This window comes from Magnetospirillum fulvum (genome assembly GCF_900108475.1).
GTDB classification, from domain to species: domain Bacteria; phylum Pseudomonadota; class Alphaproteobacteria; order Rhodospirillales; family Magnetospirillaceae; genus Phaeospirillum; species Phaeospirillum fulvum_A.
The window spans coordinates 167,080-222,580 of sequence record NZ_FNWO01000002.1 but is presented as its reverse complement, the minus strand read 5'-3'; the positions used below and the strand labels follow the sequence as shown (position 1 = coordinate 222,580).

Here is a 55,501-nt window from a genome sequence, read left to right as displayed (position 1 = left end):
CGGTGGTCGAACCCGCCGCCGATGCCGCCGCCGCCCCGGTCGATATCGTCGGCCCGGTGTGCGAGACCGGCGATACCTTCGCCCGCCAGCGCGACCTCACCCCGGTCGAAGCCGGCGATCTGCTGGTGTTCGAAACGGCGGGCGCCTATGGCGCGGCGATGGCCTCGACCTACAATTCGCGCCCGCTGGTGCCCGAAGTGATGGTCAAGGGCGACCGGTTCGCATTGGTGCGGGCCCGGCCCAGCTATGAGGATATGATCGCGCTCGACCGCCGACCCGACTGGCAGACCGCATAGGGTCTGACCTTAAGACCGGGCGGGCTTACTTCGCGACGCGGTCGATCTCGTGCGCCAGCGAGAGATCGCGCTCGGTCAGCCCGCCGGATTCGTGGGTGGTGAGCGTGATCTCGACCCGGTTCCAGCTATTGCTCCAGTTGGGGTGATGGTCCAGCCGCTCGGCGGCGAACGCCACCCGGGTCATGAAGGCGAATGCCTCGGCGAAATCGCGAAAGACGAAATCGCGCGACAAAGCGGTACCGCCGTCGCGTTCGACCCAGCCGGACAGGCTGGCCAAGGCGGCGGCGCGGTCGGCACCGGCCAGTACGGGACTCATCAGCGGGTCTCCTATCCCAAAAGTTGCGAACCACCTGATAGATGGGTGACGCTGGCACCCTCGGCAAGGACACGATAAACTTAAGGCCATGATGAGCAGACTGATCCCGCACCACGCCTCGCCGCCCTCAATCGCCGATCTCGACACGATCGCCGCCGCCGCTTTCGCCGAGATTCCCGAGGAATTGCGCCGCCACGTCGCCGACGTCCTGATCCGGGTCGAAGATTTTCCCGACGAGGATGTCGAGCGCGAGATGGAGTTGGAAAGTCCGTTCGATCTGCTCGGCCTCTATCGCGGCTCGGCGATGGACATCCATGCCTTTGGCGGCGTACCGGGCTCGGTCGATATGATCCTGCTCTACCGCCGTCCGATCCTCGATTACTGGTGCGAAACCGGCGAAGATCTGTCGAGTCTGGTCCGCCATGTCCTGATCCACGAAATCGGCCATCATTTCGGCCTGTCCGACGACGACATGAGCCGAATCGAGGACGAGGTCTAGGGTCCTGTCCTCATAAACCTCGCGCGGCGCGCTGCTGGAAAAAATGGCGCAATGGAAGGAGAAACGCGATGGGCATAGTGGTGCTATGGACAAGCGTTTCGACGCACCAGTGCGTCGTTTTTTCCGCAGCCCGAAGGGACGCGGGCCTTTTGGCGGCCGGGTTCGTTGCTTGCCCCTGGTGGACGACCGGTCCAATGCGGGTCAACCGCCTGCCCGGCCGCCAAAATTCCTCGCGTCGCGACCGTGACGTTTATGGGTACAGGACCTAAAGCGTGACGCGACCCCGCCGACCGGCGCTGGCGGCCCTGCTTGTCCTGCTGGCCGCACTGCTGTTGTCGGCGCATCCGGCCCAGGCGACAAGCGAGCTTTTCGTGCTGGCCCGCAGCGCCACCCTGTCCCCCGATTTACTGCACCGGTTCGAGCGCGAGACCGGCATCGCCGTCCGCCTCACCGAAGTCGGCGATCACGCCGAGATGATCCGCCGTCTGGATGGCAACGCGTCGGGATTCGACATCGCTTTTCCCCCCGACCATCAGATCGCCGGATTGATCGAACGCGGCGGGCTGGAACGGATCTGGGCCGACCGTCTCCCCGGCTTCTGGAACATCGAAGATCCCTGGCGGTCGCGCTCGTTCGATCCCCGCAACGAATACACGATCCCGCATCAATGGGGGACGATCTCGTTCGCCGTCGATACCTCGGTCCACAAAGGCGATATCGACAGTCTGTCGCTGCTGTTCTCGCCGCCGCCCGACCTCGACCGCCGCATCGGCCTGCTCGACGATTCGGCGATGCTGCGTCTGGCCCTGATCCAGGCGGGCGAGCCGCGTTGTACCACCGATCCCGCCCGACTCGACCGCGCCGTCGCCCTCCTGGTCCCTTTGCTGGCGCGGTCGCGGCTGATCCCGGTCGATCAGGTTGCCACCGCCCTGCGAACCGAGACGCTGGCCCTGGTGGTCACCACCAGCGGCGACGCGATGCGCGCCCGCATCGCCCGTCCGTCGCTGGCCTTCGCCTATCCGCGCGAAGGCAATCTGGTCTGGACCGACGTTGTCGCCGTGCCGCGCCATCCGCCCAATCGCGCCAACGCGCTGAAATTCGTCGCCTTCATGCTGCGGCCCGAGAATGCCGCCCTCGGCACAAACCATAACGGATTCGCAACGATGATCCGGGGGGCCGAGGCGCATCTAAACCCCGAGGTGCTGTCGGCTCCCGAACTGGTGGCCCCCTGGCCGGCCAAGGTCGGATTCCTGGTGTCGTGCAGCCCGGACATCCATCGCCGCCACGACGAACTCTGGTCCCGCATCCGCCAGCCCGAATAAGGGCGCGGCACGTTTACCCCTAATTGGCGTCGCCGATCCAGGGCAACGGACAGACCGTCACCCCTTCCTCGGTGAGATCATGGGCTTCGGCGCGGGTGGCTTCGCCATAGATCGGGCGAGTTTCGGTTTCCCCGTAATGAATCCGGCGAGCCTCCTCGGGGAAGCGGTCGCCGACATAGTCGCAATTGGCCTCGACCTGCTTCTTGATCTGGAGCAGGGCGCGGCGGACCTCTCCGGCAACGCGGTCGGGATCGGGCGGCGCGGGCTCGCCCCGGCTGTGGACCAGACGCGGCGCCATCGGCGCCTTCGACACCGCGCTATCGCCGCAAACCGGGCAGGCGATCGCACCCGCCGCCGCCTGGGATTCATAGGCGGCCCCGTCGCGAAACCACGCCTCGAAATGGTGGTGCTGCGCGCACCGCAGCTCGAACAGAATCATGGCCGCACCGTCATGCCTCTCCCCCGCCCCGATGGCGTGGGATTGTCACATCATACATCCGCGACGGCAGTCACGTCAGTCATGTCGTCCGCAGGGAGGCGAAGGAGCGGTCATGGTCAAGGCTGGGAATCTTCTTGCGCGCCTCGCCGACGCGGCGGGGATCGATTTCGGCAATGACCCAGCCCGGCTGTTCCAGCGCATCGGCGAGGATTTCACCCCAGGGCGAGACGATCAGGGCATGGCCGTAGGTCTGGCGGTTGTTGATGTGCTCGCCGCACTGCGCCGGGGCGAAGACATAGCATCCGGTCTCGATCGCCCGCGCCCGCAGCAAGACATGCCAATGCGCCTTGCCGGTGGTGCGGGTGAACGCCGCCGGAACCGCCAGGAAGTCGCATCCGGCCTGGGCCAGACCCCGGTACAATTGAGGAAAGCGCAAATCGTAGCAGATCGACAGCCCCAGCCGCCCCCACGGCAGGTCGGCGGCGACGGCGCGGTCACCGGGGGCAAAGGTGGTGGATTCGCGGTAGACCTCGCCCAGGCCGAGATCGACGTCGAACATGTGAATCTTGTCGTAGCGGGCGCGGATGCCCCCCAGCGAATCGATCACAAAGCTGCGATTGGCGATCATGCCGCCCTCAAGCAGGATGTGCAGGCTGCCCAGATGCAGCCACGCCCCGATCTCGCGGGCCAGATCGCGGAAAAAGGTCAGGGCGGGGTGATCCTCTTCGGCGGCGGCATTCAGCACCAGCGCCGAGCGGCCCCATTCCATCAAAGCGACGTTCTCGGGCATCAAGATCAGATCGGCCCCGGCGGCGCGGGCCTCGACCGCCAAGGTCGCGGCGATCTCGCAATTGCGCATCATCTCAGTGCCGGAATTAAGCTGAAGACAGGCGGCCTTGAACGGTTTCATTCCAGATCCTCTTCGGCTGGGGATTCGTCGGGAAAACCGTCGAGGCGGCGCAGCGCCTCTCCGGTGACCAGCGCGGCGGCCAAGGCGACATTGATCGAGCGCGGTCCCGTCACCATCGGGATGCGAATCCGCGCCGCCGCCGCCGCCGCGATGTCGGCCGGAACGCCGCTGCTTTCCCGTCCGACCATCAAGGTGTCGCCGGGAAGAAAGGAAAACTGATCGTGGCGATGCTCGCCTTTGGTGGTCAGCAGCACCAGCCGCCGCCCCGCCGCCGCCAGACTCGCCCGGAACACCTCCCACGAGGGATGGCGGACCACCCGCGCCCGGTCGAGATAATCCATTCCGGCGCGCTTTAACTTGCGGTCGTCAAAGACAAACCCGCACGGTTCGATCACATCGACCCCAAGGCCGAGACAGGCGGACAGGCGAAAAAGAGTCCCTGCATTCTGGGGGATGTCGGGCTGAAACAGGGCCAGACGCAGCCGCTCCATGGGGTGAATCTCCTTGCGCGTCAAGGTCTGGCGGCAAATGTGAGCCGATTGGCTGGCCGACGGCGGGAAATCAGGTATCATAACAGCTTGGCCCTGGGGCTAGAGGGCTGTTGAATCGGGCCATCCATTGTGTTTAATAGTCTCGCTTCCGCGGGCCAACAAGAGGATTTGAAATGGCTGATACGGCAAAGAATGCCCAGCCCTCGGCGGCGGACGGGCAAACGCGGCGGGATTTCCTGCTGCAGGCCGCGTCCACCGTCGGCGTGGTCGGGACGGGCATCGCCCTGTGGCCGTTCGTGCATAGCATGAACCCGGCCGCTGATACCTTGGCGCTGTCCACCACCGATGTAGACCTGTCGGCGATCAAGCCGGGACAGGCCATCACTGTGGTTTGGCGTGGATCTCCGGTTTTCGTCCGGAGCCGCACGGCCGAGGAAATCGCTTCCGCACAGGCGGTAAACCTGTCCGAACTGCGTGATCCGCAAGCCGACGCCATTCGGGTGAAAAACCCGCAATGGCTGATCGTGGTGGGTATTTGTACCCATCTCGGCTGCGTTCCGCTGGGCCAGAAGCCGACCGACCCCCGGGGGGAATGGGGCGGCTGGTTTTGCCCGTGTCACGGGTCTCAGTATGATACCTCGGGTCGCATCCGCAAGGGTCCGGCGCCGAAGAATCTGGCTGTGCCCGCCTATCAATTCACCAGCGATACCACCGTACGGATCGGCTGAGGGGGACCGTCATGAGTGGCTTCAAGAGCAACAACACGGTAGTCAACTGGGTCGAGGACCGGTTGCCCGTGTTCTCGATGCTGCGCCACAGCGCCATTGAGTATCCGACGCCGAAAAATCTGAATTACTGGTGGAACTTCGGCTCTCTCGCCGCGGTCACCCTGGTGATCATGATCGTGACCGGCCTGTTCCTGGCGATGAGCTACACGCCGCACAGCGCGCTGGCGTTCGATTCGGTCGAGCGCATCATGCGCGACGTCAATTACGGTTGGCTGCTGCGCTATCTGCATTCCAACGGCGCCTCGATGTTCTTCATCCTGGTGTACATCCACATCTTCCGCGGCCTCTATTACGGTTCGTACAAGGCGCCGCGCGAATTGCTGTGGTTCATCGGTATCGCGATCTACCTCGCGATGATGGCGACCGGCTTCCTCGGCTATGTGCTCCCCTGGGGCCAGATGTCGTTCTGGGGCGCCACCGTCATCACCAACCTGTTCTCGGCCTTCCCGCTGATCGGTGACTCGATCGTCACCCTGCTGTGGGGCGGCTTCTCGGTCGACAACCCGACCCTGAACCGGTTCTTCGCGCTGCACTTCCTGCTGCCCTTCGTCATCGTGGGCCTGGTCGCGTTGCACGTCTGGGCGCTGCACAGCGTCAAGTCGAACAACCCGCTCGGCATCGATATGAACGGCCCGCAGGATGCGATCCCGTTCCATCCTTACTACACCATCAAGGATCTGTTCGGCATCGGCGTGTTCCTGATGGTCTACATGGCCTTCGTGTTCTGGGCGCCCAACTTCTTCGGCGAAGCGGACAATTACATCCCCGCCAACCCGATGCTGACGCCCCCGCACATCGTGCCGGAATGGTACTATCTGCCGTTCTATGCGATCCTGCGCGCCTTCACCGTCGATCTTTGGTTCATCCCGGCCAAGCTGCTGGGCGTGGTGGCGATGTTCGGCGCGATCCTGATCCTGTTCGCCCTGCCCTGGCTGGACTCCTCCAAAGTCCGTTCGGCGACCTTCCGGCCGCTGTACCGCCAGTTCTTCTGGCTGTTCGTCCTCAATGCCTTCGTTCTCGGCTATTGCGGCGCCAAGCCGACGACCGATCTTCTGGTCACCGTCAGCCAGGTCGCGACCGCCTACTACTTCGCTCACTTCCTGATCGTCCTGCCCTGGCTGTCGCGTAAGGAAAAGACCCTGGCCCTGCCGGCGTCGATCTCCGCTCCGGTGGTCAAGGCGATTGCGATCGGCGCCATGTTGCTGATCGGTGCCACCGGCTTCTCCGGCACCGCCCAGGCGAACACCGCGACCCACGAGCTGCTGAAGCCGGAAGGCGGCTTCTCGTGGACTGGCGTGTTCGGCCGCTATGACCGTGCGTCCCTGAAGCGCGGCTGGCAGGTCTATCATGAGGTCTGCGCGAACTGCCATGGCCTGAAGCTGGTCGCCTTCCGTAATCTCGCCGCCGTCGGCCTGACCCCGGAAGAGATCAAGGCCATCGCCGCCGAGAAGGAAGTCCAGGACGGCCCGAACGACGAAGGCGCGATGTTCCAGCGCCCGGCGCGTCCGTCCGACCGCATGCTGTCGCCCTATGCCAACGACAAGGTGGCGGCGTCGATCCACGGTGGTGCGGTTCCGCCCGATCTGTCCCTGATCACCAAGGCGCGCGTCAACGGTCCGAACTACGTCTACTCTCTGCTGCTCGGCTATCCCGACGTCCTGCCCGAGGACGCCGCGATCCCCGAAGGCAAGATGTACAACACCTACTTCCCCGGCTATGCCATCGGCATGCCGCAGCAGGTGTTCGAAGACGCCGTGAGCTATGCCGACGGCACCAAGGCGACCAAAGAACAGATCGCCAAGGACGTCGTGACCTTCCTGAACTGGGCCGCCGAACCCGAGCTGGAGGCCCGCAAGAGCCTCGGCGTCAAGGTGATGGTGTTCCTCGCTCTTCTGACCGCTCTGCTCTTCGCTCTGAAGCGGCAGATTTGGAAAGACGTGCACTAAGACTTTGGTCCGGACCGGTTCGGTCTGGACCAAATGACGACAGAGCGGCCGCCATCGGGTTCGATGGCGGCCGTTTTCGTTTCCCCGCCGGGTATGGGAGCCGCCCCCACACCCGACGCCATCGTGTCAAGCCCCGAGGGTCGGGGTTCGTTTGATTTGGCCCGGGCCTGCGGCCATGCTATGGTCCGCCGCGCCGAAAAAACCGACCGGGCGGAGCCTTGACCAAGCAAAAAATCACTTTCGACCATTCGACTCGTGTTCTGGTGCGGCGTCTGTTCCGCGAAGGCATGCGTCCCTATCTGGGCAAAGTCGCCCTGGCGGTTCTGTGCATGGTGGTGGGAGCGGCAGCCAACGCCGCCTATGCCCTGCTGATGGACCCGGTGGTCAACAAGATCTTCACCGAGCGGCAATCGGCCTTCCTGCTTCCGCTGGGACTGGCGGTTCTGGCCGCCTTCGCGGTGAAGGCTCTGTGCAATTACGGCGAAGCGGTGTTTCTGTCGCGGGTTGGCCTCAGGGTCATCGCCGACATGCAGATGCGGCTGTTCTCGCATCTGATGCGACTGGACGTCGCCTATTTCCAGGCCAATTCGACCGGCAAGATTCTGTCGCGCCTGACCAACGACATCTCGCAGATGCGCTTTGCCGTCTCCGACGCGCTGACCGGGGCAGGCAAGGACGCCTCGTCGCTGATCTTCCTGATTGCGGCGATGTTCTATCAGGATTGGGAATTGTCGCTGTGGACCTTCTTCGTCTTCCCGCTGGCGATCCTGCCGATCAGCAAGCTGGGGCGGCGGATGCGCAAGGTCACCGCCAACACTCAGGAGCAGATGGGGCTGCTGACCACCTATCTTGAGCAATCGGTCCAGGGGATCCGGGTGGTCAAGGCCTATGGGATGGAGGATTACGAGAAGACCCGGGTCCGCACGTTGGTCGAGACCTTGCAGGATCTGGTCTATCGGGCGGCGCGGGTGCGCTCGGCCTCGTCGCCGATCATGGAATTCCTGGGCGGCGTCGCGATCACCGTGGTGATCCTTTATGGCGGCTCGCGGGTGATCGACGGGCATACCACCCCCGGCGCGTTCTTCTCCTTCATCACCGCGCTGATGCTGGCCTATCGCCCGCTGAAATCGCTCGCTTCGCTCAACACCAACCTCCAGGAAGGTCTGGCGGCGGCGGCGCGCACCTTCTCGGTGCTGGACGCCCAGCCGGAGATTCAAGACCATCCCGGCGCCCGCGACTTGCTGGTGCGTGAGGGCAACGTCCGCTTCGAAGGCGTATTCTTCACCTATGACGGCAGCCGCGCCGTGCTGGACGGGATCGACCTTACGGTTCCGGGCGGGCGCACCGTGGCGCTGGTCGGACCGTCGGGCGCAGGCAAATCGACCCTGCTGAACCTGCTGCCGCGCTTCTTCGACGTCACCGACGGCCGGGTCACCATCGACGGCCAGGACATCCGCGACATCACGATGACCTCGCTGCGGTCGAAGATCGCCCTGGTCAGCCAGGAAATCACCCTGTTCGACGACACCATCCGCGCCAACATCGCCTATGGCCGCCCCGGTGCCAGCGATGACGAGATCATCCAGGCCGCTCATGCGGCGGCGGCGCACGAGTTCATCATGGGCCTGCCCGATGGCTATGACACCATCGTCGGCGAGCGTGGGCTGAACCTGTCGGGTGGACAGCGCCAGCGGATCGCGATCGCCCGCGCCATGCTGAAGAATGCGCCGATCCTGCTGCTCGACGAGGCCACCAGCGCCCTCGACACCGAATCCGAGCATCAGATTCAGGCCGCGCTCGACCGGCTGATGCGGGGACGGACCACCATCGTCATCGCCCACCGGCTATCGACCGTGGTGGGGGCCGATCTGATCCATGTGATGGATCGCGGCCGGGTGGTCGAATCCGGCACTCATGCGATGCTGGTCGAGCAGGGCGGGCTGTATGCCCGTCTCTACGCGATGCAGTTCGCCGAGGAGACCGCTGCGAGCGGTACACATTAAGGGAGACCCGGGGGGATGGGGCTGGCCAAGCGAATCGGCAAAAGCGAGACCTTGCGGGGAGCGTTGTGCTGGCTGGGCGCGCTCTACATCCGGCTGGTCGCGCTGACCGGGCGCTGGACCATCGTCAATGGCGGCCCGGCCGCCGCGTTGTGGGACGAGGGACGGCCGTTCATCCTGGCCTTCTGGCACGGCCGCATCCTGATGATGCCGCGAATCTGGCGGCCGGGCGTGCCGATCAACATGCTGATCAGCCAGCACCGCGACGGGCAATTGATCGCCCGCACCGTCAGCCATTTCGGGATCGATACCATTGTCGGCTCGACCAGCCGGGGCGGCGGCGCCGCGCTGCGGGCAATGCTGAAATCGTTGAAATCCGGTCAATGCGTGGGCATCACCCCGGACGGGCCGCGCGGCCCCCGGATGCGGGCAACCGCCGGAATCGTCGCGGTGGCGCGGCTGTCGGGCTGTCCGGTGCTGCCCGCGACCTGGGCGGCGCGCCCGCGCCGCTTGCTGGGAAGCTGGGACCGCTTTGCCGTCGCCTTGCCGTTCGCTCGGGGCGAATTGGTGTGGGGCGCGCCGATCCATGTGCCCGCCGATGCCGACGCCGCTGGGCTGGAGCAGGCGCGCCAGCAGATCGAAGCCGCGCTGAACGCTCTGACCGCCGAGGCCGATGCCCGGCTGGGCGTTGACAGCCCCGAACCGGCCCCGTTGGACGCGATCGGGGCGGAGGAATCATGATTTACAGCCTATATCGACGGGTTACCGATCTGGGGGGGCCGCTGATCTCGCTGTACCTCGACAGCCGCCGCGCTCGGGGCAAGGAAGATCCGGCCCGCTTTGGCGAGCGGCTGGGCCAACCCGGCCAGCCCCGCCCGCCCGGCCCGCTGGTGTGGATTCACGCCGCCTCGGTGGGGGAATCGCTGTCGGTGCTGCCGCTGGTGGGACGATTGCGGCGGCGCGGGCTGGGGGTACTGCTGACCACCGGCACGGTGACCTCGGCCCGGATGGTCGCCGACCGGCTGCCCGCGGGAGCGATCCACCAATATCTGCCGGTCGACCGCACGCCTTATGTCGATTCCTTTCTCGACCATTGGCGGCCCGATCTGATGCTGTGGACCGAGTCGGATTTCTGGCCCAACATGCTGGTCGAGGCTAAGCGGCGAGCGATTCCGATGGTGCTGGTCCAGGGGCGGATTTCGCCCCGCTCCTATGCCCGCTGGCGCTATCTGCCCGATTTGATCGGGTCGATGCTGGGCGGCTTTGATTTGTGTCTGGCCCAGACCGAGGCCGATGCCGGACGGTTGCGCGGGCTGGGCGGCGGCGACGTCCGCTGCCTGGGCAACCTCAAATACGCAGTGCCGCCACTGCCGGGCGACGAGGCCGAACTGGTTCGTCTGCGCGCCGCGTTGGCGGGACGGCCTTTTTGGCTGGCGGCCAGCACCCATCCCGGCGAAGAGACGATCATCGCCTCGGTTCATCGCCGTCTCGCCGAACGCTTTCCCACCCTGCTGACCCTGATCGTGCCGCGCCATCCCGCGCGTGGCCCCGACATTGCCCGCAAGCTGATCGCTCAGGGTCTTTCGGTGGCGTTGCGCTCGGGCGGGGAAACGCCCCAGGCCGGAACCGCGATCCATATCGCCGACACGATGGGCGAGTTGGGGGTGTTCTACCGTCTGGCCGACATCGTCTTCATGGGCAAGAGCCTGACCGTCGGCGGCGGCCAGAACCCGTTCGAACCGGCGCGGTTGGGCTGCGCCGTGCTGTTCGGGCCACAGATGGAGAACTTCCCCGACATGGCGGCGCAGATGATCGCGGCGGGAGCGGCGATCGAGGTAAAAGACGCTGAAGGCATGGCGGAGACGCTGGGCGCGCTGCTGGACGATCCCGCCCGGCTGGAACGGATGAAGAGCGCCGCCGCTGGCTGGGCCGAGGCCGAGGCCGAAGTGCTCGACGTCGTCGAAGCGGCGCTGGCCCCATTCCTGCGCGACGCCGAGAGGCGACATGCGCGCCCCTGACTTCTGGCGCCGGGACGGACGGCTGGCCCAAGCGCTGGCCCCGTTGGGCACGCTCTATGCCTGGGGCGCGGCCCGCCGGTTGGAACAAGCCGAACAATACCGCCCGGCGGTGCCGGTGATCTGCATCGGCAATGTCGTCGCCGGAGGTGCCGGCAAGACCCCGGTGGCGATCGCGCTGGCCAAGCGCCTGATCGCGGCGGGTCGGCACCCCCATTTTCTCAGCCGGGGGCATGGCGGGACCGAGATCGGCCCCCGCGCCGTCGATCCGCTGCGCCACGATGCCGCCCGTGTCGGCGACGAACCCTTGCTGCTGGCGAGTTGCGCGCCGACCTGGGTCGCCCGCGACCGGCGCGAGGGCGCGGTGGCGGCGGTCGCCACCGGGGCCGATCTGATCGTAATGGATGACGGCTTTCAAAGCGGACGGATCGCGATCGACCTTGGCCTGCTGGTCGTCGATGGCACCTATGGCTTTGGCAACGGGCGGGTGATCCCCGCCGGTCCCTGCCGCGAGCCGCCCGAGCGGGCCTTTGCCCGCGCCGATGCGCTGGTGATTGTCGGCGAGGATCGGGCCGGACTGGCCGAACGGGCCGCCGCCGCCGACCTGCCGGTGATCGCGGCCCGGCTGGTCCCCGCCGCCGACGCCCCCGATCTGGCCGGACAGCGGGTGGTCGCCTTTGCCGGGATCGGGTTGCCGGAAAAGTTCTTCGCCACCCTGCGCGGAGCCGGGGCCACACTCGTCGCGGCGCATCCGTTCGACGACCATCATCCCTATGCTCGCGCCGAGATCGAAACGATCCTGGCCGAGGCCGAGGAAGCGAAGGCGCGGGCGGTGACCACCGCCAAGGACCGGGTCCGGTTGCCGCCCGACCTGCGCGAGCGGGTGCTGGCGTTGCCGGTGGAATTGGAATGGCGCGACCCGGCGTGCCTGACGCCTTTGTTCGACCGGATCGGAGTGGTGGTATGACGGGCAAGGAAGTACGGCAACGCCTGGAAGCCGGGCTGGCCTGGGGCATCTGGCTGCTGTTCCGCGCCATGCCGCTCGATGCCGCCTCGGCGCTGGGGGGCTGGCTGGCACGGATGGTAGGGCCGCGTCTGGGCGTCACCCGGATCGCCCGGCGCAACCTCGCCCGCGTCTTCCCGGAAAAAAGTGAGGCCGAGCGCGCGGCAATATTGCGCGGAATGTGGGACAATCTTGGCCGCGTCGCCGGTGAATTTCCCCATCTGGAGCGGATCGCCGCCGAACGGATCGAAACGATCGGGGGAGAGGAAATCGACCGGATGCGCGACGACGGCCAGCCCGGCATCTTCATTTCCGGCCATCTGGGCAATTGGGAACTGGGTGGAGCGGTGGCGATGCAGCGCGGCGTGCCGCTGCATCTGGTCTACCGCGCCGCCAACAATCCGTGGATCGAAAAGCTGTACCGCAAGGGCCGCAAGGGCGCGGCGGGGGCCCAGATTCAAAAGGGATCGGAAGGCGCCCGCGAGGCGCTCAAGGTTCTCAAAGCCGGTGGCCATCTCGGCATGCTGGTCGATCAGAAGATGAATGACGGCGTGCCGATCCCATTCTTTGGCCGCGATGCGATGACCGCACCGGCGATAGCCCAGTTCGCCACCCGGTTTTCCTGCCCGCTGGTTCCGGCGCGGGTCGAGCGGTTGAAGGGCGCGCATTTCCGCCTCACCGTCCTGCCGCCGCTGGATTTCCCCCATACCGGCGACCCTCACGACGACAATCGTCTGTTGCTGGAGCGGATCAATCTGTTGATGGAGGAATGGGTGCGGGCGACGCCGGATCAGTGGTTGTGGCTGCACCGCCGCTGGCCGGACTAGAGCCGGAAACAGCGCGCGAGGGGCCTTCGCCCCACCTTGCGGGCGTCAGCGGCCGGGCTTATAGTTCCGCGCCATGACCGACACCCGCTTCCAGCATCGTCATCTCCTCGGAATCCAAGGCCTGGGGCCGGAGGAGATCACCACCCTGCTTGACATCGCCGATGGCTATGTCGAGCAGAATCGCTCTGTCGACAAGCGCAAGAACCTGCTGCGCGGTCGCACCGTCATCAACCTGTTCTTCGAGAACTCGACCCGGACCCGGACCAGCTTCGAACTGGCGGGAAAGCGGTTGGGGGCCGATGTCATCAACATGCAGGCGGCGGGATCGTCGGTGCAGAAGGGTGAAACCCTGATCGACACCGCGATGACGCTGAACGCGATGCATCTCGATGTGCTGGTGGTGCGCCACCCCGATTCCGGTGCGGTCAAGCTGTTGTCGGAAAAGGTCAATTGCGCCGTCATCAATGGTGGCGACGGCAGCCACGAGCACCCGACCCAGGCTTTGCTCGACGCGCTGACGATCCGGCGGCGCAAGGGGCGGCTGTCGGGTCTGACCGTCGCGATCTGCGGCGACGTGCTGCACAGCCGGGTGGCGCGCTCGAATATCCATCTGCTGAACGTGATGGGAGCGCAGGTGCGGCTGATCGGGCCGCGCACTCTGTTGCCGTCCGGGGTCGAACGGATGGGGGTCGAGGTCTTCCACGACATGCGCCGGGGCCTCGAAGGTGTCGATGTCATCATGATGTTGCGGATCCAGAACGAACGGATGCGCGGCAATTTCATCCCCTCGATCCGCGAATACTTCCATTTCTTCGGGCTCGATCAGGCCAAGCTGGCCCTGGCCAAGCCCGACGCGGTGATCATGCATCCCGGCCCGATGAATCGCGGCGTCGAGATCGATTCCGACGTCGCCGACGACGTCGAACGCTCGCTGATCCGCGAACAGGTCGAAATGGGCGTCGCTGTACGGATGGCCTGCCTCGACGTCCTTACCCGTCATCTTCCCAATCGGGACGGAGCCGCCTGATGCCTAACCGCGCCTCCACCGGTCTGGTGGCCTATGTCAATGCCCGCCTGCTCGATCCCGCCACCGGGATGGATGCCAGGGGTGCCCTGCTGATCAATGGCGAGACCATCGCCGATGTCGGACCCGGCCTGTTCCAGTCCGGGGTGCCGAGCGGAATCGAGGTGGTCGATTGCAACGGCCTGTGCCTCGCCCCCGGCCTCGTCGATATGCGGGTCCAGATCCGCGAACCGGGCGAGGAGCACAAGGAAACCCTGCGCTCCGCCGGTGAATCGGCGGTGGCGGGCGGCGTCACCTCGATGGTCTGCCTGCCCAACACTCACCCGGTGATCGACGACGTCGCCACGGTCGAGTTCGTCGCCCGGCGCGCCCGCCAGATCGGGCTGGCCAAGGTCTATCCCTATGCCGCCGCGACCAAGCAATTGGCCGGAAAGGAACTGGCCGAGATGGGGATGCTGTCCGAGGCTGGCGCGCTGGCCTTTACCGACGGAACCCGCGCCATCGGCGACGCCAAGGTGATGCGCCGCGCTCTGTCCTATGCCGCCACCTTCGGCCTGCTGATCGTCCAGCATCCCGAGGAACCCTCGCTGGTCGAGGACGCGGTGATGAACGAGGGCGAGTTCGCCACCCGCCTGGGCTTAGCCGGAATGCCCGCCGCCGCCGAAGCGATCATGATCGCGCGCGATCTGCGGCTGGTCGCCCTGACCGGGGGGCGCTATCACGCCGCCCATCTCTCGACCGCCGAGGGAATCGAGTTGATCCGCCGCGCCAAGGCGAGCGGATTGCCGGTCACCTGCGACACCGCGCCGCCCTATTTCGCCTTGAACGAGCAGGCGGTCGGCGATTACCGCACTTTCGCCAAGCTGTCGCCGCCGTTGCGCGGTGAACCCGACCGGCTGGCGGTGATCGAAGGGCTGAAGGACGGCACCATCGATGCCATCGCCTCGGATCACGCCCCCCAGGACCAGGATTCAAAGCGGGTGCCGTTCACGATGGCCGAATTCGGCGGCACCGGGCTGGAAACCCTGCTGCCGGTGACGCTCGATCTGGTCCATGACGGGGCGCTCCCTCTGGTTGAGGCTCTGCGGCTGGTCACCTGCGCCCCCGCCGCGATCCTGGGGCTGGCCGCCGGGCGGCTGAAGACCGGGGCTTCGGCCGATTTGGTGCTGTTCGATCCCGACCGCGCCTGGGTGATCGATGCCAAGGCCACCCGCTCGAAATCAAAGAACTCACCGTTCGACGGGCGTCTGGTCCGCGGCATGGTGACCCGTACCGTTATCGACGGCCGCACGGTGTTCCATCATGAGTGCTGATCTTTTCCTCGGCCTGATCCTCGCGCTCGCCGCGATCGGCGGCTATTTGCTGGGCAGCGTTCCGTTCGGGCTGGTGCTGACCCGCGCCGCCGGACTGGGCGACATCCGCACCATCGGGTCGGGCAATATCGGCGCCACCAACGTGCTGCGCACCGGCCATAAGGGACTGGCGCTCGCCACCCTGTTGCTCGATGGCGGCAAGGGAGCGATCGCGGTCGGGCTAGCCGCGCTGCTGACCGGTGGCGAATCCTATCCGATGCTGCTGGCCGGGTTCGCTGCCGTGCTGGGCCATAATTATCCGGTGTGGCTGGGCTTTAAGGGCGGCAAGGGCGTCGCGACGACGCTGGGCACCCTGGCCGCCGCCTCGTGGCCGGTGGGCATCGCCTGCGGCCTGACCTGGCTGGCGGTGGCGGCGGCGTTCCGCATCTCGTCGGCGGCGGCGCTGGCGGCGCTGGCGCTGGCCCCGCTCTATGCTTGGTATTTCTCCGGTCCCGCCGCCGCGTTGATGGCGTTGGGACTGGCGGCGATGGGCTTTCACCGCCATCAGGCCAATATCGCCCGGCTGGTCAAGGGCGAGGAACCCCGCATCGGCGCTGGCCGAAAGGCGGGTTAAACCCGACCGTCATTGTACCCAGACAACCGGGTGCGTTAGAGTTGCGCCGTTTTTCACACACTGATCGCCAGGAGAGGCCATGACCCAGAATTCCGAAGACAAGGTAAGAGACCTTGCCTACCACCTGTGGGTTGAGGCGGGACAGCCCGAAGGGCGCGCGATGGATTTCTGGCTGGCGGCCGAACTGCATGTCTCGGGTCTGGTGGCAGCCGCCCAGGTCGCCGCGCCGGTGAAACCCCGCGCCGCGAAGCCGAAGGCCGCCCCCAAGGCCGCCCCGTCCGAGGACAAGCCCAAGGCGGCTCCGCGCGGGCGCGCCAAGGCGAAATAGAGTGCGGCGAAACCGGACCGGGCCGCTGGCCCGCTCCGGTTTTCTTTTGGGGGCTCGCCTATTTCGATCCGATGATCAGATCGAGCAGGGGAGCCCACTCGGCGGCATAGGATTTAGCCCGGCTTTCGGTGCTTTCCAGCACACTTGATCCCCGCGCCGCCACCGTCGGATAGAGCTGGGTATCGCGCAGCCGCGCCACCACCGGAAAGCCGAGACCGCCGAAAAAACCGTCGAGACGGTCGCTGGCCCGGGTGCCGGGGCGCAGACGGTTGCCGACCACCGCCACCACCCGCTTGTTCTTGCGCACCGCCTTGACCTTCGACAGCCGTTCGAGGAAGCGGGCGGTCGCATCCTCGTCGAACGCCCCGGGCAGCACCGGAACCACGACGATCTCGCTGATCTCGATCAACGCCTCGACATCTTTGTGATGCATTGCCGCCGGGGCGTCGATCACCAGCCGTTCCAGACCCTTAGGCGGATCGCCGACCTCCTTGGCCCAATCGAGCCCGAGAATTGCCGGGGCGTCCGGGGCGCGTCGCCGCAGCCAATTAAGGCTGGACCCCTGACGGTCGCAATCGCCGATCGCGACAAAGCTGCCTTCGGCGGCGAAAGCGGTGGCGAGGTGGGTCGCCAGAGTGGTCTTGCCGCATCCGCCCTTGATATTGCCAACCAGAACCGTCCGCATTTGTCTCGCGTTCTCCCCTCGAGCCACGGCCTATTGGCCGGTAATGACAAGGTTGGACACCTGCCGCAGCTTGAATGGGCAGGGGCTTGTATTTTCGCCTTCGACCTCACAGATGCGGGGATATCCGTAATCGCTGGTGCGGTCGAGTTCGAGCGTATCGCCCGGAATTACACAGGCATACAGCCGCTCGGTCTGGCCCTTGGGCGGGATTCGCGTGGTGGTGACGAACCAGGCGTCCTTCTCGACCCCTTTCAAAAAGGTGCGGAACTTGCCGGAAAATCCGATCGACACCGGGGTCTTGTTCTCGATCACCACCCGGAGACGACAGCCGCGCTTTTCCGACATGCCGGGAGAGACGAAGGACCAGGTGCTGACGACGACCTCTCCCTCCTCGGCCCCGGCTGCGGCGGCGGGCAGGGCGGGCGGTAGCAGCAGAACCGCAAGGAGTGCGGCAACGGTGAGACGGCGCATAGCCCCCACTCCCGCGACAGAATTTCGATCCGGTCAGGGTAGAAGTCCGTCGCGACGGGCACAAGCGCCTAATCGGTCGCCACCAGTCGAACCGCCTGTAACGGAACGGTCATGTATGATATGCAGACGGCGCTCGTTCGCGGGCTTTTCTGGAACTGTCGGGGGCCTGGTTGATGTTCTTTCGCCTGTTTCGGTCGTTGATGCCGCGCGAAGAGCGATTTGTTGAACTGTTTGAAGCGCATTCCGCGAAAATTCTTGAAGCCTCGCGCGCTCTGGAAGACATGATGGCCGAAGGGGCCGACATGAACCTTCACTTCCGCCGCATCTGTGCGATTGAGGGCGAAGCCGACAAGATCACCCGTGAAACGCTTCAGGCCCTGCACCGCAGCTTCATCACCCCCTTTGACCGCGATCAGATTCACAAGCTGATCACCACGATGGACAACACCGTCGATGGAATCGAAGAGGTGGCCCAGCGCGTCGATCTGTACGGGGTGCGCGATTTCAGCCACGACATGCGCGAACTGGCCGCCGGTATTTCCGGATGCGCCGGATTGCTGGTCCAGGCGATTCCGATGATGCAGCAGGCCACCCGCAACGCCGACGAGATCAACCGTCTGTGCGAAGCGATCGGCCAGGAAGAAAGCGCCGCCGATCAGCGCCAGCGCGACGGGCTGCGCGCCCTGTTCGCCTCCGAGCGCGACCCGGTCCGCCTGATCGCCCGCAAGGAAGTCTATCAGCGGCTCGAAAAGGTCACCGACCGCTTCGAGGACGTCGCCAATGTCATTGAAACCATCGTGATCGAGCTGGTCTGAACGCATCATGGACGGATCCGTCGCTCTACCGATCATCGTGGCGTTGGTTTTTGTTGCCCTGGTGTTCGATTTTCTTAATGGCCTCCACGATTCGGCCAATTCGATCGCCACCGTGGTCTCGACCCGGGTGCTGTCACCCAAATACGCCGTGGCCTGGGCGGCCTTCTTCAACACAGCCGCCCTGTTGTTCTTTGCCCCCCACGTCGCCACCACCATCGGCACCGGCATCGTCGAGCCCACCCTGATCGACACCCATGTCATCTTTGGGGCGCTGGCCGGGGCGATCTTGTGGAACATCGTCACCTGGGTGCTGGGGATTCCGTCCTCTAGCTCGCACGCTTTGATCGGCGGCATCGCCGGGGCCGGAATCGCCAAGGGCGGCTTCTCCGCCCTGGTCACCTCGGGCTTCATCAAGGCCGGGTCGGCGATCGTTCTATCGCCGCTGATCGGGCTCAGTCTGGCGATGTTGCTGATTCTGGCGGTGTCGTGGCTGTGCCGCCGCACCTCCCCCTTTGCCGTCGATCGCCGCTTCCGCGTCCTGCAATTCTTCTCGGCGGCGATGTACTCGCTGGGCCATGGCGGCAATGACGCCCAGAAGACGATGGGCATCATCGCGGTGCTGCTGTTCAGCCAGGGCCTGCTGGGGCCGCAATTCCACGTCCCGATCTGGGTCGCGGTGGTCTGTCAGGTCGCAATGGGCCTAGGCACGCTGTTCGGCGGCTGGCGCATCGTCAAGACAATGGGATCGAAGATCACCGACCTGAAGCCGGTCCAGGGCTTCTGCGCCGAAACCGGCGGGGCGATCACCCTGTTCGCCGCCACCTGGGCCGGGATTCCGGTCTCGACCACCCACACCATCACCGGCGCGATTGTCGGCGTCGGTGCCGCCCGCAAGCTGTCGGCGGTGCGGTGGAACATCGCCGCCAACATCGTCGTCGCCTGGGTCATCACCATTCCGGCGGCGGGCTCGGTCGGCGCGCTGGCCTGGTGGGTCTCGACCAAATTGTGGTAGTCGGTCGTGGAAAAGTCCTTCGGCCTTTGGCCTCAGTGTACTTTTCCCCGGTTCAAAAAGAATCCCCGTGCTCAATCAAGCTTTCTGCGCGGGGATGGATTTGGTTTCCTCCGAAGCCGATGGGCTTTGCCCACGGCATCGGAGGCGGGTTTTCACCAGATTTGCGCGCATAAGCGACGCAAAGCTGGTGAAACGGATAACACGAAAAATGGACGCCGGGCCGCCCCTAGCCCATTTTTCTCCTTTTAATCCAACGGGAAAAAGTACACCGAGCGACAGCGAGGGACTTTTTCACGACCGACTAGAACGTCGCCGGGGCCGGAGCGATTTCCCGCGCCCCTTGCGGGGTGATCTCGCGGATCGCCAGCCCCCGTTCCGCCAGCCCCGCCGGGGTAAGGCGAAACAATCCCCCCGCCCCCAGGAAACCCAGCGGCGATTGCAGCGCGGTGACGCTGTAATCTCCGCCGCCCTGACGCGCCATCAGCGCCGCCAAGGCGGTGGCGTCATAGGCGATCCCGGCCAGCAGACCGGGGACACGGGCGGGCATCGGCCCGAACGCCTTGGCGTAACGCTGCTCGAACGCCTCGTAAGACGACGACGGCGGCGCGGGATACCAGCCGCCGGACAAAGACGGCTCGGACGCCAGCCGGGGATCGTCCCACAGCAAGGTGCCCAGCAGCCGCGGCGGCTCGCCCGCGGTCAGGTAGTAGGACAGCAGCGAAGAGAGGTTACGCAGCCGCACCCCATCATCGGCGATCAGAATCGCGTCATAGGCCGCTTTCTCCCCCGGTGCCGGGCGGCGAGCGGCCAGTCGCTTGACCAAAGCGGTAAAGTCGGTCTGGGCCGGATCGTAATATTCGACCGCGATCAGATCGACCCCCAGACTCGACGCCGCCAATTGGGCGGCATCGGCGACGGCGCGGCCGTAATCGTCGGAGCGGGCCAGCACGGCGATGCGGCGGCGGCCCTGATCGCGGGCATGGGCGATCACCCGGGCCACCTGGGGACCGGGCAGGTAACCGAGCGCATAAATTCCGTTGCCTGCGACGCTGGCATCGGTGGTGAAGGCCAGCATCGGCACCGCATTATCATGCGCCAGCGGTGCCGCCGCCTTGACCTCGAAGCTGAACACCGGGCCGAGGATGATATCGGCCCCTTGCGCCACCGCCTGCGCCATCGCGGCGGCGGCTCCCTCGGCGGTGCCCTTGGTGTCGAGCGGGATCAGGCTGAAATGGGAATCGGCGATCTCGAACAGCGCCAGTTGGGCGGCATTCGACAATGCTTGTCCGGTCGCGGCCTGCGGCCCCGACAAGGGCAGCAGCAACGCCGCCCGCGATTCGGTCTTCACCGCCTTGGGGGCTGTCAGCGACAGCGGAGCCGATGCGGCCGGGGCGAGCGTGATCTCGGGCAGCGGCGGCGGTTCGGGCAGGGTGGGGGCGGGGGCGGCCTGAACCGGCGGCGCAACAGGCGGCGGCACCGCCGCCGGGGATGCGGGCTTGGTTCCGAGCGCCCAAGATGATACGTCTGCCGCTTGTTGACAGCCCGAAAGCACCAGGAAAGCGGTAAGCCATGACAAGGCAGCGACACGGCGCCACCGAAACGCGGACCGGCGCAAAGCAACCCTCCCTGGACCAAGCGGGCGGCGACACCGCCGCCGCGGAAACGTCCGGCGAAATTAGCCCGTGGGGACGCGGAAGTAAACCGGCGGCGGGCCTCTATCTCGTCGCCACCCCCATCGGGAATTTGCGCGACATCACGCTGCGCGCGCTCGACGTGCTGTCCGCCGCCGATCTGGTCGCTTGCGAGGATACAAGGGTCACCGGCAAGTTGTTGCGACTGCTGGGGCTGAAGGCCAGCCTGACCCCCTATCACGATCACAATGCCGATCAAGCCCGCCCGGCGCTGCTGGCCAAGCTGGAACAGGGTGCGGTGGTGGCGTTGGTGTCCGATGCCGGAACCCCGCTAGTGTCCGATCCCGGTTACCGGCTGGTGCGCGATTGCGTCGAACGCGGCATCGCCGTCACCGCTTTGCCCGGAGCCTCGGCGGTGCTGACCGGGCTGCAATTGTCGGCCCTGCCGGTCGAACGCTTTCTGTTCGCTGGCTTCCTGCCGCCGCGAGGAGCCAAACGGCGGGCGGCATTGCAGGAACTGGCGGCGGCCCCTGCCACTCTGGTCCTCTACGAAGCGCCCCACCGCGCCGCCGAAACCCTGGCCGACATGGCGGCGGTGCTGGGCGACCGCGAGGCGGCGCTGGCCCGCGAACTGACCAAGATGCATGAGGAGGTCGTGCGCGGCCCCCTGTCGGAGCTGGCCGCCCGCTTCGCCGCGACTCCGCCGCGCGGCGAGGTGGTGATCGTCGCCGCTCCGCCCGGCGCGGCCGAGGCCCCCAGCGCACTGGATGTCGAAACCCGGCTGCGCCAGCAGATCGAGGGGGGCGCCAGCGTGAAGGATGCCGCCGCCCTGATCGCCGCCGAGACCGGCCATCCCCGCCGCGACGTCTATGCCCTGGCACTAAGACTGTTCCGGGGAAGCAACGAAGAGTGAGGGACGCGACCGGTCAGAACCGGCCCGACCCGAACCGCCGGGCCGCTCACAGGCGGGGACGGGTGGCCGAGATGGTCGCGGCGCTGTGGCTGCGCCTCAAGGGCTATCGTCTGCTCGGCCACGGCGCGGTGACCGGGCGTGGGTCGGGGGCGGGCGAGGTCGATCTGGTCGTCCGGCGTGGCACGGTGGTCGCCTTTGTCGAGGTCAAGTCGCGCCCCAGCCTGGAGCAGGCGGCCCACGCCCTGACCCCGGCGCAACGGCGGCGGATCGAGCGGGGTGCGGCGGCCTTCCTCGCCCGCCACCCCGCTTTGGCCGGATGCGATCTGCGCTTTGATCTGATGCTGCTGGCTCCGGGACGGCTGCCCCGCCACCTCCCCGACGCTTGGCGTCCCGGGGATTAATGGAGCGCAGCGACTGGCACGCCCCGTGCCCGCGAGCCCATGCGAGCGAAAGCCAAGCGAGGGGACCGAGCGCCCGGCGATTGAGGGGAATTAACAGCACTCTTCCTGGAACCGCCGCTTCCCTCTAAACTGCCGCCCAACCGCTTTGTACGCCTTCGGAGGATCAGACCGTGCCCTTTCCGCGCCCTCTGCCGATTGTTCTGGTCGCGACCGCGCTGGCGGGTCTGCTGTCGGGCTGCATCCCGATGCTGATCGGCGCGGGGGCCACCACCGGCGTTGCCGCCGCCGAGGAGCGGGGGATGGGCGGCTCGATCGATGATCTGAAAATCCGCACCGAGATCAATCAGAAATGGTTCGACCGCGATGTCGAGATGTACCGCAAGGTCACCCTTAACATCAGCGAGGGTCGGGTGTTGCTGACCGGGGTGGTGCCGACCGAGAAGAACCGCAACGACGCCGCCGAACTGGTCTGGCAGGTCGCAGGCGTGCGCGAGGTCTATAACGAGATCGTCGTGCGCGGCGACGACGAACCGGGCGGCAGCGGAGCCAACGATCTGTGGATTCAACAGAAGCTGAAGGCCCGTCTGTTGGGCGATGGCGAGATTCGTAATATCAATTTCGTCGTCGATGTCTGCGATTCGGTGGTCTATGTGCTGGGGATCGCCCAGAACGAGGCCGAGATGGAGCGCGTCATCGCCCACGGCCGCGACCTTAACGGAGTCCGCCGCGTCGTCAGCCATATCCGGCTGAAGACCGATCCCCGCCGGACCGGTGGCTGATGACCGAGGCGGCCGGACTGCGACGGCGTCTGGCCGATCTCGGCCGACAGGACGACGCGGCGGTCGCTCCGGTCGAGGCGGCTTTGTGGCTGGCCGCGCTGGTGCGGCCGACCGCAATCGGCGCGATTGCGGCCCAACTCAACACCCTGTCTACCCTGGCTGACGACGTCCGCGCCGCCACCCTGACCGGCTCGTCCGATAGCGCGGCGGTCGAGCGTCATACCGCCGCTCTGACCGGAACCGTATTGATCCGCCACGGCTTTCAGGCGGTCGCCGAGGACGGGAACGAAGAGGACGAGGGCGACCTGGGCAGCGTGATCGAGCGCCGCTGCGGCGACCCGGATTCGCTGGGTCTGGTGTTGCTCGACATTGCCCGGCGCGCCGGACTGAACGCCGAGGCGCTGGCCTTTCCCTGTCGCTTGCTGCTGCGGATCGAAGACGAATCCGGTCGCCGCCTGATTCTCGATCCCGCGGCCCCGGCCCAGCGGCTCGACACCCCCGATCTGCGCGCCCTGTTGAAGGCGGGACGGGGGCTGAGCCACGAATTGGAGCCGTCTCACTTCGTCCCGCTCGGTAACCGCGCCGTGCTGATCCGGGTCCAGACGGCGCTGAAGCAACGTCTGCTGCGGCTGGGACGGCTGGACCGGGCGTTGGCGCTGGTCGAGGGTCTGTTGCTGGTCGCCCCCGACCAGCCGCCGCTGTGGCGCGAGGCCGGGTTGATGCATCTGCGCCAGGGCAACCCGCGCGGGGCGGTCGCGGCGCTGGAACAGTTCGTGATCCGCACCACCGACCCCCAGGCCCGGGCGCGGGCCTTGTCCTTGATGGCCGAATTGAAGACCCGGCCGCACTGAATTTCCGTTAGGAGCCCCCCCGATGAGCCTTGTCGTCGCCATCCAGATGGACCCGATCGAATCGATCGATTTCGCGGCTGATTCCACCCTTGCCCTGGCGCTGGAAGCCGAGCGGCGCGGCCATTCCCTGCTGCATTACCTGCCGACCGATTTGTCCTGGCGGGCCGGTAAGGTCGAGGCTCAGGTCCGGCCGCTGTCGGTCCGCGCCCAGGCCGAGGATTACTTCACCCTGGGCGCGCCGGAACGGATTGATCTGGCCAGCGTCGATGTCGTGCTGATGCGCCAGGACCCGCCGTTCGACCTCGCCTACATCACCGCGACCCACCTGCTCGACCACATCCATCCCCGCACTCTGGTCGTCAACGACCCGACCGAGGTCCGCAACGCCCCGGAAAAGCTGCTGGTCACCCGCTTTCCCGATTTGATGCCGCCGACCCTGATCAGTTCCGACCGCGCCGCGATTGCCGCCTTCCGCACCGAGCATCGCGACATCATCCTCAAGCCGCTGTTCGGCAATGGCGGGGCCGGGGTGTTCCATCTGCCGCCCGGCGACGAGAACATCAACTCGCTGCTCGACCTGTTCGGGCAGCTTTCGCGCGAGCCCTTGATGATTCAGCGCTATCTGCCCGAGGTCCGCCAGGGCGACAAGCGGATCATTCTGGTCGATGGCGAGCCGGTCGGAGCGCTGAACCGGGTTCCGGCGGCGGGCGAGGCCCGCTCGAACCTGCATGTCGGCGGCGAGGCCCGGCCCTCGGCGCTGACCGCCCGCGAACGCGACATCTGCGCCGCGATCGGCCCGACCCTCAAACAGCGCGGCCTGATCTTCGTCGGGATCGACGTGATCGGCGATTACCTGACCGAGATCAACGTCACCTCGCCGACCGGGATCCGCCAGATCGACCGCTTCGACGGCGTCAACCTTGCCGGGCATATCTGGGACGCGATCGAGGCCCGCCGCGCCGAAACGCCAAGAAACTGATTTCAAACGATTTTGTCGCCCTCTGTCTGCACATGATGTTGACGGGGGCGGCGGATCGCCCCGCCTAACTGCGAAAGCGGTTGTCATTTTGGGCTGCACCGACGAATGCAGTCAAACTCGTTGCGGCACAGAACGGAAACTGCCGCCGCGATTCGCGGAGTCCCGCCCATGACCGCCCGAATGGTGATCTTCGATTTCGACGGCACCCTGGCCGATTCGTTCGGCTGGTTCCTCGCCGTGCTTGACGACGTCGCCAAACGCTATGGATTCCGCCGGGTCGGAGCGGACGAGGTGGCGGATTTCCGCCGTCTCGACGCCCGGCAGATCCTGGACCGCCTTGCCTTGCCGCGCTGGAAGCTGCCGCTGGTCGCCGCCCACATGTGCAGCCTGCAAGCCAAGGCCGACATCCGCCCCTTTCCCGGCATCCCCGCTTTGCTCGACGATCTGTCCCGCAGCGGGCTTCGCCTCGCTTTGGTCAGTTCCAACGCCGCCGCCAATGTCCGCCGGGTGCTGGGACCGGACACCATCACCCGGTTCGATCATCTCGATTGCGGTGCGGGATTGTTCGGCAAGGCCGGGCGGCTGAAGACAGTGCTGCGCCGCGCCGCGATCCCCGCCGCTCAGGTCATCGCCATCGGCGACGAAATCCGCGACATCGAGGCCGCCCGCGCCTGCGGAATTGCCACCGGGGCGGTCAGTTGGGGCTACACCGACGGCGACGCCCTGGCCGCGCATTCACCCGATTTCCTGGTCCACAGTCTTGACGAGTTGCGCGTCACGCTGCTGACACAAGCCGGGATTGGTCCTTTTCAGGGCAGAGCCGCCCCTCCATAATAACCGAAACGATTGTTCACTGACCGTCGCTTGTCTGGATTCCGATGACCGCCCACGCCCCCACTGTTGCCTTTGCCGGGATCGACTGTCTCGACATCGACGTTCAGGTTCAGATCGCCGCCGGGCTGCCCGCCTTCATCATCGTCGGCCCCATTGTATCTGTCAGGACCCAGCTCAACGGGATGTGGCGATCGATCCAGACCGCGTTGCTTGGAACGATGGTCCTGCTCTACCCGATGACAGCCACAGCGGTCGATCTGTTACCTCTCAAACGCGGCTATTACGTCGACAAGAGCGTTTCCTGCTCCGAGGCATCCCATGCCACACTGGAATTATTCACTGGCCGGTCTTTCGGGGCTAATTGCGAAGTGAAGATTTTGCGGAAGGTGGGTCAATCCTTCCGCATCATGCAGACCTGCGATGTCAGGGGCGATGTCGCTGACTCGTCCTTCCTTTACACCGTTTTGAACAGGAGGGAATTCCTTCTGGAAAATGATGAGCGCAAGTTTGATTTTCGCTTCTGCGACCAAAAAGACCTCCCTTATCCTTGGTCAAAGAACGACCTGAGTCATATTTTGAAATGAACTCCATGACTGATCACGGTGCCACCGTCGCCTATTCAATTATCGAAATCCTATCGCAGAACTGCGGCTTGAGGTTCAATCATGCGTGCATTCGCAGCTGTCATTAAAGTCGGCTGCCTTTGCCTGACGGTCCTCTTCGGACTAATTCTTGCTGTCGTCGTTTTCAGCGATTCGCCGCCGATCGGCTGTCCAAACTACGGTATTGTTCTCACAAAAATTTCTCCCGATGGGGCGTGGACTGCGGAGAGTGGTGTCGAAGGGTGCCTTCAAGGGGGTGACACGTTTATTTTAATACGAAAATCAGATGAACCCTTTGATTATAGACCAAGAAAACGCGTTGTCTCATTTTCAGACTTTCCCACCATTCGTTTTAATTGGGTGTCGCAAGACGTTTTAGAAATCGGTGTTTCCCGCGACATAAGTGACATGGCCTTTCCGCCCGAATGGCGTGGGATAAAACTACGGTTCAGTTCATTCGATGAAAATAACGAAGAGAAAAGTCGGCATCTGGTGATCGGCCATGGGACAGCTTGGTATGAGAGATAATTGGATGAGTTGGCGAGCTCGGTCATGACCGCCCACGCCCCTACCGTTGCCTTTGCCGGAATCGACTGTCTCGACATCGACGTTCAGGTCCAGATCGCCGCCGGGCTGCCCGCCTTTACCATCGTCGGGCTACCCGACAAGGCGGTGGGGGAAAGCCGGGAACGGGTGCGGGCCGCCTTCAACGCGCTGGGGCTGGCTCTGCCGCCGAAACGGATCACCGTCAACCTCGCCCCGGCCGATCTGTTGAAGGAAGGCAGCCATTTCGACCTTCCCATCGCGCTGGGATTGCTGGCGGCGATGGGGGTGGTGCCGCCCGACGAGATCGAGGGCTATGTCTCGCTGGGCGAACTGGGCCTCGACGGGCGGATTGCCCCGGTGGCGGGGGTTCTGCCCGCCGCAATCGCCGCCCGCACCGCCGAGAAGGGGCTGATCTGCCCCGCTGCCCAAGGCGGCGAAGCGGCCTGGGCCGGAGAGATCGAGGTGCTGGCCCCGTCCTCGTTGCTGGCGCTGATCAATCATTTCAAGGGGAGCCAGGTTCTGTCGCCGCCCGAGCCGCAGATTGCCGAGGACACCGAGTCCCTCCCCGATCTGCGCGACATCAAGGGGCAGGAAACCGCCAAGCGGGCGCTGGAAATCGCCGCCGCCGGTGCCCACAATTTGCTGATGATCGGGCCGCCGGGATCGGGCAAGTCGATGCTGGCCGCCCGCCTGCCCGGCCTGATGCCGCCGTTGGAACCGGCCGAGGCGCTGGAGGTCAGCATGATCCACTCGGTCGCCGGGCATCTGGCCGAGGGTAAGCTGCTGCGTCGCCGTCCCTTTCGCGATCCCCATCATTCCGCCTCCGTCCCCTCGCTGATCGGCGGCGGGCTGCGCGCCAAGCCGGGCGAAGTCTCGCTGGCCCATCACGGCGTGCTGTTCTTGGACGAACTTCCCGAGTTCCAGCGCGGTGCGTTGGAAGCGCTGCGCCAACCGCTTGAGTCCGGCCGTGCCGTCGTCGCCCGCGTCAACGCCCATGTCACCTACCCCGCCCGGATCCAATTGGTGGCGGCGATGAATCCCTGCCGCTGCGGCCATCTGGGCGACCCGGCGCTGGCCTGCACCAAGGCGCCGAAATGCGGTCAGGACTATCAGGCGCGGATTTCGGGACCGTTGTTCGACCGCATCGACCTTCATGTCGAGGTTCCTGCGGTCAGCCCGGCCGATCTGGCCCTGCCCCCGCCCGCCGAGGGATCGGAGCGGGTCGCCGCCCGCGTCGCCGCCGCCCGCCTGATCCAGGCCGAGCGCTATCGCGACCAGCCGATCCGCACCAATGCCGAGGCCGACGGCGCGCTGCTCGACGCGGTCGCCGCCCCGGACGAGGCGGGCCGCCGTCTGCTGGCCGAGGCCGCCGAGCGGATGCGGTTGTCGGCGCGGGGCTGGCACCGGGTGTTGCGGGTGGCGCGCACCCTGGCCGATCTGGAAGCGGTGGAGCGGGTCAACCGCCTCCATATCGCCGAGGCGCTGTCTTACCGCCGACTGATGCCGGGCCGGAACGGGTAGGGGGCGCACAGCCCCCAAACGGTTCTTTATGCCAAGGCCCGGCGATCGGTGCGCCAGCCCGCCGCCATCGCCGCCAGCCCGGATTCGAGACTGACTGGCGGGGTCCAGTCCAGCTCGGCGCGGATCAGGCAATCGTCGATTTCAAGCGAGCCGGTCAGCCGCTGAACCGCCGCCGACCGCCCGGTCACCCGCCCGGCCAACCGCAGCCAGTTGACCGGCACCGGCAGCAGCCGGGCCGGACGGCCCAAAGCGGCGGCAAGGCGGCGGATCAACCCCGGGGTCGAGACCGTTTCGTCATCGCACAGGGTATAGATACGGCAGATGCCGGGGGCGGGGGGGCGATCCAAAGCGCGCCCGATCGCGGCGGTCAGATTGCCCAGACCGATCAGGGCGCGGCGATTGTCGATCGAGCCCAGCGGCAACGGCAGGCCGCGATCAACCGCCTGGATCAGACGGCGCAGATTGCCCTTCACCCCCGGCCCGTACACCAGCGGCGGGCGCAACACCGTAACCGCCAGCCCGGTCCGGGCCGCCAGCGCGGCCAGCCCCAGTTCGGCCTCGCGCTTCGAGATGCCATAGGGATCGACCGGCGCCGCCATATCGGGACCGAACGGAATCGCTCCGGTCTCTTCGCCGTTGGCTTTGATCGAACTGAGGAAAACGAGGTGACGCACTCCCGCCGCCGCCGCCTGCTCGGCCAGGGCCAGGGTCCCGGCGACATTGGCGGCGCGGAACTCGGCCAGCGGATCGGCACTGGTATCGTGCATCACATGGACGCGGGCGGCGAGATGAACCACCGAATCCGCCCCGGCCAGCGCGCCCTGCCAATCGGTCGAAGCCGCCAGTCCGGCAACGGACCGGCGCTCGATACCTTCGGGCAAAGCAGCGTGGGGCCGCACCGCCGCGACGACCTGCTGCCCGGCCTTGGTGAGGTCGGCGCAAAGCGGACGCCCAACGAATCCATTGGCTCCGGTCACCACAATCGTCATCGCACGATCCCCTTGGCCCAGCGGGTCAACAGCGCCAGCAGCAGGGCGACCGTCAGCGCCGCGCCACCACCGGCCCAGGCGGGAAACCCGGCGGCAGCCAGAGCGGCCCAGCCGATCAGGGCCAGATTGCCGACCAGAATCGCCCGGGTCACATCGGCATGGGAGCGGCCGCCGCGCACCGCCCGCTGATAGAAATGGCGGCGGTGCGGTTGCCAGATCCGTTCGCGGTCAAGCGCCCGCCACAGCAAGGTGATCGTCGCGTCGGCAAGGTAATAAGCGGGCAGGATCAGAGCGGCGGCGACCTGCCCTTGCGCGGCCAGCCCCACCAGCAGCGCGCCCAGCAGGAACCCGAGCGGGATCGAGCCGCAATCGCCCAGGAAAATCCGCGCGGGCGGCCAGTTCCACAGCAGAAAGCCGAGCCCGGCGGCGGCCAGGGCAAGGGCGAAGGGCAGGGAGCCCAGGCCCAGCCCGGCGATCACAGTTACCAGGGCGATTCCGCCGCCCACACTGGCGGTCTCGGTGCCGGTGATGCCGTCGATCCCGTCCATGAAATTGTACAGATTGACGAACCACAGCCAGCCCAGCCCGGCGAGCAGACGGTCGCCCCACAGCGGCAGCAGGCCCTGGAACACCCTCTGATCGGGACCGAGCAGCGACAGCCCGACCACCACCGCCAGGGCATGGGCGGCAAAGCGGGGCAGCGGCGGCAATCCCCGGCGGTCGTCCAGCCAGGACAGCCCCATCAACCCCAGGGCCAACCCGGCCAGGATCAGGAAGGTGCTTTGTCCGCTCCACGCCGCGACGGCAAGCCACACCAGGGCGACGACGGGAGTCACCGCCATTCCGCCGCCGCGCGGCACCGCGATTGTGTGGCTGGAGCGCTCGTTGGGACGGTCGAGAATCTGTTTGCGGGTCAGCCAGCCCAGCACCTGACGGGTCGCCAAGCCGGTCAGGGCGAACGAGGCTCCCGCCGCGACGGCACCGGGGAGCAGATCACCCGGCACCATCACCGGGCCTCGTCGCCGCCGGATGCCGCATCGACCAGCGCCGGACTGACCGGGGGCTGGCCGTTGGGCTGATATTCCGGCACCAGCCGCCGCAGGATGCCCAGCGCCATTTCGACCTGACGGGACCGGCAGGACTGGCGCAATTCGTCGATCGCCCGGCCCAGCGCCTCGGCATCGACGGCGCGCGGCGTCGCCACCAGCAAACCGGGTTGCCCGGTCGCCACCGGCGGCTCGGCTCCGTGGAAAATCTCCTCGAACAGCTTTTCGCCGGGCCGCAGGCCGGTAAAGGTGATCGCGATGTCGCGGTCGGGCCGCAACCCGGCCAGCCGGATCATCTGCCGGGCGAGATCGACGATCCGCACCGGCTCGCCCATGTCGAGCACGAAAATCTTGCCGCGATAATCGGCGTTACGCGCCCCGAATTGCGAGGCGTGCAGCACCAGTTCGACCGCTTCGCGCACCGTCATGAAATAGCGGGTCATGTCGGGATGGGTGACGGTGATCGGCCCGCCCGCGGCCAGTTGGCGCTGGAACAGCGGCACCACCGAGCCGGTCGAACCCAGCACGTTGCCAAAGCGGACGGTGACGAAGCGGGTGCCGCCCGGCCGTTGCCCGGCGGCAAGGTCGAGCGCCTGGGCGTACATTTCCGCCACCCGCTTCGACGCCCCCATCACATTGGTCGGATTGACCGCCTTGTCGGTCGAAATCTGCACCATCAGCGCCGTTCCGGCCTCGATACAAGCATCGGCGACAATGCGGGTACCGATTGCGTTGGTCAGAATCCCCTCTTCGGGATTGTGCTCGACCATCGGCACATGCTTCAGAGCGGCGGCATGGAACACCAGATCGGGGCGGTGGTCCGCCATTGCCTGACCGACCCGCCCGGCGTCGCGGACGTCGCCCAGCAACGGCACCACCTGGGGCGCGTCGGGCCGCGCGCTCAGTTCCTGGTCGATGGTATAAAGGTTGAACTCGCAGGCTTCGAACAGGACCAGCCGTTCGGGCGCAAACGTGGCGATCTGGCGCACCAGTTCCGAACCGATACTGCCCCCGGCCCCGGTGACCATCACCCGGCGGCCCCGGATCAGGACTTCCAGTCCGGACCGGTCAAGCGCCTGCTGCGGCCGCCCCAGCAAATCCTCGACCGCGATCGGGCGGATCGGAATTTCGTCGCCCAGACCGTCCTTGAGGTCGGTCAGGCGCGGAATCCGCCCCATAACCATCCCGAGACGGTCGGCGGCGTCGAACAATTCGCGGACGATCCCGCCGTCCAGCCGGTGGTCGGTGATGATCAGACGCTGCGGGGCCTGACCGCGCCGCTTCAATTGCTCGACCACCGCGTCAAGCTCGTCGATCGAGCCCAGCACGTCGATACCGTGGATATTGCGTCCGACTCTGGCGCCCCGTTCGCTGACCAGCCCGACGGCGCGGTATTCGGCATCGACCGAGCGAGTGGCGCGAATGAACAATTCGGCCTCGTCCCCGGCCCCGACCAGCAAGGCCGGAATCGCCTCGGTATTAAAGGCGCGCCGGGCCTGACGACGGTCCTTGAGGCTACGATACAGAAAGCGCGGCCCGCCCAGCAGAGTCAGCAGGACGAACCAATTGATGATCAGCACCGAACGCGGCACCGTCTCCAACCGGTTGACCAGGAACAGCACCACGGTAAAGACCAGGATCGTCAGCGTGGCAGCGCGCACCAACCCGGCCATGTCGCTGGTCGAAGCATAGCGCCACACCCCGCGATAGAGCCGGAGCGACAGAAACACCGGGATCGCCACCGCAACGAACAGACCGGTCCCGATCAGCAGGTCCTGGTCGCTGCGGAGCGACCACTGGTCCGATCCCAGCCGCAAATAAAGCGCGGCGAGAAACGAGAACGCGGCCATGACGACGTCGTGGGCAAACGCGATATAGGCACGCGACAGCTTCAGCTTCATTCCCAGACCTCGGGACGACAAACGGTTCCCTTCTTTAGACCCTCTTGCCCCCTCTGTCACGACGCCTCCGCCGCTGACAGGCCAAGGCGCTGCGCTTTTCGGTAAAGCTTCGCCACCTTGCCTTCAACGGGAACGATCAATAATCGATCGAAATCCGGACCTCGCCGCCCTCGCCGATCCCGTCTGACCCTGGGGCAACCCGGATTTTGCGCGACGACACCCCCATCTGGCCCAACGCGGCGACGACGCGGCGGATCGTACCCGGCTCGACCGAGCCGTCCAGCCGGATCACACCCCCGGAGCGACGGTTCAGAGCGGCGACGTTGCGCAATTGGGACAGATTGTCCTCGCTCAGTCCGCCATCGTAATCAGGGTAGAACGAGGCAACCTGAAAGCTGGCGGCCGGTGCGGGCGGCAGCACCGCTCCCTTAGCCCCGCGCACGCCGCGCGGTGGGATCAGCACCGGCGCGACCTCGTCGGGCGAGGCATAGGCGGTCGCGGGCAGCGGCTGCTGGCTGCGATAGGTGATCGGCGCGTTGGCGGGAACCGCATAAGCCGAGGCCGGCTGCGCATAAGACGAGTCCGGCCGGGACGGCGGCACCTGATCGAACGTCCCGCTCTTGGTCGTGGCGGCGGAGGATTCGGTCAAGCGCTGCTGGTAATGATCGACCAGGGTGCTGCGGCGGGTCGGCACCGTCTCGGGAAGATTGGGCCGGGGCGGCGGCGCGCTGGCGATTTGGGTCGGAGCCGCGTTGGGGCCTTCGTCGCGGGCGGTCCGCATCGGGCGGTCGAGCGACGGCATCTCGCGCGCCGTCGAGGCGGCGACACTGGCCGAGGTCGCGCCGGGCGGCAGCGGCAGCGGCGTCGCCGCGACCGGAGCGGGAGCGGGGACCGGAACAGACGGCGTCGCGGCGGCGGTCTGCACCGGAGCGGGAACGGTGCGACGGGCCAATTGCTTGGTCGGCGCGGGCTCGCGCCGCGAGGCGCTGGCGTATTTGGCGTTGTCGCGGTCGGCGGCAAGGCCGCGTCCGGAGCCTTGGGCGGTTGTCTCGACGCTCTTTCCATCCGAGCGGCGGGGGCTGGCGATATCGGACGCGCTGACGTCATCGTTCGAAGACCCGGCGATCCCCCGATACCACTCGACCGGGTTCAATGCATCAGGCACCCACGAGCAACCAGAAATCAGCGCCGCCGTGGCGATGCTGGTGCCGACCGCGAGCATCCGGCGCCGGGCGTTGCGGCGCATGATCTCGATGGACTCGAACATGGTGGGACGACAACCCCCGATAAGGACAACAGAAATTGGTCTCTGCCGGGTTTTACGGCAAGTTCACGTTTATCAGGCGGGCGATAGAAAGTATATAGATTGTGTGTAACGTGTAAAGAGAGGACGATTTTCTCGTCCCCCTCCGGACCGGTCGGTCTGACCGGTGGCGGCGGCGTTTCTTCCTGCAACATCCATGGGGTGCGACATGACCGATCCAAAGGTCGCGGGAACCAAGCTGCTCGATCCCTCCGAGTTTTCTTCGGCGATGACCAGCATCGCCGAACGCAGTCAGCGTCTTGTCAGCGACTTCATCACCCGTCAGGCCACCGATCCGACGATCGCTTCGCTCGATCCGCTCAATATCGGCAATGCCTTCCTTGAAATGACGACCCGGATCATCAGCGATCCGGCCAAGATCGTCGAGGCGCAGGTGTCGCTGTGGCAGGATTACGCCGCGCTGTGGCAAAACACCACGTTGCGAATGATGGGGCAGAAGACCGAGCCGGTGGCGGCCCCGGATGCGGGCGACCGTCGCTTCAAGGACCAGATGTGGAACGACAACGAGGTGTTCGACTACATCAAGCAATCCTACCTGTTATCGGCGCGGTGGATGCAAAACGTCGTCCGCGGCGTCGAGGGGTTGGACGAGCGTTCGGCCAAGAAGGTCGATTTCTATACCCGCCAGTTCGTCGATGCGATGTCGCCGAGCAATTTCGTGATGACCAATCCCGAAGTGTTGCGGGCCACCGTCGAATCCGGCGGCGAAAACCTGCTGAAGGGGCTCGACAACCTGCTGGGCGACCTTGAGCGCGGCAAGGGCAATCTGGCGATCCGGATGACCGATTACGACGCTTTCCGCGTCGGCGAGAACATCGCGGTGACGCCGGGCAAGGTCGTCTTCCAGAACGACCTGATGCAGCTGATCCAATATACCCCCACCACGCCCTCGACGTTCGAAACGCCGCTGCTGGTGGTGCCGCCGTGGATCAACAAATATTACATCCTCGATCTGCGGCCGAAAAACTCCTTCCTGAAATGGGCGGTCGATCAGGGCCACACCGTCTTCGTGATTTCGTGGGTCAATCCCGACGAATCGCTGGGGGGCAAGACCTTCGGCGATTACATGCACGAAGGCCCGCTGGCCGCGCTTGACGTGATCGAGCAGATCACCGGCCAGCGTCAGGCCAATATCGTCGGCTATTGCCTGGGCGGCACCCTGACCGTCTGCACCCTGGCCTGGATGGCGGCGAAGGGTGACGACCGCATCGTCTCGGCCACCCTGCTGGCGACGATGACCGACTTCAAGGAACCGGGCGAACTCGGCATCTTCATCGACGAAGAGCAATTGGTCAGCCTTGAAGCGCGGATGTCGCAAACCGGCTTCCTCGACGGCCGCGACATGGCCACCACCTTCAACATGCTGCGCGCCAACGATTTGATCTGGTCGTTCGTCGTCAACAATTACCTGCTGGGCAAGGATCCGTTCCCGTTCGACCTGCTGTACTGGAACTCGGACTCGACCCGGATGCCGGCGGCGATGCACAGCTTCTACCTGCGCAAAATGTATCAGGAGAACAAGCTGATCGAGCCGGGCGGGATCGAGGTCGATGGCACCCCGATCGATCTGGGCGCGATCAAAACCCCGATCTACATGCTATCGACCCGCGAGGACCATATCGCGCCGTGGCAAAGCACCTTCTCGCTGACCCGCCACGTCTCCGGCCCGATCCGCTTCGTGCTGTCGGCCTCGGGGCATATCGCCGGTGTGGTCAATCCCCCCGTCGCCAACAAATACAATTACTGGGTCAATGCCAAGAAGGCCAAGACCCCGGAAACCTGGCTGGCGGGCGCGTCCGAAACCGCGGGATCGTGGTGGACCGACTGGCAAAGCTGGGTCGCCAAGAACGCCGGACCGCAGGTCGCGGTGCGCCAGCCCGGCGAGGGCCCGCTCCCGGTGATCGAGGACGCACCCGGCAGCTACGTCACCGTCAAGGCGGTGTAGCGGAGCCTTCGTCCCGGTCGATCAAGTGAACGAACGACCCGGCAACGGTGCCGGAGCAAAGCCCACAGCGGCCCAGCCCGGCACCGTCAGCCCCGGAAATCGCGAACAAAGGCTCGCCCTCCTCGGCCAGAACCGAAGCGTAATGAAATTCGTGGCCGCGAAACACCGCCCCGGCCGCACCCAGTGCACCCGCTGTTTCCAGCACGGCGCGGCGATAACCGAGGTGAAGCCGCCGCCGGGCGAATGAGCTTTCCAGCCCGAGCAGACCGGCCATCGCGTGGCGGGTACCGGTCTCGTCCTCGATCCCGCGCCCCAGCACCATATAGCCGCCGCACTCGCCGAACAGGGCCGCACCCCGGTCGGCGGCAGCGCGCAAGCCCCCCAGAAACCGACGATTGCCCGCCAGCAGCCCGGCGTGAAGCTCAGGGTAGCCGCCGGGAAGATAGACCGCGTCGGCGGCAGGGTCCGGCCCCTGATCGGCCAGGGGCGAGAACGGAACGATCTCGGCCCCGGCGGCGCGCCAGCCGTCCAGCGTCGCCGGATAGGCAAAGGCAAAGGCGGCATCGGCGGCCAGGGCGATCCGCTGGCCCAACGGCGGCAGCGGCACAGCCGGAGCCGCTGCGGTCAGCCGGGCCGGACGAGCCAGGGCGCACAAACGGTCAAGGTCGAGATGCGCCTCGACCAGCGCCGCCGCACCGTCGAGAAAGGCGTCGAGGTCGGGCCGCTCGCAGGCCTGGACCAATCCGAGATGGCGGCTTTTCATCTCCAGCGCCGGAGCGGGCGGCAGAAAGCCCAGCAGCGCGACATCGGGACAGGCGGCACGGCAGGCGCTTTCGATCGCGGCCTGGGCGCGCGAACTCCGGACCCGGTTGAACACGACACCGGCCAGCCCCGGACCCGGCCGCAACCGGTCGAACCCGGCCAGCACTGCCGCCGCCGAGGCGATCATTCCGCGCCCGTCCAGCACCAGCACCACCGGCCAGCCGGTCGCCAGCGCCAGTTGGGCGGTGCTGCCATCGGGCTGGCCCGGCGCGGTCAAGGCCCCGTCGAACAGCCCCATCACCCCTTCGCAGACGACCAGATCGACCCCCGCCCCCACCCGCGCCGTCAGCCCGGCCAGGGTCGCGGGCCGCATCGCCCAGCCATCAAGATTGAAACAGGCTTGGCCGCTGGCAGCGGCATGAAAGGCGGGGTCGATGAAATCGGGACCGACCTTGGCCGACCCCACCCTCCGCCCGCGCCGGGCCAGGGCGCGCAGCAATCCCAGGGTCACCGAGGTCTTGCCGCTGCCCGACGACGGGGCCGAAACGATGAGTCCGGGTGCGCCCATATCGGTCATCCCATCGCCAAGCGAAACGCCAGCAGACCCAGCCACCCGGCATTGAGCAACAGCAACAGCGGGGCGAAGCGCAACAACGGTCGCCGCCAGCGCGTGAGCGCGGCATGGCCGATCGCCGCGACCAGGACCAGCACCGGCATCGTGCCGATGCCGAACGCCAGCATCGCGGCAGCGGACAAGAGCGGATCGCCCGCCGAGGCCGCCGCCGCCAGCGCGGCATAGACCATCCCACAGGGCAGCAGGCCCAACATCATCCCGAGCAGAACGCCCCGCCCCCCGGTCGGCGCGGCAAACAGCGGCTGGACGAGACGCCCCAGCCCGGCCATCCCGCCGCCGAAACCGTCGCTGCCCCGGCGCGGCCAGGCCTGAAATGCCAGCAGCAGCGCCGCCAGCGCCAGCAGCGCCACCGCAACCCAGCGAAACAGCGGCAGATCGCGGACCAGACCGGCGACACCGCCCGCGACCGCTCCCAGCGCGGCATAGGTCAGAACGCGACCGAAATGATAGGGCAACAGCGCCGCCCCGGCCAGCCGCCGCACTTCACCGCCCGGCCCGGCCGGAACCGCACGGGTTCCCGCCATCACCTGAGCCAACACCAGCGGCCCGCACATCCCGCCGCAATGGATCGCCCCGCCGATCAGCCCGGTGACCAGCAGCGTGGCGATCAACCCGCTGCCGCCGCCGCATTGGGCCAGCAGCATCTCGTAGGTGGAGTGGGTCATGTCATGCATTTAGGCCACCCTCCGCCTGCGGATGCCACCAATCGAGCCGCTGGCGCAACGCCACCACCGGACCGACCACCACCAAAGCGGGCGGCTCCAACGCGTGGGCGGCAGCGCTTTCGGCCAGATCGGCCAGCCGGGTCTCGACCACCCGCTGGCGCGGCGTCGCCGCCGAGGCGACCAGCGCCGCCGCTTCGTCGGGCGAGCGCCCCGCCGCCACCAGACGGCGGCTGAACTCGGCCAGATGGGCCAACCCCATGAACACCACCAGCACCGGCGCCAGCGCCACCCGGTCGAGATCGTCGGGCAGGCCGCCATCGGGACCATGGCCGGTGACGAAAGCGAAGGCGGAATTGGCCTCTCCCGCCGTCACCGGCAGACCGGCATAGGCCAGCCCGCCGATCCCGGCCGTGATCCCCGGCACGATGCGAAAGGGAACCCTGGCGGCGGCCAGCGCCAGCGCCTCTTCGGCACCACGGCCGAATACGAACGGATCGCCGCCTTTCAGCCGCAGCACCCGCCGCCCTTGCCGGGCCAGCTCGATCAGCCGGGCGGTGATTTCGCTTTGATGGGGCGAGGCGCGACCGCCGCGCTTGCCCCAGGCTTCGATTGCGGCATCGGATCGGACCAGCCCCAACAAGCGGGGATCGAGCAGGGCGTCGTGAATCACGATATCGGCGTGGCGCAGACCATGCAGCGCGGTCAGGGTCAGCAGACCGGGATCGCCCGGCCCGGCCCCGGTCAGCCAGACCGACCCCGGCTCGAACGCGGGCAGGGCAAATGGAAGATCATCCAGGCCGGGCATCTTTCATCTCCCCAGGAGAGGACGCGGGCGCGGCGGGCCTACCCGGCGATCCGCTCGGCGGCGGTCTGGACCAGGGTTCCGATCAACAGATCGAGCAAGACCAGCAGACCGGCGGCGAGATAGGTCACCCCCAGCGCGACGCGGGCGATATAAGCCTGATAGAATAGCAGAGCCACGGTGACGATCAGGCCGAGCAGGGCCAAAGAGGGTCCGGGCACCAGCCAAGCCAGCAGCGTCACCGGCACCAAAGCGGAGATCTGGATCACCGCCGACCAGTTATAGGCGACCAGATAGCGGGGAAAGTTCCCCCCGCAGCCGATTTCGTCGCAAATCCGGGCCACGGCCAGGGGATAGGCGGTACAGCCGATGACGAAGGCGATCAACTGGACCGCCAGGGCAAAAAAGATGTCTCCCTCGAAGGCACCGTCCAGAGTCTGGAGCACCAGCACGCCGGGCAGCACCAGCGCCGGACCCCAGAACGAGCGCAGCACGCCGCCCGGCGAGGAATCGAACCATTGCATCCCGCTGGACTTGCCGCAGGCCAGCCGCCAACTGCCATAGACCGAGCGGACGATTTCGGCGAAGGCGATCATGCTCCCACCCATTCGTCGAGCAGGCGACGATAGATCGCGGTCAGGCCGGTCAGATCGGCGACTGCGACATTCTCGTCGGCCTTGTGGATGGTCTGGCCGACCAGACCGAATTCGACCACCGGGCAGACCGAGCGGATGAAGCGGGCATCCGAGGTGCCGCCGCTGGTCGATAGGTCGGGGCTCAGCCCGGTCTCGGCCTGGATCGCGGCGATCAGGCTGTCCGACAGCCGCCCCGGCGGAGTCAGAAACGCCTCGCCCGAAATTTCGACGCTCACTTCGACCTGCCCGCCCGACTCGCGGGCCACCTGCTCGATCCGCCGCGTCAGCGACAGGCCGCTATGCAGATCGTTGAAGCGGATGTTGAACCCGGCGCGGGCCTCGGCGGGAATGACGTTGGTGGCAGGATTGCCGACATCGACGGTGGTCAAAGCCAGAGTCGAGGGCTGGAAGTGGTCGGTCCCCTGGTCCAGCGGCGCGTCGGTCAAATGCCGCAGAATCTCAATCAAACGAGGAATCGGGTTATCGGCCAGATGGGGATAGGCGGAATGGCCCTGGGTGCCGATCACCCGCAGCCGGGCGTTGAGGCTGCCCCGGCGGCCGATCTTGATCATCTCGCCCAGATGGCGGGGGTTGGTCGGCTCGCCGACCAGGCAGGCATCAATCGTTTCGCCCCGGGCTTTCAGCCAGTCGAGCACCTTGACGGTCCCATCGACGGCACGGCCTTCCTCGTCGCCGGTAATCAGCAGCGAGATCGAGCCTGACGGCTCGCCCTCGGCCAGCTTTTGCGCCACCGCCGCGACGAAGCAGGCGATGCCGCCCTTCATGTCGGCGGCACCCCGGCCGAACAAACGGCCGTCGATCACCTGGGCGGCGAACGGATCGACGCTCCAGCCCTGGCCGGGCGGCACCACGTCGGTATGACCGGCAAAACAGAAATTCGGCCCGCCGGTTCCCCGGCGGGCGTACAGGTTGCGAATCTCCGGCCCGCCGGTGGCCGAGCGGATCTCGTGACAGACGAACCCCATCGGCGTCAGCGCGTCGATCAGCAGATCAATCGCCCCGGCATCCTCGGGAGTCACGCTGGGACGACGGATCAGCGCCTGGGCCAGCGTCAGCGGGTCGAAGACGGCGCTCAATCGCGTAACAGCTCGTTGATCGAGACCTTGGCGCGGGTACGGGCGTCAACTTTCTTGACGATCACCGCGCAATACAGGCTCGGTCCCGGCGTGCCGTCCGGCAGCGGCTTGCCCGGCAGGCTGCCCGGCACCACGACGGAATAGGGCGGAACCCGCCCGATAAAGGTCTCGCCGGTCTCGCGGTCGATGATCTTGGTCGAGGCGCCGAGATAGACGCCCATCGACAACACCGCTCCGGTCTCGACGATCACCCCCTCGGCGACCTCGGCGCGGGCACCGATAAAGCAATCGTCCTCGATGATCACCGGACCGGCCTGAAGCGGCTCCAGCACACCGCCGATCCCCGCGCCCCCCGACAGATGGACGTTGCGGCCGATCTGGGCACACGAGCCGACCGTGGCCCAGGTATCGACCATCGTACCGGATTCGACCCGGGCTCCCAGATTGACGAAGGACGGCATCAGCACCACGCCCGGCGCGATATGGGCCGAGCGGCGCACCACCGCGCCCGGCACGGCGCGAAAGCCGGCGGCGCGGAAACGGGCCTCGTCCCACCCCTCGAATTTGGTCGGAACCTTATCGAACCAACACGCCCCGTTGGGGCCGCCGGGGATCGGAGCGGACTCGGTCAGGCGGAACGACAGCAGCACCGCTTTCTTCAGCCATTGATTGACAACCCAGGCGCCGTCCTGCTTCTCAGCCACCCGCAACGAACCGCGATCGAGCCCGTCCAGCACCGCGTCAACGGCGTCACGCACGGCGCCCCGGGTGGCGACAGTTACGGTGTCGCGCGCCTCCCAGGCGGCGTCGATGGTCGATTCGAGGGCGGCGGGGTTCATCTGCGGACTCCTGGTTGAAACGCGTCCCTATGGCGGGAGGTCACCATACTCTGCGAAAAGGGCCTGTCAACGAAGCGGATTCGAATCGTTTTAGTCTCCCCCCTGGCACTCTGGCTTATCGACCCCCACCTACGTCTGACGACAAACACCCAGACGAGGGAGCCTTCGCGATGAATGCAACCACCGTTTCGATCCGTCCCGAGCGACCCTGGTCCGAAGATCGTCCCAACCGCGCCGAGGCCGAATCCGCGGTTCGCACCTTGATCCGCTGGGCTGGCGACGATCCCGACCGCGAAGGTCTGGTCGATACACCGTCGCGGGTGGTGCGCTCCTACGAGGAATTCTTCGCCGGGTACGAAGCCGATCCGGTCGATATCCTGGCGCGGACCTTCGAGGAAACCGACGGCTATGACGAGATGGTGATGCTGCGCGGCATCCGCCTCGAATCCCATTGCGAGCATCATATGGTGCCGATCCTGGGCGTCGCCCATGTCGCCTATCTCCCCGACCGCCGGGTGGTGGGGATTTCCAAACTGGCCCGCGTCGTCGAGGCGTTTTCCCGCCGCCTCCAGATCCAGGAAAAGCTGACCGCCCAGATCGCCAACGCGATCGAAGAGGTGTTGCAGCCGAAAGGCGTCGCGGTGGTGATCGACGCCCAGCATCAATGCATGACCACCCGTGGCGTCCACAAGACCGGTGTGTCGATGGTGACCAGCCGGATGATCGGCGCGTTCCGGACCGATCCGGCGCTGCGTCGCGAATTCCTGTCATTGACCAACGCGCACTCAAACTAACGCTCATGTCGATCCGATCGGAGGGGGGGGATATCCCCCTCCTCCGTTTGGACGCTTGCCGGATCGGGGCTGCTCCGGTCACGATGACGATTACGGACCCGTCGGATCCTTTGCTTCCGCCGACGGCCGTGGAGGATTCGAGACCATGACGACCCTGCTGACACTCGTCGCCCTTGTCATCCTGCTGATTTTTCTCCGCAGCTTCATCCGGATGAGGCCGTCAGACTTCGCCGATGCCGAAGTCCCGTTGCGGCTTGAGGAGTATTTCACCGGCCGCGCCCGCTCGTGGGGGATGTTCGAAGATCGCTTTGGGCGGATCCGCCGTCAATTCACCGCCGAAACGATCGGTCGGTGGGACGGACAGGTGCTCGAACTGGACCAGGACTTCACCTATAACGACGGCGAAACCCTCCGGCGGGAATGGTCGATCACCAGGCGCGAGGATGGCAGCTACAACGCCACCGCCAACGATGTGATCGGCAGTGCGGTGGGCATGGCCTCGGGCAACGCCCTGTCGCTCACTTATGTCGTCCGGCTGACCTATTTCGGGATTCCGATTCTGGTCAACGTCGAGGATTGGATGTTCCTGCAACCCGGTGGCGTGATGCTGACCCGGGCCAGAGTGTCGAAATGGGGCGTAACGCTGGGACGGGTGACCCTGGTCTACGCCACCGATTTCTAAATCAGCGGAGAGCCCACACCCCGCCGCGAGTCCGGCAGCGGACCGCGACGGGGGTGGACACTATCCGTCCGATTACTTCTTGTCGCCTTCGGGCAGAGCCGCGCCGTCGGGACCAAAGCGCTTGATCTTCGCCTTCTCGCGCAATTCGGTCACCGTCTGCTGGGCGGCGGCTTCGGCGAGCTGCTGGCTGATCGGATTCTTGGCCTGTTCGAAGGTCGGCAGCGACGACATGCGGCGGTCTTCGACCTTGATCACATGCCAGCCGAACTGGGTCTTGACCGGGGTCTTCGACACCTGGCCGGGCTGCATCGCGAACGCGGCGGCGGCGAATTCCGGCACCATGTCCTTCTGGGCGAAGTAGCCGAGATCGCCGCCGTTCTGAGCGCCCGACGGATCCTTCGACTTGGTACGGGCCAGATCGGCGAAATCGACGCCCTTGTTAAGGTCGGCGATCACGCCCTTGGCGGCCTCTTCGGTCTCGACCAGGATGTGGCGGGCATGAACTTCCTCGGCCGGAACGAAATCCTTGGCCAACAGGTCGTAGCGGGCACGGACCGCCTCTTCGCTGACGGCGGTGCGCATCTTGCGAGCGATCCAGGCCTGACGCATCAGCGAGCTTTCCGCCTGCTTCAGCGCCGCCTTGACCTCGGGATCGGCGTCCAGCTTCTCTTTCCTGGCCTGCTCCAGCACCAACTGATTGTTGATGACGACCTCGAGCAGGGCCTCGTAAGGGGGCTGGCCGACACTCGGTGGCAATTGCCGGGCGAAATCCGCCATCTGGGACATACGCAACTCGGTCCCGTTGACCACGGCGACAACCGTGTTCTTGTCGGCGGCAAGGGCGGGAGCGGCGGCCAGGCCCAGGGCCAGGATCAGCGCCTGACCGCTCGCGGACAGCTTGTTCATTGGCGGTTTTTCCTTTTTGCGCGAAAGACCGGAGGGCATTGGGATGGCCACGGCCTGACAGGGGATAAGAGGGGTTGAAGCACAACCGGAGGTCCGGCACAAGGCCCGCGTTTCCGTCGCCATCTGACTGTAACCGTTCAGGCCAGTTGCTCGGCGGTTCGACCATGTCCGCGGGAATAAAGGCAAGATTCCTTGAAATCCGAAGCGCCCAGGACGCGACCGACCAGAATCAGCGCGGTGCGCGAGATGCCGGTTTCGGCGACCTTGGCTTCGATATCGGCAAGGCAGCCCCGCACCAGACACTGGTCGGGCCAGCCAACCCGGAACGCGACCACCACCGGGCAATCGGCCCCGTAAGTCGGGGTCAGTTCGCTGACGACGTGAGCGAGATTGTGAACCGACAGATGGATCGCCAGGGTCGCCCCGCTGGCTCCCATCACCGCCAGGGACTCGCCCTCCGGCATCGGCGTCGCCCGCCCGGTGGTGCGGGTCAACACCAGCGACTGGCTGATCCCGGGCAGGGTCAATTCGGTCGATAACGCGGCGGCGGCGGCGGCAAAGGCGGGAACGCCGGGGGTAACGTCATACTCGATGCCAAGCGCGTCGAGGCAGCGCATCTGCTCGCCCAACGCACTGTAGATCGACAGATCGCCGGAATGAAGCCGGGCGACGTCTTGCCCGGCATCGCGGGCGGCGGCGAATTCGGCGGCGATCTGATCGAGTTCCATCAGAGCGGTATCGACGATCCGGGCGTCGGCGGGGGCTTCGGCGATCACCTCGCGCGGGACGAGCGAACCGGCATACAGCACCACCTTGCAGCGGCGGATCAGAGAAAGACCCCGGACGGTGATCAGATCAGGGGCTCCGGGTCCGGCCCCGATGAAATGGACCTTCATGACGGAACTGGCTCCGGTGCCCCTCTCCCGCCAAAGCGGAAGAGGGGATAAGGAGTGGCGGGAACCTGAAACCTCAGGCCCCCTGGGACAACGCGACAATGCCGGGCAGTTCCTTGCCTTCGAGCCATTCGAGGAAGGCCCCGCCGGCAAGAGAGATATAGGAGAACTTGCCCTCGACCCCGGCCTTGGCCAGCGCCGAAACGGTGTCGCCGCCACCGGCAACGGTCAGCAGACGGCCCTGCGCGGTCCGCTCCGCCGCCCACTGCGCGACGGCGGTGGTGGCCTTGTCGAACGGCTCGATCTCGAACGCGCCGAGCGGGCCGTTCCACACCAGAGTCTTGCAGCCGCCCAGGCGATCAATGATCGCTTCGGCCGACGCCGGACCGGCATCCAGGATCATCTGATCTTCCGGCACCGCATCGACGCTGACCACCTGGGTCGCGGCACCGGCTCCGAAGCGATCGGCCACCACGACATCGACCGGCAGGACGATGTGGCAATGGGCGTCCCGCGCCTTGTCGAGAATCTCGCGGGCGGTATCGGCCAGATCACGTTCGCACAGCGACTTGCCCACCGCCTTGCCCTGAGCGTACAGGAAGGTGTTGGCCATGCCGCCGCCGATGATCAGATAATCGACCTTGGCGACGAGATTGCCGAGCAGGTCCAGCTTGGTCGAAACCTTCGACCCGCCGACGATCGCGGCGACCGGCTTCTCGGGCTTCTCCAGCGCCTTGCCCAACGCCTCAAGCTCGGCCTGCATCAGCAGACCGGCCGCCGACGGCAGCAAGTGGGCCAGCGCCTCGGTCGAGGCGTGGGCCCGGTGGGCACAGGAAAAGGCGTCGTTGACGTACAGGTCGCCGAGCAAAGCCAGCTCGCGGGCGAAAGCGGGGTCGTTCGCCTCTTCCTCGGCATGGAAGCGGACGTTTTCCAGCAGGCAGATTTCACCGTCGCGCAACGAACCGACCAGACGGGCGGTGTCGCGGCCGATGCAATCCTCGGCCCAGGCGACCGGCTGCCCGACCGCCTTCGACAGCGGATCGACCAGGAAGCGCATCGAGAAGGCCGCATCGACGCCCTTGGGGCGGCCGAAATGGCTCATCACGATGACGCGGGCGCCGCGCCGGGCCAGTTCGATCAGCGTCGCGGCGGACCGTTCGATCCGGGAATCGTCGGTGACGATTCCGTCCTTGGCCGGAACGTTGAGGTCGGCGCGCACCAAGACGCGCTTCCCCCGGACATTCAGTTGGTTGAGAGTGCGGAACATCGCGGCGACCCTTTCGCTTTAGATCAGCTTGGCGATGGCGATGGCGGTGTCGGCCATGCGGTTCGAGAAACCCCATTCGTTGTCGTACCAGGACAGAATCCGGACGAAGGTGCCGTCGATGACCTTGGTCTGGGTCAGATCGAAGGTCGAGGAATTGGGGTTGTGGTTGAAATCGACGCTGACCAGCTGAGCCGATTCGGCCCCCAGCACGCCCTTCAGGCGGCCCTTGGCGGCTTCGACCATCGCCTGATTGATCTGCTCGGCGGTGACCGGGCGCTCGGTGACGACGACGAGGTCGATCATCGAGACGTTGGGGGTCGGCACCCGGACCGAGGTTCCGTCCAGCTTGCCGGCCAGTTCGGGCAGCACCAGGCCGATCGCCTTGGCGGCGCCGGTCGAGGTCGGGATCATCGACAGCGAGGCGGCGCGGGCGCGACGCAGATCGCTATGCAGGGTATCGACGGTGCGCTGGTCGCCGGTGAAGGAGTGCACGGTGGTCATGAAGCCGTGCTTGATGCCGCACAGCTCGTTGAGGATCTGCGCCACCGGAGCCAGGCAGTTGGTGGTGCAAGAGCCGTTCGAAACCACCAGATGGTCGCGGGTCAGCTTGTCGTGATTGACGCCGTAGACGACGGTGAGGTCGGCACCATCGGCCGGAGCCGACACCAGCACCCGCTTCGCACCGGCGGTCAGATGCGCCGCCGCCTTGTCGCGCTTGGTGAACAGACCGGTGCATTCCAGCGCCACGTCGATGTTCATCTCTTTCCACGGCAGATTGGCCGGGTCGCGCTCGGCGGTAACGCGGATCGCCTTGCCGTCGATCGTGATCGAATCGGCGGTGGCGGAAATCTCGTTGGCAAGCACGCCGTGAACCGAATCGTACTTCAACAGATGGGCGTTGGCTTCAGCCGACCCCAGGTCGTTGATTCCGACGACTTCGATATCGCTGCGCTTCGATTCGACAATGGCTCGCAACACCAGGCGGCCGATACGGCCGAAGCCATTAATGGCAACGCGAACAGTCATAGAAATCCTCCACAGGGTCCGGGACGGGGCGGTCATGATATTGCACAGACTCGCCCTCGAATCCAGTCCTCAAACCTGAATTTTCCATCCCGATCAAGGGGGAGAGTGAATACCGAGGGGGCGCCCGGCCATGGGGGAGGCCGGGCGCCGCGCTCCTTGGGGGGAGCGTGCGGCGGGGCATGCGCGGAGGGAGGGGGGGGTGCCCCACCGCTACCGGGCCAATGGAGGGGACGGCCCGGTCTCGATCCCCAACAGGTAGGGCGTTGCGGGCCAGAGCGCATCCCCTGACCTCGACATGGCTTGCATGCCCAAACAACATGAAGCGGCGGAGCCGACCGAGATTAATTCGCGTTCAGGTTCAGCGGCGATTTCGTCATGTTGGGGTCGATGAACTTGAACAGCTTGGGATCGAGCGGCAGACCGGTGCGGCTTTCGAACAGCGATACCGTCGTCAGTTGATGCTGGGCGTCGCGCACCTGCCACTGACGCAACTCGAACGGGCGGTCCGAAAACACCAGGGTGATCTCGCCCGAGGCCGGGTCTTCGGTCTCGACCGCCGAAATCCGCACCACGCCGGGCAGACGCGCCACCCGCGTTACGGTAACCGCGCCACCGGTCAGGCGCAAATTGGGCTGGACCAGCATGCCGGCCGGAGTCGAGCCGAGCGGAATATAGCTGGGCGCGCCCAACTCGCGGTCGTGGACGATCAGGAAGCTGCCGTCGGCGACCACCAGCAGCGGGCTGGGCGGATCGTATTGCATCCGCAGCCGACCCGGCCGCGACAGAAAGACATCGCCCTCAACCGAAACGCCGTTGGGCGAGGTCTGGAGAAAACGCGCCTTCAAGGTGGTGATCGCGTTCAGATACTCTTCGGCGCGGGCGATGTCGGCACGGTCGTCAGCCGACAGCAGCGCCGCCTTGGACTCGGCTGCCGCAGCCCCTGCCGCCGTTGCCACCGCCAACAGCAGCGCCGTGAAGATCGTCCGGAACCAGCGCCGGGTCATGGTGTCGCCTTTCATCAATACTCGCCTCCGCCGCGGGCCAGAACCTCGCGCTTGCCGACATGGTTGGGGCGGCTGACCACCCCTTCGGCTTCCATCCGCTCGACCAGCCGGGCGGCGCGGTTATAGCCGATCTGAAGGTGACGTTGGACGAAACTGGTCGAGGCCTTGCCTTCCCGGATCACCAGCGCCACCGCCTGATCGTACAGATCGTCGCCCGAGCCGCCTTCGGCCCCGCCGCCCGCACCGGGGCTGGCCTCTTCCTCGGTCACCGCCTCGATATAAGTCGGTTCGCCCTGCGAGCGGAGGAATTCGACCACCATCTCAACCTCGGAATCCGAGACGAACGGGCCGTGGACGCGGGTGATCCGCCCACCCGAAGCCATGTAGAGCATGTCGCCCTGCCCCAGCAATTGCTCGGCCCCCTGTTCGCCCAGGATGGTCCGGCTGTCGATCTTCGAGGTGACCTGGAACGAAATACGGGTAGGGAAGTTGGCCTTGATCGTTCCGGTGATGACATCGACCGAGGGACGCTGAGTCGCCATGATCAGATGAATCCCGGCGGCGCGAGCCATCTGGGCCAGCCGCTGCACCGCCGCCTCGATCTCCTTGCCCGCGACCAGCATCAGATCGGCCATTTCATCGACGATAATGACGATGAAGGGCAGCGGTTCGAGCGCCAGAGTCTGGTCTTCGTAAAGCGGCTTGCCGGTCTCGGGATCAAAGCCGACCTGAACGGTCCGGGTCAGCACCTCGCCGCGACCGCGCGCTTCCAGCAACCGGTTGTTGTACCCGGCGATATTGCGGACGCCCAACTGGCTCATCGCGCGGTAACGGTCTTCCATCTCGCGCACCGCCCATTTCAGGGCCAGCACCGCCTTGCCCGGCTCGGTCACCACCGGGGCCAGCAGATGGGGAATGCCGTCATAGACCGACAATTCCAGCATCTTGGGATCGATCATGATGATCCGGCATTCCTCGGGCGGCAACCGGTACAGCAGCGACAGGATCATCGTGTTGATCGCCACCGACTTACCCGAACCGGTGGTGCCCGCGATCAGAAGATGCGGCATCCGGGCCAGATCGACCATCACCGGCCCGCCGCCGATATCCTTGCCCAACACCAGGGTCAGCCGGGCCGGAACCTTCTCGAACGGTTCGGACGCCAGCAACTCGCGTAAGTAGACCGTCTCGCGCCGGGCGTTGGGCAGCTCGATCCCGATCACGCTTCGGCCGGGAATGGTGGCGATCCGCACCGACAGCGCGCTCATCGAGCGGGCGATGTCGTCGGCCAGACCGATCACCCGGCTGGTCTTGGTCCCCGGCGCGGGTTCGAGTTCGTACAGCGTCACCACCGGGCCGGGTCGAACCTTGACCACCTTGCCGTTGACGCCGAAATCCTCCAGCACCGCTTCCAGCATCCGGGCGTTCTGGGTCAGCCCCTCGGGATTGAAGCGGGGGCCGCCCTGGTCCGGACTGGGGGCCAGCAGGGTCAACGGCGGCAATTGATAGGTTGCCGACGGCACCGCGACCGGACGGGTCGGCGGCGCCTCGCGCCGGGGGGCGGCGGGAGCCGGGGGGGGCGGCGGAACCGACGGGACCGGTTCGCTGTCGGAATGATCTTCGTCGTCGGCCTCTTCGGCCGGAGCGAACGGATAAGGCTGCGGGATCGGATTCGGCGCAGCCGCCCGGACCGGAGCGCGGTTCGGCATCGTCTGCGCCACCGGCGGACCGCGCCGGGCCGGGATCGCCGCGCGGAGCAGCCGCAACAGGGCGGCGGGAAGGCGCCGGAACAGGCCGATCCACTCGCCGGGCGACAGGCCGACGACGAACAGCATCAAGCCCAGCGCCAGCAGCGCCGCGCCGGAGCCGACCAAAGCCCCCAATCCTTCGGGAAGCAGCGCGGTCAGCCCGTCCGAGATCAACCGCCCCAATGCGCCGCCCCACCCGGCCGGAAGCGTCTCGGATTCCGGCAGCGGCAGCGCCGCCAGCGTCACCGCCAAGGCCACCATCGCCACCGGCAGCACGGCCAACCGCCCCGACCACGCCCGCGGCGGCTTGGCCCGGACCAGGATCAGACCGCCCCAGACCAAGGCGGCGACGATCAGGGCGACGGCCCCCCATCCCACCGTCTGAAGCAGCAAATCGGCCAGGGTCGCGCCGGGACGGCCGAGCAGATTGTGGATCGGCCCTTCGGCAGCGGTGTTGATGCTGGGATCGTGGGAATCCGCGCTGCTGAGCGCCGCGCCCAGGGCGGCGGCGGCGGCGATCAGCACCAATCCGCCGGATTGGGCCAGACGGCGGCGCAGGAATTCGACCGAGCCGCGCGGCAGGAAGCCGCCGCGACCCTTGGACTTGCGGGCGGGAGCCGCCGCCATCGCGTCAGCCGTCGAGCAACGCACCGAGACGGGACAGCGCCGTCTCGGTGGTCTGAAGATCGTGAACCAGCGCCACCCGGATATAACGCTGACCGGGATTGCGTCCGTCGGCCCCGGTCCCGGCGAGATAGGCCCCGGGCAGCACCCGGATCGCCGCCTCGCGCCACAGGGTCTTCGCCGCCGCCTCGCCATCGCCGACATCGAGCCAGAGGAAGAAGCCGCCTTCGGGACGGACAAAGCCGAAACGACCGCCCAGCAGACGCTCGGCGAGATCGGTTTTGGCGCGGTAAAGGTCGCGGTTGGCGACAACGTGGTCTTCGTCGTTCCACAGGGCAGTTGCGGCGGCCAGCACCGGCAGCGGCGTCGCCGCTCCACCATAGGAGCGCAGGCGGGCAAACGCGGCGATCACCCGCTCGTCCCCGGCGACAAAGCCCGAGCGCAGACCGGGCAGGCTGGAGCGTTTCGACAGCGAATTGAACACGACGACGTGAGACAGCCCCTCGCCCAGCGTGGCGCAGACCGAAAGCGCGCCGGGCGGCGGAGCCTGGTCCCAAATCTCGGAATAGCATTCGTCGGCGGCAAGGACGAAGCCATGGCGCCGCGCCGCCCGGATCGTCCGCTCCAACAAGGCAGTATCGGCGACCTTGCCCTGCGGATTGGCCGGGCTGCACAGATAGGCCAGCGCGGTCCGTTCCAGCAAGGCGGGCGGCAGGGTCGAATAATCGGGCAGTCCGGTCGGACCGTCGCCACTGGGCACGAACACCGGCTCGGCCCCGGCCATCGCCGCCGCCCCGGCATAGACCTGATAAAACGGGTTGGGCAGCAACACCACCGGCGGCTTGCCGTCGTCGCGACGGCCACAGACCGCCTGGGCGATCAGGAACAGCGCCTCGCGGGTACCGGCCACCGGCAGAATCGCCCGGTCGGGATCGACCAGACCGGCGGGCAGATCATAACGGCGACCCAGCCACCCGGCGACGGCCTGGCGGAACGCCTCGGTCCCAGTCGCGGGCGGGTACTTGTTCCACAGCCCAGCCTCGCGGGCGAGGATTTCGGCGGCGAGTGGCGGCGGCGCGTGCTGCGGCTCGCCAATCGACATCACCGTCGCCCCCGGTCCCGACGGCGCGCCCAACAAGGCGGTCAGCCGCGCAAACGGATAATCCGGAAGCGTACCCAGTCGATCGTCGAGCAGCAGCGGTTTCACCATGGCTCCAGAAGAACAGGAAAGGAACGGACTGTTGTTTTACCCTATTCCCCCGCCGCCCCCCAACGGAAAGTTGGCGGGGCCGCCCTCCCACCCGGTCGCAAGGAGAGGAGCGGCCCCGTCGGAACCGGTCTAATCGTCACCCATTTTGAGCGCGGCGAGGAAGGCGCTTTGCGGAATCTCGACCTTGCCGAACTGACGCATCCGCTTCTTGCCCTCTTTCTGCTTCTCGAGCAGCTTGCGCTTACGGGTAGCGTCGCCGCCGTAGCATTTGGCGGTAACGTCCTTGCGCAACGCGCTGATCGATTCGCGGGCGACGATGCGGCCGCCGATCGCCGCCTGGATCGCGATCTGGAACATCTGACGCGGAATCAACTCCTTCAGCCGCTGGCAGATGCCGCGCCCGCGCGCTTCGGCATTGGCGCGGTGGACGATGAAGGACAGCGCATCGACCGGCTCGGCATTGACCAGGATCGACACCTTGACCAGATCGCTTTCGCTGTAGGAATCGATTTCGTAATCGAAACTGGCATAGCCGCGCGAGATTGATTTCAGCCGGTCGTAGAAATCGAACACCACTTCGTTCAGCGGCAGACGATAGACCGCCATCGCCCGCGCCCCGGCATAGGTGAGGTCAAGCTGCTGGCCGCGCCGTTCGGTGCACAGCGTCAGCACCGGCCCGAGATATTCGTCGGGGACCATGATCGTCGCCTTGATCCACGGCTCGTCCATCCGCTCGATCCGGCCCTGGTCGGGCATATCGGCGGGATTGTGCAATTCGTGCAATTCGCCGTTGGTCAGGTGGACGCGATAGACCACCGACGGCGCGGTGGTGATCAGGTCGAGGTTGAACTCGCGTTCCAGCCGCTCCTGAATGATTTCGAGATGGAGCAGGCCGAGGAAGCCGCAGCGGAAGCCAAAGCCCAGCGCCGCCGACGTTTCGGGTTCGTATTGAAAGCTGGCATCGTTCAAACGCAGCTTGGCCAGCGAATCGCGCAAATCTTCATAATCGGCGGCGTCGATCGGGAACAAGCCGCACCACACCACCGGCACGCTCGGCTTGAAGCCGGGCAGCGGTTCGGAGGCCGGACGCTTGTCGTCGGTGACGGTATCGCCGACCTTGGTCTCCGCCACCGCCTTGATCCCGGCGGTGAAAAAGCCCATCTCGCCCGGCTTCAGATCGGTACATTGGATCATTTTGGGGGTGAAATAGCCGACCGTGTCGATCTGGTAGGCCGCCCCGGTCGCCATCATCCGGATCTTCTGGCCCTTCTTCAGCACGCCATTCTTGATGCGGACCAGAATGATGACGCCCAGATAGGAATCGTACCAGGAATCGACCAGCAGAGCCTGCAACGGCTCGTCGATCTCGCCTTCCGGCGCGGGCAGGCGCTTGACCAGCGCTTCGAGCACGTCGCCGATACCCAGACCGGTCTTGGCCGAGATCATCACCGCGTCGGTGGTGTCCAGGCCGATCACGTCCTCGATCTGCTGCTTGATCCGCTCCGGCTCGGCGGCGGGCAGGTCGATCTTGTTCAGCACCGGCACCACTTCGTGCCCGGCGTCGAGCGCGTGATAGACATTGGCCAGCGTCTGGGCCTCGACCCCCTGACTGGCATCGACCACCAGCAGCGAGCCTTCGCACGCCGCCAGCGAGCGCGACACCTCATAGGCGAAATCGACGTGGCCGGGCGTGTCCATCAAATTCAACTGATAGGTTTCGCCGTCCTGGGCGCGATACATCAGGCGCACCGTCTGGGCCTTGATGGTGATGCCGCGCTCGCGTTCGATATCCATCGAATCGAGAATCTGTTCCTTCATGTCGCGCGCCTCGACGGCGCCGCAAGACTGGATCAGCCGGTCGGCCAGGGTGGATTTTCCGTGGTCGATATGGGCGACGATGGAAAAATTGCGGATGTGGGTCAGTTTGGTCATGGCGATCGGTTTATCCTGAAGCTGCCGGACCATAAAGCCCGCCGGACATTTTTGGAAGGGGGCGACGCTCGATGGGAACGGCAACCGGCGCAAGGGCGCATTTCAGGCGATTGACGCCAACCCCCTCGCTTTTACCAGATTGAGCAGTTTGAGGGAGGGCCCGTCTGGCCGCTTCTCGCCGCGCTCCCATTTGCTGACGGCGTCTTTGCGCACGTTGAGGTAATGCGCAAACACCGGCTGCGACACCTGTTCGCGTTCCCGCAATGCCCGGATTTCGTCGGGCGTCATCGGCTCCACCGGAGTAAGGCACAGAGCGTCGAATTCCCGCATCGTCGCCTTATCCACCAAACCGGCTTTGCTCAAGCCAATCGCGGTTCGATGAACCGAAGCGAGAATTCCATTATCAGCCTTTTTCTTGCTTGCCGCCATCGCTCATCACCTCAATCAATTCACCGGCATCAATTGCCGTCTGTCGCTCCACATCAGAGTAGCCAAGAATAAGATCGGCCAGCCTCCTCAACGCTCGGAGTTCCTGCGTCGATATGTTTGCTTTGTCGCTTTTCTTGAAACCGTGGACGAAATAAACATCACATCCGACTCGAAACAAAACGATCGTGCGGAACCCGCCTGATTTTCCGCCCCCGTCGCGAGCCACCCGTTGTTTGTAAACCCCACCTCCCAGATCGGCATCATATCGCCCGCCTCCAGCATCAGAGGCAGCTTGAAGCATTTTTTCTTCGGGTATCCTTGCCTTTAGGGCAAAACGGAGGAATGTTTTTGTCATATACACACGTGTCATTTCCGTTCCTGCTCCATGAACTGGGACAAACATCTAAATCTTTAATTTTTATAATTATTTTTGAAATTTAGTGTCTAGTCGCGGTTCATGGACAAGGCGAATGAGCCCCCCTCCCCACTCAAGGTAAAAACCTTCAGAATTCGCTTTTGATCGCGCACAAAGAGTAGCTCTTAGAGCTATATGTGTCAAGCGCGCCGATCCCTTGTGCGGAAGGACCGGCCCCCGACCAAGGCGGCCGGGACGGGCTTATTTCTTGTGCTTCTCCAGCCGCTCCAGCGCGTGCTCGAGAGCGTTGGCAACGGTGTTCATCACCTTGACCCGGGCGTAGGCTTTCGAATTGGCCTCGACCAGGGTCCAGGGCGCGGTGCGGGTCGAACTGCGCTCGACCATCTCGTTGACCGCCTGCTCGTACTCGCCCCACTTGCTGCGGTTGCGCCAATCCTCGTCGGTCAGCTTCCACTTCTTGTAATCAATCTCGCCCCGCGCCTTGAAGCGGGCCAATTGCTCTTCCGAGGTGATGTGGAGCCAGAATTTGCACAACACGATGCCGTGACGGGTCAATTGCTCTTCGAAATCGTTGATTTCGTTATAGGCGCGCCGCCACGCTTCTTCCGAGCAGAATCCTTCGACCCGTTCGACCAGAACCCGGCCGTACCACGAGCGGTCGAACACCGTCACCCGTCCGGCGCGGGCGATGTGACGCCAGAACCGCCACAGATAATGCTGGGCGCGCTCCTCTTCGGTGGGGGCGGCGATCGGGATCACCTGATAATCGCGGGCGTTCAGCGCATTGGTCAGGCGGCGGATGGCACCGCCCTTGCCCGCCGCGTCCCAGCCTTCGAACACCAGCACGGTCGATAGTTTGGCCTCGATCGCGGCGCGATAGAGGTGGGCCAGCCGTGCCCGCTGTTCCTGCAACGCCTGGGCATAGACGGCACTATCAATATCCTGGCTCATGTCGAGCGAGGACAAGATCGTCGGCTGCGGCGGCAATGCCACCGGAACCACCGCCTGTTCATCCGTGCCGCGGGTCGCCTGCTTCAGTTCGGCGGCGATCTTGCTGGCCGCGGCGCGGGTGGCGAGATGGCCGGCGATCGCCTCCTTGATCGTTTGCAGCACCACCGCCGAGCGATAGCGCGAATCCGCCCCCTCGACGATCCGCCACGAAGCGTGGCCCTTGCTGGTCTGCATGATCATCTGTTCGGCGGTGGCGACGAACTTGTCGTAGAGTTCGTAATGCTTCCAGTCGGTCTCGGTGACCTGCCACGCCGTCAGCGGTTCTTTTTCGAGGCTCTTCAGCCGTTTTTTCTGAGCCGGGCGCGACAAATGCATCCAGAATTTGAGGATCAGCGCGCCTTCGTCGGCCAGCGTCTTCTCGAACCGGATGATCGGCCGCAGCGATTCGTCGAACTCGATGGCGGACGCATGGCCGTGCACCCGGGCGATCAGTGGATCGTGATACCACGAGGACAGGAACAGCCCGATCTTGCCCTTGGGCGGCAGATCGCGCCAGAAGCGCCAGAAGGTGGGGCGCTCGGCCTCTTCGTCCGAGGGCTTGCCATAGGCCCGAGTCACGATCCAGCGCGGGTCGAGCCATTCATTGATGAGGTTGACGCTTTCGTTCTTGCCCGCGCCATCGACCCCGGCAAAGACGATGACGACGGGAAAATCGGCCTCGCGCAATTGCTGCTGCAAATCGAGCAATTCGGTGCGGAGCGAGGGCGCCAGGGCGTCGAACTCTTCCCGCGAAATCTTGCGTCCCAGTTCCGCCGCTTCGAACATCGCCCTACTCCCGATCCGGTCCGAA

General features: G+C 65.8%; 56 protein-coding genes and 1 pseudogene (1 of these 57 cut by a window edge). 29 read left to right on the top strand and 28 right to left on the bottom strand.

All coding sequences use genetic code 11. The features are described from left to right. Positions 1 to 296, top strand: partial view of a diaminopimelate decarboxylase gene (gene lysA, locus BLW40_RS03250; RefSeq protein ID WP_074765490.1) — the 3' end only. It extends 976 nt beyond the left edge of the window; 296 of the gene's 1,272 nt are visible here — the last part of the coding sequence; its start codon lies off the left edge, out of view; the stop codon is at positions 294 to 296. A gap of 25 nt (positions 297 to 321) precedes the next feature. On the opposite strand, the gene BLW40_RS03245 is transcribed toward lysA, so the two are convergent. Continuing rightward, a complete protein-coding gene (locus tag BLW40_RS03245) occupies positions 322 to 612 on the bottom strand; it encodes a 4a-hydroxytetrahydrobiopterin dehydratase (RefSeq protein WP_074765488.1) in 291 nt (96 codons plus the stop codon). Positions 613 to 700: 88 nt separating this feature from the next. Between BLW40_RS03245 and BLW40_RS03240 the strand changes: the two genes are divergently transcribed. Beyond that, complete coding sequence (locus BLW40_RS03240) at positions 701 to 1,111, top strand: metallopeptidase family protein (RefSeq protein WP_074765487.1); 411 nt, start codon at positions 701 to 703, stop codon at positions 1,109 to 1,111. A gap of 272 nt (positions 1,112 to 1,383) precedes the next feature. Further along, the gene (locus BLW40_RS03235) at positions 1,384 to 2,433 is read left to right on the top strand and encodes an extracellular solute-binding protein (RefSeq protein WP_074765485.1); all 1,050 of its coding nucleotides are present in this window, start codon (positions 1,384 to 1,386) and stop codon (positions 2,431 to 2,433) included. 19 nt (positions 2,434 to 2,452) lie between these two features. On the opposite strand, the gene BLW40_RS03230 is transcribed toward BLW40_RS03235, so the two are convergent. The 3 genes from BLW40_RS03230 to BLW40_RS03220 all read right to left on the bottom strand — a co-directional run bounded on the left by BLW40_RS03230 (position 2,453) and on the right by BLW40_RS03220 (position 4,273). Then, positions 2,453 to 2,872: a DUF1178 family protein gene (locus BLW40_RS03230; RefSeq protein ID WP_074765484.1), complete on the bottom strand. Its 420-nt coding sequence runs from the start codon at positions 2,870 to 2,872 to the stop codon at positions 2,453 to 2,455. A gap of 79 nt (positions 2,873 to 2,951) precedes the next feature. Then, the gene (locus tag BLW40_RS03225; RefSeq protein WP_074765482.1) at positions 2,952 to 3,782 is read right to left on the bottom strand and encodes a carbon-nitrogen hydrolase family protein; all 831 of its coding nucleotides are present in this window, start codon (positions 3,780 to 3,782) and stop codon (positions 2,952 to 2,954) included. Further along, on the bottom strand, positions 3,779 to 4,273 hold the full coding sequence (locus tag BLW40_RS03220) for a tRNA (cytidine(34)-2'-O)-methyltransferase (protein WP_074765480.1): 495 nt from the start codon (positions 4,271 to 4,273) through the stop codon (positions 3,779 to 3,781). The genes BLW40_RS03225 and BLW40_RS03220 overlap by 4 nt, the downstream gene beginning before the upstream one ends. A gap of 173 nt (positions 4,274 to 4,446) precedes the next feature. Here BLW40_RS03220 and petA point away from each other — a divergent pair, with 173 nt between their 5' ends. From petA to BLW40_RS03165, 12 genes and pseudogenes are all read left to right on the top strand, one after another. Further along, positions 4,447 to 5,001 (top strand): ubiquinol-cytochrome c reductase iron-sulfur subunit, encoded by a 555-nt coding sequence (gene petA, locus BLW40_RS03215; protein ID WP_074765478.1) that lies wholly within the window; start codon positions 4,447 to 4,449, stop codon positions 4,999 to 5,001. An 11-nt stretch (positions 5,002 to 5,012) separates the two neighbouring features. Continuing rightward, positions 5,013 to 6,233 (top strand): annotated as a pseudogene (locus tag BLW40_RS17860) (cytochrome b); the annotation flags it as partial. Between the two features lie 24 nt (positions 6,234 to 6,257). After that, positions 6,258 to 7,007, top strand: coding sequence for a cytochrome c1 (locus tag BLW40_RS17855; protein WP_244511042.1), 750 nt, complete (start codon positions 6,258 to 6,260; stop codon positions 7,005 to 7,007). A 218-nt stretch (positions 7,008 to 7,225) separates the two neighbouring features. Next, a complete protein-coding gene (gene msbA, locus BLW40_RS03205; RefSeq protein ID WP_074765474.1) occupies positions 7,226 to 9,010 on the top strand; it encodes a lipid A export permease/ATP-binding protein MsbA in 1,785 nt (594 codons plus the stop codon). A gap of 15 nt (positions 9,011 to 9,025) precedes the next feature. Then, positions 9,026 to 9,748: a lysophospholipid acyltransferase family protein gene (locus BLW40_RS03200; RefSeq protein ID WP_074765472.1), complete on the top strand. Its 723-nt coding sequence runs from the start codon at positions 9,026 to 9,028 to the stop codon at positions 9,746 to 9,748. After that, a complete protein-coding gene (locus BLW40_RS03195) occupies positions 9,745 to 11,025 on the top strand; it encodes a 3-deoxy-D-manno-octulosonic acid transferase (protein ID WP_074765470.1) in 1,281 nt (426 codons plus the stop codon). Before BLW40_RS03200 ends, BLW40_RS03195 begins: the two co-directional genes overlap by 4 nt. Beyond that, a complete protein-coding gene (lpxK, locus tag BLW40_RS03190) occupies positions 11,012 to 11,989 on the top strand; it encodes a tetraacyldisaccharide 4'-kinase (protein WP_074765468.1) in 978 nt (325 codons plus the stop codon). The genes BLW40_RS03195 and lpxK overlap by 14 nt, the downstream gene beginning before the upstream one ends. Continuing rightward, entirely contained in the window at positions 11,986 to 12,852 is an 867-nt protein-coding gene (locus tag BLW40_RS03185) for a lysophospholipid acyltransferase family protein (RefSeq protein ID WP_074765466.1), read from the top strand. Before lpxK ends, BLW40_RS03185 begins: the two co-directional genes overlap by 4 nt. Before the next feature lie 73 nt (positions 12,853 to 12,925). Beyond that, positions 12,926 to 13,879, top strand: a complete 954-nt coding sequence (locus BLW40_RS03180; RefSeq protein ID WP_074765464.1) for an aspartate carbamoyltransferase catalytic subunit — start codon at positions 12,926 to 12,928, stop codon at positions 13,877 to 13,879. After that, on the top strand, positions 13,879 to 15,189 hold the full coding sequence (gene pyrC, locus BLW40_RS03175; RefSeq protein WP_074765462.1) for a dihydroorotase: 1,311 nt from the start codon (positions 13,879 to 13,881) through the stop codon (positions 15,187 to 15,189). Before BLW40_RS03180 ends, pyrC begins: the two co-directional genes overlap by 1 nt. Beyond that, positions 15,179 to 15,802 (top strand): glycerol-3-phosphate 1-O-acyltransferase PlsY, encoded by a 624-nt coding sequence (plsY, locus tag BLW40_RS03170; protein ID WP_074765460.1) that lies wholly within the window; start codon positions 15,179 to 15,181, stop codon positions 15,800 to 15,802. Before pyrC ends, plsY begins: the two co-directional genes overlap by 11 nt. 79 nt (positions 15,803 to 15,881) lie before the next feature. Continuing rightward, entirely contained in the window at positions 15,882 to 16,130 is a 249-nt protein-coding gene (locus BLW40_RS03165) for a DUF2934 domain-containing protein (RefSeq protein ID WP_074765459.1), read from the top strand. A 58-nt stretch (positions 16,131 to 16,188) separates the two neighbouring features. On the opposite strand, the gene BLW40_RS03160 is transcribed toward BLW40_RS03165, so the two are convergent. Beyond that, positions 16,189 to 16,815: a ParA family protein gene (locus tag BLW40_RS03160; RefSeq protein ID WP_074765457.1), complete on the bottom strand. Its 627-nt coding sequence runs from the start codon at positions 16,813 to 16,815 to the stop codon at positions 16,189 to 16,191. A 30-nt stretch (positions 16,816 to 16,845) separates the two neighbouring features. Beyond that, positions 16,846 to 17,286 carry a hypothetical protein gene (locus tag BLW40_RS03155; protein WP_074765456.1) on the bottom strand — a complete coding sequence of 147 codons (441 nt, stop codon included), beginning with the start codon at positions 17,284 to 17,286 and terminating at the stop codon, positions 16,846 to 16,848. Between the two features lie 173 nt (positions 17,287 to 17,459). On the opposite strand from BLW40_RS03155, the gene BLW40_RS03150 reads away from it, so the two are divergent. Beyond that, positions 17,460 to 18,101: a DUF47 domain-containing protein gene (locus BLW40_RS03150; RefSeq protein WP_074765454.1), complete on the top strand. Its 642-nt coding sequence runs from the start codon at positions 17,460 to 17,462 to the stop codon at positions 18,099 to 18,101. Positions 18,102 to 18,108: 7 nt separating this feature from the next. Further along, positions 18,109 to 19,113, top strand: coding sequence for an inorganic phosphate transporter (locus tag BLW40_RS03145; protein WP_074765452.1), 1,005 nt, complete (start codon positions 18,109 to 18,111; stop codon positions 19,111 to 19,113). Between the two features lie 301 nt (positions 19,114 to 19,414). Here the strand turns inward: BLW40_RS03145 and BLW40_RS03140 are convergent, their stop codons facing one another. Next, positions 19,415 to 20,590: a penicillin-binding protein activator gene (locus tag BLW40_RS03140; protein WP_074765450.1), complete on the bottom strand. Its 1,176-nt coding sequence runs from the start codon at positions 20,588 to 20,590 to the stop codon at positions 19,415 to 19,417. A gap of 92 nt (positions 20,591 to 20,682) precedes the next feature. On the opposite strand from BLW40_RS03140, the gene rsmI reads away from it, so the two are divergent. From rsmI to BLW40_RS03100, 9 genes are all read left to right on the top strand, one after another. Next, complete coding sequence (rsmI, locus tag BLW40_RS03135; protein ID WP_083386595.1) at positions 20,683 to 21,657, top strand: 16S rRNA (cytidine(1402)-2'-O)-methyltransferase; 975 nt, start codon at positions 20,683 to 20,685, stop codon at positions 21,655 to 21,657. Next, on the top strand, positions 21,654 to 22,058 hold the full coding sequence (locus BLW40_RS03130) for a YraN family protein (protein ID WP_074765448.1): 405 nt from the start codon (positions 21,654 to 21,656) through the stop codon (positions 22,056 to 22,058). Before rsmI ends, BLW40_RS03130 begins: the two co-directional genes overlap by 4 nt. 170 nt (positions 22,059 to 22,228) lie before the next feature. Further along, positions 22,229 to 22,837: a BON domain-containing protein gene (locus BLW40_RS03125; RefSeq protein WP_074765446.1), complete on the top strand. Its 609-nt coding sequence runs from the start codon at positions 22,229 to 22,231 to the stop codon at positions 22,835 to 22,837. Then, positions 22,837 to 23,688, top strand: a complete 852-nt coding sequence (locus BLW40_RS03120; protein ID WP_074765445.1) for a transglutaminase family protein — start codon at positions 22,837 to 22,839, stop codon at positions 23,686 to 23,688. Before BLW40_RS03125 ends, BLW40_RS03120 begins: the two co-directional genes overlap by 1 nt. A 22-nt stretch (positions 23,689 to 23,710) precedes the next feature. Then, positions 23,711 to 24,667 carry a glutathione synthase gene (gene gshB, locus BLW40_RS03115; protein WP_074765443.1) on the top strand — a complete coding sequence of 319 codons (957 nt, stop codon included), beginning with the start codon at positions 23,711 to 23,713 and terminating at the stop codon, positions 24,665 to 24,667. A 168-nt stretch (positions 24,668 to 24,835) separates the two neighbouring features. Continuing rightward, entirely contained in the window at positions 24,836 to 25,501 is a 666-nt protein-coding gene (locus BLW40_RS03110) for an HAD hydrolase-like protein (RefSeq protein ID WP_074765440.1), read from the top strand. Between the two features lie 44 nt (positions 25,502 to 25,545). Beyond that, a complete protein-coding gene (locus BLW40_RS18115) occupies positions 25,546 to 26,085 on the top strand; it encodes a hypothetical protein (protein WP_342027649.1) in 540 nt (179 codons plus the stop codon). Positions 26,086 to 26,166: 81 nt separating this feature from the next. Continuing rightward, positions 26,167 to 26,631 (top strand): hypothetical protein, encoded by a 465-nt coding sequence (locus BLW40_RS17300; protein ID WP_139305470.1) that lies wholly within the window; start codon positions 26,167 to 26,169, stop codon positions 26,629 to 26,631. A gap of 24 nt (positions 26,632 to 26,655) precedes the next feature. Then, the gene (locus BLW40_RS03100; protein WP_074765800.1) at positions 26,656 to 28,170 is read left to right on the top strand and encodes a YifB family Mg chelatase-like AAA ATPase; all 1,515 of its coding nucleotides are present in this window, start codon (positions 26,656 to 26,658) and stop codon (positions 28,168 to 28,170) included. A gap of 26 nt (positions 28,171 to 28,196) precedes the next feature. On the opposite strand, the gene BLW40_RS03095 is transcribed toward BLW40_RS03100, so the two are convergent. From BLW40_RS03095 to BLW40_RS03080, 4 genes are all read right to left on the bottom strand, one after another. Continuing rightward, positions 28,197 to 29,159, bottom strand: coding sequence for an NAD-dependent epimerase/dehydratase family protein (locus tag BLW40_RS03095; protein WP_074765438.1), 963 nt, complete (start codon positions 29,157 to 29,159; stop codon positions 28,197 to 28,199). Beyond that, positions 29,156 to 30,166, bottom strand: coding sequence for an MraY family glycosyltransferase (locus tag BLW40_RS03090; protein WP_074765436.1), 1,011 nt, complete (start codon positions 30,164 to 30,166; stop codon positions 29,156 to 29,158). Before BLW40_RS03090 ends, BLW40_RS03095 begins: the two co-directional genes overlap by 4 nt. Continuing rightward, entirely contained in the window at positions 30,166 to 32,106 is a 1,941-nt protein-coding gene (locus BLW40_RS03085) for a polysaccharide biosynthesis protein (protein ID WP_074765434.1), read from the bottom strand. Before BLW40_RS03085 ends, BLW40_RS03090 begins: the two co-directional genes overlap by 1 nt. Positions 32,107 to 32,242: 136 nt before the next feature. Then, complete coding sequence (locus tag BLW40_RS03080) at positions 32,243 to 33,373, bottom strand: hypothetical protein (protein ID WP_074765432.1); 1,131 nt, start codon at positions 33,371 to 33,373, stop codon at positions 32,243 to 32,245. Positions 33,374 to 33,578: 205 nt separating this feature from the next. Here BLW40_RS03080 and BLW40_RS03075 point away from each other — a divergent pair, with 205 nt between their 5' ends. Beyond that, entirely contained in the window at positions 33,579 to 35,375 is a 1,797-nt protein-coding gene (locus BLW40_RS03075; RefSeq protein ID WP_074765430.1) for a PHA/PHB synthase family protein, read from the top strand. Here BLW40_RS03075 and BLW40_RS03070 read toward each other — a convergent pair. From BLW40_RS03070 to dapD, 6 genes are read right to left on the bottom strand one after another with little or no spacing between them, the layout of a single operon-like run. Continuing rightward, positions 35,362 to 36,714 carry a cobyrinic acid a,c-diamide synthase CobB gene (locus tag BLW40_RS03070; protein WP_074765428.1) on the bottom strand — a complete coding sequence of 451 codons (1,353 nt, stop codon included), beginning with the start codon at positions 36,712 to 36,714 and terminating at the stop codon, positions 35,362 to 35,364. The two genes, BLW40_RS03075 and BLW40_RS03070, sit on opposite strands and share 14 nt — an antisense overlap. Next, positions 36,711 to 37,445: a sulfite exporter TauE/SafE family protein gene (locus BLW40_RS03065; RefSeq protein WP_074765426.1), complete on the bottom strand. Its 735-nt coding sequence runs from the start codon at positions 37,443 to 37,445 to the stop codon at positions 36,711 to 36,713. The genes BLW40_RS03070 and BLW40_RS03065 overlap by 4 nt, the downstream gene beginning before the upstream one ends. Further along, positions 37,438 to 38,241 (bottom strand): uroporphyrinogen-III C-methyltransferase, encoded by an 804-nt coding sequence (gene cobA / locus BLW40_RS03060; RefSeq protein WP_083386593.1) that lies wholly within the window; start codon positions 38,239 to 38,241, stop codon positions 37,438 to 37,440. The genes BLW40_RS03065 and cobA overlap by 8 nt, the downstream gene beginning before the upstream one ends. A 38-nt stretch (positions 38,242 to 38,279) precedes the next feature. Next, the gene (locus BLW40_RS03055; RefSeq protein WP_074765424.1) at positions 38,280 to 38,834 is read right to left on the bottom strand and encodes a hypothetical protein; all 555 of its coding nucleotides are present in this window, start codon (positions 38,832 to 38,834) and stop codon (positions 38,280 to 38,282) included. After that, positions 38,831 to 39,970 (bottom strand): succinyl-diaminopimelate desuccinylase, encoded by a 1,140-nt coding sequence (gene dapE / locus BLW40_RS03050; protein ID WP_074765422.1) that lies wholly within the window; start codon positions 39,968 to 39,970, stop codon positions 38,831 to 38,833. Before dapE ends, BLW40_RS03055 begins: the two co-directional genes overlap by 4 nt. Next, entirely contained in the window at positions 39,967 to 40,809 is an 843-nt protein-coding gene (gene dapD, locus BLW40_RS03045) for a 2,3,4,5-tetrahydropyridine-2,6-dicarboxylate N-succinyltransferase (protein WP_074765420.1), read from the bottom strand. The genes dapE and dapD overlap by 4 nt, the downstream gene beginning before the upstream one ends. A gap of 170 nt (positions 40,810 to 40,979) precedes the next feature. Between dapD and folE the strand changes: the two genes are divergently transcribed. Together folE and BLW40_RS03035 are read left to right on the top strand one after the other, a co-directional pair. Continuing rightward, positions 40,980 to 41,603: a GTP cyclohydrolase I FolE gene (gene folE / locus BLW40_RS03040; RefSeq protein ID WP_074765418.1), complete on the top strand. Its 624-nt coding sequence runs from the start codon at positions 40,980 to 40,982 to the stop codon at positions 41,601 to 41,603. Positions 41,604 to 41,748: 145 nt separating this feature from the next. Continuing rightward, positions 41,749 to 42,285 carry a DUF3833 family protein gene (locus BLW40_RS03035; RefSeq protein ID WP_074765797.1) on the top strand — a complete coding sequence of 179 codons (537 nt, stop codon included), beginning with the start codon at positions 41,749 to 41,751 and terminating at the stop codon, positions 42,283 to 42,285. 72 nt (positions 42,286 to 42,357) lie between these two features. Here the strand turns inward: BLW40_RS03035 and BLW40_RS03030 are convergent, their stop codons facing one another. The 11 genes from BLW40_RS03030 to pap form a co-directional block, all read right to left on the bottom strand. Next, a complete protein-coding gene (locus BLW40_RS03030) occupies positions 42,358 to 43,191 on the bottom strand; it encodes a peptidylprolyl isomerase (RefSeq protein WP_074765416.1) in 834 nt (277 codons plus the stop codon). A 137-nt stretch (positions 43,192 to 43,328) separates the two neighbouring features. Next, the gene (cobM, locus tag BLW40_RS03025) at positions 43,329 to 44,087 is read right to left on the bottom strand and encodes a precorrin-4 C(11)-methyltransferase (protein WP_074765414.1); all 759 of its coding nucleotides are present in this window, start codon (positions 44,085 to 44,087) and stop codon (positions 43,329 to 43,331) included. A gap of 73 nt (positions 44,088 to 44,160) precedes the next feature. Then, complete coding sequence (locus BLW40_RS03020; protein ID WP_074765412.1) at positions 44,161 to 45,351, bottom strand: phosphoglycerate kinase; 1,191 nt, start codon at positions 45,349 to 45,351, stop codon at positions 44,161 to 44,163. Positions 45,352 to 45,369: 18 nt separating this feature from the next. Then, entirely contained in the window at positions 45,370 to 46,377 is a 1,008-nt protein-coding gene (gene gap / locus BLW40_RS03015) for a type I glyceraldehyde-3-phosphate dehydrogenase (protein ID WP_074765410.1), read from the bottom strand. Positions 46,378 to 46,718: 341 nt separating this feature from the next. Further along, positions 46,719 to 47,396, bottom strand: a complete 678-nt coding sequence (locus tag BLW40_RS03010; RefSeq protein ID WP_244511031.1) for a LolA family protein — start codon at positions 47,394 to 47,396, stop codon at positions 46,719 to 46,721. After that, a complete protein-coding gene (locus BLW40_RS03005; protein WP_074765408.1) occupies positions 47,396 to 49,756 on the bottom strand; it encodes a DNA translocase FtsK in 2,361 nt (786 codons plus the stop codon). Before BLW40_RS03005 ends, BLW40_RS03010 begins: the two co-directional genes overlap by 1 nt. Positions 49,757 to 49,760: 4 nt before the next feature. Continuing rightward, positions 49,761 to 50,963, bottom strand: coding sequence for an aminotransferase class I/II-fold pyridoxal phosphate-dependent enzyme (locus BLW40_RS03000; protein WP_074765406.1), 1,203 nt, complete (start codon positions 50,961 to 50,963; stop codon positions 49,761 to 49,763). A gap of 129 nt (positions 50,964 to 51,092) precedes the next feature. After that, a complete protein-coding gene (gene lepA, locus BLW40_RS02995; protein ID WP_074765794.1) occupies positions 51,093 to 52,895 on the bottom strand; it encodes a translation elongation factor 4 in 1,803 nt (600 codons plus the stop codon). A gap of 102 nt (positions 52,896 to 52,997) precedes the next feature. After that, positions 52,998 to 53,324 carry a helix-turn-helix domain-containing protein gene (locus tag BLW40_RS02990; protein WP_074765404.1) on the bottom strand — a complete coding sequence of 109 codons (327 nt, stop codon included), beginning with the start codon at positions 53,322 to 53,324 and terminating at the stop codon, positions 52,998 to 53,000. Next, complete coding sequence (locus tag BLW40_RS02985) at positions 53,299 to 53,694, bottom strand: type II toxin-antitoxin system RelE/ParE family toxin (RefSeq protein ID WP_074765402.1); 396 nt, start codon at positions 53,692 to 53,694, stop codon at positions 53,299 to 53,301. Before BLW40_RS02985 ends, BLW40_RS02990 begins: the two co-directional genes overlap by 26 nt. Positions 53,695 to 53,940: 246 nt before the next feature. Continuing rightward, positions 53,941 to 55,476 carry a polyphosphate:AMP phosphotransferase gene (gene pap / locus BLW40_RS02980; RefSeq protein ID WP_074765400.1) on the bottom strand — a complete coding sequence of 512 codons (1,536 nt, stop codon included), beginning with the start codon at positions 55,474 to 55,476 and terminating at the stop codon, positions 53,941 to 53,943. Between the last annotated feature and the right edge of the window lie 25 nt (positions 55,477 to 55,501).

Excerpts from the sequence above, each read along its gene's own strand:
- BLW40_RS03245 (WP_074765488.1), bottom strand. The coding sequence starts at position 612 with ATGAGTCCCGTACTGGCCGGTGCCGACCGCGCCGCCGCCTTGGCCAGC.
- BLW40_RS03240 (WP_074765487.1), top strand. The coding sequence starts at position 701 with ATGATGAGCAGACTGATCCCGCACCACGCCTCGCCGCCCTCAATCGCC.
- BLW40_RS03230 (WP_074765484.1), bottom strand. The coding sequence starts at position 2,872 with ATGATTCTGTTCGAGCTGCGGTGCGCGCAGCACCACCATTTCGAGGCG.
- BLW40_RS03225 (WP_074765482.1), bottom strand. The coding sequence starts at position 3,782 with ATGAAACCGTTCAAGGCCGCCTGTCTTCAGCTTAATTCCGGCACTGAG.
- BLW40_RS03220 (WP_074765480.1), bottom strand. The coding sequence starts at position 4,273 with ATGGAGCGGCTGCGTCTGGCCCTGTTTCAGCCCGACATCCCCCAGAAT.
- petA (WP_074765478.1), top strand. The coding sequence starts at position 4,447 with ATGGCTGATACGGCAAAGAATGCCCAGCCCTCGGCGGCGGACGGGCAA.
- BLW40_RS17855 (WP_244511042.1), top strand. The coding sequence starts at position 6,258 with ATGTTGCTGATCGGTGCCACCGGCTTCTCCGGCACCGCCCAGGCGAAC.
- BLW40_RS03200 (WP_074765472.1), top strand. The coding sequence starts at position 9,026 with ATGGGGCTGGCCAAGCGAATCGGCAAAAGCGAGACCTTGCGGGGAGCG.
- BLW40_RS03195 (WP_074765470.1), top strand. The coding sequence starts at position 9,745 with ATGATTTACAGCCTATATCGACGGGTTACCGATCTGGGGGGGCCGCTG.
- lpxK (WP_074765468.1), top strand. The coding sequence starts at position 11,012 with ATGCGCGCCCCTGACTTCTGGCGCCGGGACGGACGGCTGGCCCAAGCG.
- BLW40_RS03185 (WP_074765466.1), top strand. The coding sequence starts at position 11,986 with ATGACGGGCAAGGAAGTACGGCAACGCCTGGAAGCCGGGCTGGCCTGG.
- BLW40_RS03180 (WP_074765464.1), top strand. The coding sequence starts at position 12,926 with ATGACCGACACCCGCTTCCAGCATCGTCATCTCCTCGGAATCCAAGGC.
- pyrC (WP_074765462.1), top strand. The coding sequence starts at position 13,879 with ATGCCTAACCGCGCCTCCACCGGTCTGGTGGCCTATGTCAATGCCCGC.
- plsY (WP_074765460.1), top strand. The coding sequence starts at position 15,179 with ATGAGTGCTGATCTTTTCCTCGGCCTGATCCTCGCGCTCGCCGCGATC.
- BLW40_RS03165 (WP_074765459.1), top strand. The coding sequence starts at position 15,882 with ATGACCCAGAATTCCGAAGACAAGGTAAGAGACCTTGCCTACCACCTG.
- BLW40_RS03160 (WP_074765457.1), bottom strand. The coding sequence starts at position 16,815 with ATGCGGACGGTTCTGGTTGGCAATATCAAGGGCGGATGCGGCAAGACC.
- BLW40_RS03155 (WP_074765456.1), bottom strand. The coding sequence starts at position 17,286 with ATGCGCCGTCTCACCGTTGCCGCACTCCTTGCGGTTCTGCTGCTACCG.
- BLW40_RS03150 (WP_074765454.1), top strand. The coding sequence starts at position 17,460 with ATGTTCTTTCGCCTGTTTCGGTCGTTGATGCCGCGCGAAGAGCGATTT.
- BLW40_RS03145 (WP_074765452.1), top strand. The coding sequence starts at position 18,109 with ATGGACGGATCCGTCGCTCTACCGATCATCGTGGCGTTGGTTTTTGTT.
- rsmI (WP_083386595.1), top strand. The coding sequence starts at position 20,683 with ATGACAAGGCAGCGACACGGCGCCACCGAAACGCGGACCGGCGCAAAG.
- BLW40_RS03120 (WP_074765445.1), top strand. The coding sequence starts at position 22,837 with ATGACCGAGGCGGCCGGACTGCGACGGCGTCTGGCCGATCTCGGCCGA.
- gshB (WP_074765443.1), top strand. The coding sequence starts at position 23,711 with ATGAGCCTTGTCGTCGCCATCCAGATGGACCCGATCGAATCGATCGAT.
- BLW40_RS03110 (WP_074765440.1), top strand. The coding sequence starts at position 24,836 with ATGACCGCCCGAATGGTGATCTTCGATTTCGACGGCACCCTGGCCGAT.
- BLW40_RS18115 (WP_342027649.1), top strand. The coding sequence starts at position 25,546 with ATGACCGCCCACGCCCCCACTGTTGCCTTTGCCGGGATCGACTGTCTC.
- BLW40_RS17300 (WP_139305470.1), top strand. The coding sequence starts at position 26,167 with ATGCGTGCATTCGCAGCTGTCATTAAAGTCGGCTGCCTTTGCCTGACG.
- BLW40_RS03100 (WP_074765800.1), top strand. The coding sequence starts at position 26,656 with ATGACCGCCCACGCCCCTACCGTTGCCTTTGCCGGAATCGACTGTCTC.
- BLW40_RS03095 (WP_074765438.1), bottom strand. The coding sequence starts at position 29,159 with ATGACGATTGTGGTGACCGGAGCCAATGGATTCGTTGGGCGTCCGCTT.
- BLW40_RS03090 (WP_074765436.1), bottom strand. The coding sequence starts at position 30,166 with ATGGTGCCGGGTGATCTGCTCCCCGGTGCCGTCGCGGCGGGAGCCTCG.
- BLW40_RS03085 (WP_074765434.1), bottom strand. The coding sequence starts at position 32,106 with ATGAAGCTGAAGCTGTCGCGTGCCTATATCGCGTTTGCCCACGACGTC.
- BLW40_RS03080 (WP_074765432.1), bottom strand. The coding sequence starts at position 33,373 with ATGTTCGAGTCCATCGAGATCATGCGCCGCAACGCCCGGCGCCGGATG.
- BLW40_RS03075 (WP_074765430.1), top strand. The coding sequence starts at position 33,579 with ATGACCGATCCAAAGGTCGCGGGAACCAAGCTGCTCGATCCCTCCGAG.
- BLW40_RS03070 (WP_074765428.1), bottom strand. The coding sequence starts at position 36,714 with ATGACCGATATGGGCGCACCCGGACTCATCGTTTCGGCCCCGTCGTCG.
- BLW40_RS03065 (WP_074765426.1), bottom strand. The coding sequence starts at position 37,445 with ATGCATGACATGACCCACTCCACCTACGAGATGCTGCTGGCCCAATGC.
- cobA (WP_083386593.1), bottom strand. The coding sequence starts at position 38,241 with ATGCCCGGCCTGGATGATCTTCCATTTGCCCTGCCCGCGTTCGAGCCG.
- BLW40_RS03055 (WP_074765424.1), bottom strand. The coding sequence starts at position 38,834 with ATGATCGCCTTCGCCGAAATCGTCCGCTCGGTCTATGGCAGTTGGCGG.
- dapD (WP_074765420.1), bottom strand. The coding sequence starts at position 40,809 with ATGAACCCCGCCGCCCTCGAATCGACCATCGACGCCGCCTGGGAGGCG.
- folE (WP_074765418.1), top strand. The coding sequence starts at position 40,980 with ATGAATGCAACCACCGTTTCGATCCGTCCCGAGCGACCCTGGTCCGAA.
- BLW40_RS03035 (WP_074765797.1), top strand. The coding sequence starts at position 41,749 with ATGACGACCCTGCTGACACTCGTCGCCCTTGTCATCCTGCTGATTTTT.
- BLW40_RS03030 (WP_074765416.1), bottom strand. The coding sequence starts at position 43,191 with ATGAACAAGCTGTCCGCGAGCGGTCAGGCGCTGATCCTGGCCCTGGGC.
- cobM (WP_074765414.1), bottom strand. The coding sequence starts at position 44,087 with ATGAAGGTCCATTTCATCGGGGCCGGACCCGGAGCCCCTGATCTGATC.
- BLW40_RS03020 (WP_074765412.1), bottom strand. The coding sequence starts at position 45,351 with ATGTTCCGCACTCTCAACCAACTGAATGTCCGGGGGAAGCGCGTCTTG.
- gap (WP_074765410.1), bottom strand. The coding sequence starts at position 46,377 with ATGACTGTTCGCGTTGCCATTAATGGCTTCGGCCGTATCGGCCGCCTG.
- BLW40_RS03010 (WP_244511031.1), bottom strand. The coding sequence starts at position 47,396 with ATGAAAGGCGACACCATGACCCGGCGCTGGTTCCGGACGATCTTCACG.
- BLW40_RS03005 (WP_074765408.1), bottom strand. The coding sequence starts at position 49,756 with ATGGCGGCGGCTCCCGCCCGCAAGTCCAAGGGTCGCGGCGGCTTCCTG.
- BLW40_RS03000 (WP_074765406.1), bottom strand. The coding sequence starts at position 50,963 with ATGGTGAAACCGCTGCTGCTCGACGATCGACTGGGTACGCTTCCGGAT.
- lepA (WP_074765794.1), bottom strand. The coding sequence starts at position 52,895 with ATGACCAAACTGACCCACATCCGCAATTTTTCCATCGTCGCCCATATC.
- BLW40_RS02990 (WP_074765404.1), bottom strand. The coding sequence starts at position 53,324 with ATGGCGGCAAGCAAGAAAAAGGCTGATAATGGAATTCTCGCTTCGGTT.
- BLW40_RS02985 (WP_074765402.1), bottom strand. The coding sequence starts at position 53,694 with ATGACACGTGTGTATATGACAAAAACATTCCTCCGTTTTGCCCTAAAG.
- pap (WP_074765400.1), bottom strand. The coding sequence starts at position 55,476 with ATGTTCGAAGCGGCGGAACTGGGACGCAAGATTTCGCGGGAAGAGTTC.